Source organism: Streptomyces sp. NPDC005574 (assembly GCF_040605435.1).
Lineage (GTDB): Bacteria > Actinomycetota > Actinomycetes > Streptomycetales > Streptomycetaceae > Streptomyces.
Genome location: NZ_JBEXCW010000034.1, coordinates 1 through 56735, shown reverse-complemented (window position 1 = coordinate 56735; position 56735 = coordinate 1). Strand labels below are relative to the sequence as shown.

Sequence of the window (56735 nt, the reverse complement as noted above, 5' to 3'; positions counted from 1 at the left end):
GTCGCCCCTCAGCCCCCAGGCGGCACCCGGCACGGTACGCACGATGACCGTGCCGAGGTAGAGGCCCGCGTCGTTGCCGAGCCAGGGCAGCACCTCCTCGTCGTCCCGCCAGCGCGGCACCAGCTGATCGAGCGCCTCCAGCGAGTCCACGGAGTCGTCGAGCCGGACCCCCTCCCGGAACGCCTGCGAGCGCAGCAGTTCGCACTCGGCGAGGAGTTCGGCGATGCCCTCGGCGTCGCGGGCCGGAGGGATCTCACGCCGGTGGCCCAGAAAAGGGATCTTCATACCTCCAGCGTGTCACCGGTACCACCGTGCGCACCACAGGCGCGCAGGCTCCGAATGCCGTCCGCCGCCACGCCGCGCCGGAGCACGGCTCGTTGACGTGCCACTTGCGCATCTTTAGCTTCTCCATGCGCCTTTTGTCGCTTTGTGAGCGTTCGTGAGTCAGGGTGACCATGTGTGAACGGGGAGGAGTCGGCCGTGCGCCGCTACGTCCGGAGTCCCGCGGCCGCCACCGCCGCCTGTCTGTCCCTGTCCGTTTGCCTGTCCGTGTCCGTCGGCCCGGCGCCGGCCGCCTCCGCCCGGACGGGCACCGGAGCGACGGCGCTCCCGCTGGAGCGGCTCTTCGACAACACGGCCGTCAGTGACGACGCCCGGCCTGGTGCGGCGGACTTCGACGGCTCGGGTGCCTCCCTGTCCGCGCGGGACCTGACGGCCGCGGGCTGGACGCCCGGCCGTGTCCTCACCGTGCAGGGAGCGCGGCTGACCTGGCCGCGTCGCCGGCCGGGCACACCGGACAACGTACGGGCCGCCGGACAGGAGGTGCGCGTCGGCGGAACGGGGGACGCCCTCGCCTTCCTGGTGGCGGGCACCGGCGGTGCGGAGGCGGGCGGTCCGGGCACGGTCTCCTACCGGGACGGCACCCGCTCCGCCTACCGGCTCACCGTCCCCGACTGGCGGACCGGACCGCTCGCCACGAAGGCGGTGGCACTCCCCCACGTCAACACGCGGGGCGGCCGGCTCACCGAGCGCGCACGGCTGTACGTCGTGACGGTCCCGCTGAACGGGGGGCACGAGGTCGCCTCGGTACGGCTGCCGCACGCCGCCGGGCTGCACGTGTTCGCCCTGTCGGCGCGGGCCGGCGCCGACGGCTGGACCGGGAGTTGGGCGGCCGGGACGTCCGGCGTGCAGAGTGTGGGGCCGTGGACGGACCGGACCCTGCGGCTCGTGGTGCACACCTCGGCGGGCGGCCGGCGGGTACGGCTGCGCTTCGACAACACCTTCGCCGGCGTGCCGGTGCGGATCGGCCGCGCGAGTGTGGCGGTGCGGGCGTCGGGGGCGGCCGCGCGGGGAACGCCGGTCCCGCTGACCTTCGGCCGCTCCCCGGGCGTCGAGATCCCGGCGGGCGCACAGGTGTTCAGCGATCCGCTGGCCTTCGAGGTGCCCGCCGACGCCGGTCTGCTGGTGAGCTTCCATCTGCCGGGGACGGTGACGGCGGCGCCCGCGCACCGGCTCGCGCAGCAGCGGTCGTATCTGAGCGAACCGGGCGACCACACGGCGGAGAGCTCCCCGGCGGCCTATCCGGCGACGCTGACGACCTGGCCGCTGCTGACCGGGGTCGACGTGGGCGGCGGACCGGGGTCCGTGGTGCTGCTCGGTGACTCGATCACGGACGGCGCCGGGTCGACCCGGGACGCCGACCGGCGGTGGCCCGATGTGCTGGCCACGCGTCTACGCAGTCAGCATGTGGTGCCGCACTATGGGGTGCTCAACCAGGGCATCTCGGGAAACCGTGTGGTCGCCGACTCCTACGCCGGTGACGGGGTGGCCGCGAGCCCGTCCGGGGTGAGCGCGCCGCACCGCTTCGACCGGGACGTCCTGGCGCAGACGTCGGCGCGCACGGCGGTCGTGTTCGAGGGTGTCAACGACGTGCGCTGGGCGGCGACGGCCGGGCAGGTGGTCGCGGGGCTGCGGGAGCTGGCACGGCGGGGACACGCGCGCGGGCTGCGGATGCTGGCCGCGACGATCACGCCGTGCGGCGGCGAGGCCCGCTGCACGGCCGGCGCTGACGCCGAGCGGGTCGCGGTGAACGCCTGGCTCCGGCGCACCGACGTGTTCGACGGTGTGCTCGACTTCGACGCCGTCCTGCGCGACCCCGCCCGCCCGGGCCGCCTGCTGCCCGCCTACGACGGCGGGGACCACCTGCATCCGGGGGACGCCGGCCTGGCCGCCCTCGCGAAGTCGGTGAACCTCGAACTGCTGCGTGGCCGGCCCTGATCCGGACAGCTTTCAGACGTCCAGGTCCACCACGACCGGCGCGTGGTCGGAGGCGCCCTTGCCCTTGCGCTCCTCGCGGTCCACGAACGCGTCGCCGACGGCCTTGGCGAACGGCGTGTTGCCGTAGACCAGGTCGATCCGCATGCCGCGGTTCTTGGGGAAGCAGAGCTGGCGGTAGTCCCAGTAGGTGTACGGGTGCTCGTACTTGAGGGGGCGCGGGACCACGTCGGACAGGCCGGCCTCGCGCAGGGCGGCCAGCGCGGCTCGCTCGGCGGGGGTGACGTGGGTGGCGCCCTCGAAGGCGGCCCGGTCGTACACGTCGTCGTCCGTCGGGGCCACGTTGTAGTCGCCGAGCACGGCGAACGGGCGGCTGCCCGCCGCGTCCCCGGCGACGGCGGCGCGCAGCGCCTCGAACCACTGGAGCTTGTAGGCGTAGTGCGGGTGGTCGACCTCGCGGCCGTTGGGCACGTACACCGACCAGACGCGGACCGGGCCGCAGGTCGCGGAGACCGCCCGGGGCTCCTGGACGCCCTCGTAACCGGGGTCGCCGGGCAGACCCTTCACCACGTCCTCCAGGCCGACGCGGGAGAGCACCGCCACGCCGTTCCACCGCCCGGTCGCGTGGACCGCGGACTCGTAACCCAGCTCGCGCAGCTGGCCGGAGGGGAACTGCTCCTCGGCGACCTTGGCCTCCTGAAGGCAGAGCACGTCGGTGCCGCTGCTCTCCAGCCAGGCCAGCAGCCTCGGCAGGCGGGCGGTGATCGAGTTCACGTTCCAGGTGGCGATGCGCATGTCTCACAACCTACCCGGCGGGTCCGACAGCGCCGTCTCAGACCTCGGCGGAGCCCCCCGGCGCCAGCCGCAGGTGCCGCGCCCCGCCGAGCGCGCCGATCTGGTTGTCGTAGACCGGGCGGGCGAGGTCGGTGAGCAGGGCGTCGTGGATGTCGTAGGCACGTTGCGGCCGGACCTCGCGGACGTAGTCGATGACCTCGGAGATCTTGCTCCAGGGGGCCATCACCGGCAGCATCAGGGTGTCCACCGGCTGGTCGGGGACGGTGAGGGCGTCGCCCGGGTGGAAGACGCGGCCGCCGTCGACGAGGTAGCCGACGTTGGTGATGCGCGGCAGGTCCGGGTGGATCACGGCGTGCAGTTCGCCGTGGACCTGGATGTCGAATCCGGCGGCGGTGAACGTGTCGCCGTGGCCGACGGTGTGGACGCGGCCCGGGAAGGCCGGTGACAGCTTCTCGGCGACCGACCTCAGCGTCCAGACCGCGGCCTCCGGGTTGGCCTCCAGAGCGGTCCGCAGCCGTTCCTCGTCGAAGTGGTCGGGGTGCTCGTGGGTGACGAGGATCGCGTCCGCGCCGAGAGCGGCGTCCGCCTCGCTGAAAGCGCCGGGGTCCAGGACCAGCGTCCGGCCGTCCTTCTCCAGGCGGACGCAGGCGTGCGACATCTTCGTGAGCTTCATGAACCCATCCTGCCCCTCGCCGCTCCCGGGGGCCGCGCCGCCCCCGGCCCGCACCCCGGGGCCTCACTCCGTCGGCGTCGTCTCCTCGCGGACGACCTGCTGAGCCACCCTGAACGCGCTGGTCGCCGCCGGCAGGCCGCAGTAGACGGCCGCCTGCATCAGCACCTCCCCGATCTCCCCGGGCGTCAGTCCGTTGCGCAGGGCGGCCCTGGTGTGGAAGGCGAGTTCCTCCAGGTGACCGCCCGCGACGAGCGCGGTGAGGGTGACACAGCTGCGGGTGCGGCGGTCGAGGCCGGGCCGGTCCCAGACCTCGCCCCACGCGTAGCGGGTGACGAACTCCTGGAAGTCCGCGGAGAAGTCGTCGGTCTCGGCCAGCGTCCGGTCCACGTGCCCGTCGCCGAGCACCTCGCGGCGCACCTTGATCCCGGCGTCGTAGGGGTCGGGACGCCCCGTGAGCTGCGGCTCCGGCGCCATGGCCGGGGCGATCTCGGCGATGGGCGCGACCTGCGGCGGAGCGGCGGCCGGTACCGCGTGGACGGGGGCGGCCGGGATCGCCGTCTGTGCGGTGCCGTGGTCGAAGGCGGGCTGCCAGGCGGTGGAGAAGTGCCGGACCAGCAGGTCGCTGACGGCGGCCGGCTGCTCGACCGGCACCAGGTGGGAGGCGCCGGGGACGACGGCGAGGCGGGCGTCCGGGATGCCGGCGACCAGCGTGCGGGCCTCCGCGGGACCGGTGACCTGGTCGTCGGAGCCGACTAGGACCAGGGTCGGCACGCCCACGCGGGCCAGTTCGGGCCGTACGTCGAACGAGGCGAGCGCCTCGCAGGCCGCGATGTAGCAGCCGGGGTCGGTGGTGCGGACCATCTGCACGGCCCACTCGGTGATCGCGGGCTGGGCGGCGGCGAACCCGCCGGTGAACCAGCGGTCGGGGGAGCTGCGGGCGATGGGGTCGAGCCCGTTCGTCCGCACGATCACCCCTCGCTGCCGGAACTCGTCGGCCGTGCCGAAGCGGGGCGAGGCGGCGATCAGCGCGAGCGAGGCCAGCCGCTCCGGGTGGCGCAGCGCCAGTTCGACGCCGACGGCGCCGCCGAGCGCGCAGCCCGCGTAGCCGAAGCGCTGCACCCCGAGCCCGTCGAGCGTGGCCAGCAGCCGGGCGGCCAGTTCGCTCACGGAGCCCGCCGGGTAGGCGGGCGAACCACCGTGTCCGGGCAGGTCGAAGCGGAACACCCGCCACTGCTTGGCCAGTTCGGGAACCTGCCGGTCCCACATGTGCCAAGTGGTGCCGAGGCTGGGGCCCAGGATCACGACGGGAGCGTCTTCCGGCCCGTCGAAGCGGTATTGCAGGGTGTTCGGTGCTGTCTGGCTCACCCGTCCGACCCTCTCATCTCTCACGGACGCCCCTGTGACGGGGGGTTGCTGGACACCATCCTGACCGGGTCGAAGACCCCGTGGGCGGCATACCGCTTCAGGCAACGGATGATCTCACGCCGGGTGCCGCCCTTCCGGGGTCGGCGTGGTAATGCGCGGGTGCACGGGCCGTGGCGCGGCCGGGTGCGTCCCGAGTGGCATCCGACACCGTCGTCCGCCTTCTCCGGCGTCCAGGGCCGGGGTCCCGGAAGCGGAGGCGCATGTCGATCACCTCGATGCGCCGCGTGTGCCCCGCCGCATCGGAAGCAGAGATCACAGAGGCGGTGGATCATCCCGTGCCGCTCTCCGGGTAACGTCACGGTATGAGTCATCCACACCCCGAACTGAAAGCCGCCCCACCCCTTCCTGAAGGAGGGCTGCGGGTCATCGCCCTGGGCGGCCTGGGTGAGATCGGCCGCAACATGACCGTCTTCGAGCACGCGGGCAAACTGCTCATCGTCGACTGCGGTGTGCTTTTCCCCGAGGAGAACCAGCCCGGCGTGGACGTGATCCTGCCGGACTTCACCTCGATCCGCGACCGGCTGGACGACATCGTGGCCCTGGTCCTCACCCACGGCCACGAGGACCACATCGGAGGCGTGCCGTACCTGCTGCGCGAGCGGTCCGACATTCCCGTCGTCGGCTCCAAGCTGACGCTGGCGTTCCTGGAGGCCAAGCTCAAGGAACACGGCATCCGGCCGCGCACCGTGCGGGTGCGGGAGGGCGACCGGCGTGGCTTCGGACCCTTCGACTGCGAGTTCGTGGCGGTCAACCACTCCATCCCGGACAGCCTCGCGGTGGCGATCCGCACCCGGGCCGGGATGGTGCTGCACACCGGCGACTTCAAGATGGACCAGTTCCCCCTCGACGACCGCATCACCGACCTGCGCGCCTTCGGCCGCCTCGGCGAGGAGGGTGTGGACCTGTTCCTCACCGACTCCACCAACGCCGAAGTACCCGGCTTCACCACCTCCGAGCGTGAGCTGAACCCGGCGATCGAGCAGGTGATGCGCACCGCGCCGCGCCGGGTCATCGTCTCCAGCTTCGCCAGCCATGTGCACCGCATCCAGCAGGTCCTGGACGCCGCCCACCAGCACGGCCGCAAGGTCGCCTTCGTCGGCCGGTCGATGGTCCGCAACATGGGCATCGCCCGCGAGCTGGGCTATCTGAAGGTTCCGTCGGGTCTGGTCGTGAGCACGAGGGAGCTGGAGAAACTCCCGGACCACAAGATCACCCTGGTGTGCACCGGCTCCCAGGGCGAACCGATGGCCGCGCTGTCGCGGATGGCCAACCGCGACCACCAGATCCGTATCGGCAAGGGCGACACCGTCCTGCTCGCCAGCTCCCTCATCCCCGGCAACGAGAACGCCATCTACCGGGTGATCAACGGACTCACCCGCTGGGGTGCCCACGTGGTCCACAAGGGCAACGCCAAGGTGCACGTCTCCGGGCACGCCAGCGCCGGCGAGCTCGTCTACTGCTACAACATCGTCAAACCCCGCAACGTCATGCCCGTGCACGGTGAATGGCGCCACCTGCGGGCCAACGGTGACCTCGCCATCCGTACCGGCGTGGATCCCGACCGGGTCGTCATCGCCGAGGACGGCGTCGTCGTCGACCTCGTCGACGGGCGCGCGTCCATCACCGGCAAGGTCCCCGCCGGAAACGTCTACGTGGACGGCATGGAGGTCGGCGGCGCCACCGAGGCGTCCCTCAAGGACCGCATCACCCTCGCGGAGGAAGGCGTGGTCACGGTGGTGGCGATCGTCGACGCGGACACCGGTGCCCTCGCCGAGGCCCCCGACTTCCTGGCCCGCGGCTTCGTCCACGACGACGCCACCTTCGAGCCGGTCGTCCCCGTCATCGAGAAGACCCTGGCCACCGCTGCCCAGGAGGGCGTCGGGGACGCGCGCCAGCTCGAGCAGCTGCTGGCCCGCGCCGTGGCGAACTGGGCGTTCCGCACCCACCGCCGCAAGCCCCTCGTCATTCCCGTCATCATCGACGCCTGAGACCCGGCCCGGCCGCACGGCCCCCGTTCCGGTCGCGACCGCGCGGGCTTCGGGGCCGGGCAGGGAGTCAGCCGCCGGCTGCGGAGGCCGGGGCGGCGACGCACGACACATGACGAGTCATCGGGAGCACGTCCCGTGGGCCGGAGGCGCGAAAGCCCGCCGGTCGACGGGACGTTGTTCCACCGTGGGCGAGGGAAGCGAGCCGCGGGCCGACAGGAACACCCTTCAGGTGCTTCTGTGGTGCAATGAAACCCGCTCGGCTCCGGACCGGCGCGGGCGCCTCGCGCACCCGGACACACCCGGGACGGGACCCTGAACACCGACGAGCGGCGAGGAGCCACCGTGACCGTATGCGGGCCGGACGGGAACGACGGGCCGACCGCTCGCACTCCGGAGAACGCGGACGACCTGGGCCGGGCGATCACCCTGGCCGGGACGCTGGCGGCGGCGGAGACCGCGGCGCCCGTCGAGTCGCTCGACGTGGTCGCACGCATGCTCAAGGCGCACCTCGGGGCCGCGTCCGTGTCCTTCCTCATCATCGACTTCACCGGCAGTTCGGTGGTACGGCTGGGAGCGGCGGACAGCGTCGACACCGATGAGCCCGCCCGGCGCATCACGCTGAAGGGCACCCTGTACGACGACGTGATCCGCACCCAGCGGCCGCGCGTGGAGGACACGGGCGAGGGCGCGCTGGTCCGGATCGTCGCCCCGGTGACCAATCGCGGGGACGCCATCGGACTCCTCGAACTGTTCCTGCCCGCGGCACCCGGCCCGGAGGCGATGCGCGAGATCGGAGAGACCGCGCACGCCCTGGCGTACATCGTCATCGCCAACCGGTCCTACACCGACGTCTACCAGTGGGGCCGCCGTACCAGCCCGCTGAGCCTGGCCGCGGAGATCCAGCACCGGCTGCTCCCGTCGTCACTGGCGTGTGAGGCGGCGCAGTTCGCGGTCGCGGGGGCGCTGGAACCGGCCGACCACGTGGGCGGTGACACCTTCGACTACGTGATCGACCGGGACACGGTCCAGCTCTCCGTCACCGACGCCATGGGGCACGACGTCGACGCCGCGCTGCTGGCAACCCTCACGGTGGGCGCCCTGCGCCGGTCCCGGCGGGCCGGCGCCGACCTCGCCGAACAGGCCCGCCAGGCCGACCGGGCCATGCGCAGGTACGGCCGCCAGAGCTACGTCACCGGCCAGCTCCTGCGCATCAGCCTGATCGACGGCACGACCGAGTTCGTCAACGCCGGGCACCCCTGGCCGCTGCGGATGCGGGACGGACAGGTACGGGAGATCACCCCGAAGATCAACATGCCGTTCGGCTTCCAGACCCCTCACACCTACGAGGTCCAGTCGCTGGATCTGCGGCCGGGCGACCGGCTGGTGATGCTGACCGACGGCATGCTGGAACGCAACGCGGGCAGCCTCGATCTGGCCGATCTGATCGTCCGCACCCGCGCGCTGCATCCCCGGGAGGCCGCCCGCAGCCTCATCGCGGCGATCGTCGACGTCAACCAGGGATCCCTGCAGGACGACGCGACCGTCATGTGCCTGGACTGGCACGGCGTCGGCCTCTCCCGGCGGGATGCCGACACCGGCGCCGACCTCGCCGACGCCTCGGCGCCGTCGCGGCCGGGGCGGAAAGCGTCTCATTAGACGAAACCGGGCGGCTCCGGCGACGGGTTGACTTCCGTGAAGGGGGGCTGTCACGCTCCTTGCGGCGATCGATGTGTGCCCCGCCGTGTACTCCCCGCTTCCGCCGGGGCGGCCGGGACGTCTCGCCGTACGTCTCAGCTCTCTTCGCCCACCTGTCACCTCTCGGCGCTTCCCTTTCCGCGCTCTCGCACCAACTCGCGTGTCCGCGCCTCGCCTTGCGCCGTTTCCCGGCGCCTCGCGCCGCCGTGTGACGTCCGGTGCCGTCTCAGGGCCCACCTGTGGCCTCGACACCGCACGGCGGGCTCTCCGGCCTGCCGTGCGGTGTTTCGCATGCCCTGCAAGCGGCTCCGCCGTGTCCTGCGTGTCGTCCGTGCCGTACGAAGGAGAGACTCATGACCAGCCCCACCCAGGTCCCCCAAGCGGTGACGCCCGGCCGGTCCGGGCGGGCGCCGTCACCCGCGTCACCCGCCGCGCTTCCGTCGCTGACGGGGCTCCGGTTCTACGCGGCGACGGCCGTGTTCCTGTACCACGTCACCAGTCCCCAGCTCAGCCCCTTCAGCGGGCGGACCGCGCAGCACGCGGCCCGGCTGTTCGGCGTCGCGGGCGGTCTCGGGGTGTCGTTCTTCTTCATCCTCAGCGGGTTCATCCTCACCTGGTCGGCCCGCCCCACGGACACCCCGGGCCGGTTCATGCGCCGGCGCCTGGCCAAGCTGTACCCCAACCACCTGGTCACCTTCGCGGTGTCACTGCTGGTCTTCGCCGGCGCGGCCACCACCGCCTGGCAGCGCTGGCTGCCGAACCTGCTGCTCGTGCAGACGTGGTCCTGGGATCCGGCGGTGTCGTTCAGCGTCAACACCCCCAGCTGGTCGCTGGGTTGTGAGCTGCTGTTCTACCTGTGCTTCCCGCTGCTGCACCGCGCGGTGAAGGCGATCTCCCCCGGGCTGCTGTGGACGGTGACCGTGGCGTTCATGGCCGCCGTCGCCGCGGTACCCGCCTTCGCCTACGCCGTGCTGCCCGGCGGGACACACATCCCCGGCTGGCAGGCGAGCGAGATCCAGAACTGGTTCGTGTACCAGCTGCCGCCGGTACGGATGCTGGAGTTCGTGCTCGGCATGCTGCTCGCCCGGATCGTGCTGACCGACCGGTGGGTGGGCGTGCGGCTGTGGCAGGCGGTGCCGCTGTGCTTCGTCGCGTACGGCGTGGCGCTCGACGTGCCCTACCTGTACGCCCTGTCCGCGGTCTGGGCGGCGCCGCTCGGTCTGCTCATCGCCGCCGCCGCGGTCGCCGACGTGCGCGGACAGCGCTCGCCGTTCCGCGGACCGGTCACGAAGTGGCTCGGCGAGGTGTCGTTCGCGTTCTACCTGCTGCAGGCCACCGTGCTGGTCGGCGGCGGCACGTACCTCGCCGGACACCGCCCCCACGGATCGGCCGGGGCCCTCGGGCTGTGCCTGCTGGCGTGGGTCGTCACCACCGTCCTCGCCCACCTGCTGTACACGCTGGTCGAGCGGCCGGCGACGAAGCACCTCGGCCGGGCCCGCCGGACGGACGCGGGCAGCCGCCCGCTCGGGCGGACGGACGGCGTCCGTTGACACCCGTTCCATGCACATGTCACGCTTTTCCCGGAGCCTCTCTGCCCTGAGCCAGCACGACCCGAGCGATGTCCACCGGTGATCAACGGTCGGACGTCGCTTTTTCTGTGTGCCGTGCCCCGCTCCACCCGGTCGCGGGCTCCCCGCTCGACATCCCGGCTGAAACTCCCGCCCCCTCACCAAGGACGTGTCAGCATGCCCGAGACCCAGGCCCCCGCACAGATCCCGCACGCCGCGCGGATCATGGACTACTTCCTGGGAGGTTCCGAGAACCTCCCCGTGGACCGCGCCGCCGCCGACGGCATCGTGAAGCTGCTGCCCGGCGGTCCGCTAGGGGCGCGCGCCAACCGGCGTTTCCTGAACCGGGCGGTCCGCACCGCCACCCGGCGCGGCATCGGCCAGTTCCTGGACATCGGCAGCGGCATCCCGGCCGCCGGCGCCACCCACGAGGTCGCGCCCGCGGCGAAGGTCGTCTACGTCGACAACGACCCGGTCGTCGGGGAGATCGCCCGCCGCATCCTGGGCGAGGTCTCCGACGGCCGCACGGCGTACGTCGACGCGGACTTCCGCGACCTCGAAGCCGTACTGTCGGCCCCCGCCACCAAGGAACTGCTGGACCTCTCCCAGCCGGTCGCGGTGCTGTTCGGCGCGCTGCTGCACTTCGTGGTGGACGCCGACGACCCCTACGGCACCGTCGAGCGCTACAAGCAGGCCCTGGCCCCCGGCAGCCTGGTCGCGCTCACCCACTCCAGCCCCGACTACGTCTCCGCGCCGGTGCGGGCCGCGGTCGACGAGCTGTACACCAACCTGCGCGTCGACCTCGCCTCCCGTTCCCGCTCGGAGATCGCCCGGTTCGTCGCCACCGAGGGCTGGACGGTGCTCGAACCCGGCGTGGTGTCCGTCAACGAGTGGGAGACGGAGGAGGAGCGGGCCGCCGACGCGGACCACCAGACCAACCGGGAGGACACCGCCGGATTCGCCGCGGTCGCCGTGAAGAACTGATCCGTTCGGCCGAGGAGGCGGATCGGCGTTCGCGGCCCTGCCGAAGGGCCTGGCCGATCCGTATCCCCCCCGCTACCCGGTACGCCCTCGGCTAGCGGGTGGCGGCTTCCGGCCGCTCGGCGAACGCCGGTCCGGAGTGGGTCGTGCCGAGGAGTTCCAGCAGCAGGGCTCGCAGTTCCGGCTCGCCGCCGGGGCCCAGCATGTCCGCCACGTCGGCCGCCAGCCCGTCCACGGCCCGGGCGATGACGGCGAGCGCCTCGCGCCCGCCGTCGGTCACCTCCAGGGCGTACCGGCGGCGGTCGTGGGGGTCGCGTCCGCGGCGCACCAGTCCCTGTTTGACCAGGTCGTCGACGAGCTGCGAGGCGGCGGGTCCGGAGATCGCGAGGAGTTCCGCGAGGCGCTGCTGAGCGCAGGGGCCCTGCGTCTCCAGCGCCGACAGCGGGCCGTAGTGGCGCACCCGCAGCCCGGTGCCGGCCAGCTTGTCGTCGCCGAGGCGGCGCAGCCGGAGGTGGGCCTGCGCGACCAGGTACTCGGTGCCCTGGACGAGAGGCTGCGCCGACTCGGGCAGCAGCCGCGCCAGCAGTTCGTCGAGGCGGGCCGTCTTCTCGGGGGTCAGGACGGACGTCAGCCGCGCGTCACGTTCGGCGACCGCCCGGCGGCTGGCCTCGACGGCGCCGCGCCCCTCGTCGGTGAGGGACAGCACGTACTGGCGGCGGTTGTCCGGGTTGCGGGTGCGGCGCACCTCGCCCCGGGCCTCCAGCCGGTCGATGACGGACACCATGATCGTGCGGTTGATGCCCAGGCGTTCGGCCAGGTCGAGCTGGGACTCCCAGTCGTGCCCGGTGAGGGCGTCGAGGACGAGGAAGTCACGGGAGTCGCTCTCGCCCGAGTCCCCGCAGGCGGAGAACTGGGCGTAGACCCGGCGCAGGAGGTAGCCGATGAAGTGGGTGAGCGACTCGGGCAGCTCACCGGGCACCTCGGCGGTCTCCTCGACCCGTGTCACCGGCGTCACCGCCGTCTCCACCCCCGGGCCACCGTCACCTGCATGCCGCACCACAGCACCTCCGAGGCGAGTATACGATCGCGCCCCGACCGGCCGACCGGCAGCGGACCGGAGGGGCGGCGGGTGCCGGGCGGTCCCCGCGGAGTTCCCCCCGCACAGTCGGTGATCACACGACGACGGCCCCCTGGACGCGGGACCTGGGACCTGGGACCTGGGACCTGAGACCTCACCGGCGTACCCTCGCCGCCGCCCGATGCCGGTGGCTGAACCCCGGAACCTGGTGCGTGGGCGGTCTCAGAGGTCGTTCGCCGCGCCGAGGCCCGTCAGAGCGCCGACGGGGTCCAGGTCGGGTGTGCCACGGGGCCACCAGTCGTCGCGGCCCGGTTCGGACTCGTAGGCGTACCACAAGCCGTCCCGGCCCAGGCGGAGTTGCACGTGGCCGCGCGGGTGGGTCAGGTGATTGCGCCACGGGCGGAAGGCGGGGAGGTCGGCTGCCAGGAGGAGCGGGCGCGCCCGGTCGAAGCGTCCGGCCGGCGGGTCCCACGGTTCGTCGAGGACGCCGAGGCCCTCCAGACCGCCCTGGCGCCAGGCGGCGACCGCCCGGGCCAGCTCGGCCGGGGTGCGGCCGGCGGCGGAGGCGAGCGAGGAGTAGAGGGCGCGGGTGCCGGCGGTCAGACCCGAACCGGGACGGGCCGCCGCGAGCCGTACCGCGTCCTGCCACAGCGTCAGCTCCCCCACCGGGTCGCGGCCGGTGGCGAGCAGGGCGTGGGCACGGGCGGCGGCGTCGGTCGCGAGCTGGTCCAGCGCGAAGGGGTCCGGGCCGCCGGGTGCCGCCGGGTACACCGGAGGCTGTCCGGGATGCGGAGGCACGGCCAAGGGAGCCGGCAGAGGCGGGAGTTGCCGGGGCGCGAGCGCCTCGGTGGCGCGGACGCCGGGCAGCGGGGCGGGTTCCTGATCCTGGGCGGCGCGGGCCGCTCGGGTGGCGCTGCGCCGCGACAGGGCGTCGAGCAGGTCGCGTTCGCCGCGCCCGCGCAGCAGGAGCAGCACGAAGGGATCGGCGTCGAGCAGGCGCGCGGTCTGGTAGCAGAGGGCCGCCGCGTGCTTGCAGGGGTGGCCGGAGTCGGGGCAGCTGCACCGGGGTTCGAGATCGCCCGGACCGGGCAGCAGCGGCGCCCCGCAGTCGGCCAGGGACTGCGGCAGCTCCTTGTCGAGGAGCGCGGCGATGTGACCCGGCCGGTCGGCGGCGGCGTCCAGGAAGCGCTCCCAGCCGGTGTCCCCGAGGGTGCGCAGCCGCACCTGCACGCGGTACGGCCTCGGACGGCCGCCGCGGACGTAGGCGAGCACGAGCCCCGGCGTCACCGTGATCGCGTCCACGTGTCCCCGCTCCGCGTACGCCCGGCCGCGCACCAGCCGCCCGGCGTCCAGCGCGCCCTCCTCCAGCGCCGTCACCCACGCGTTCCCCCACCACGTCTCCGCGAACTGCCCACCCGGCGCGGGCCCGCCCGGCAACGCGGCGAAGGTACGCCGCAGTTCACCGTCACGGCCGGGGGCGGCCATGGAGTGGGGGGCGGGGGCGCCCGCGGGTGCGGTGGGCTCGGCGGCGACAGTCGCCACAACGCTCACCCGCGGTGCGGTGACGGAGGGTGTCTCCGGCTCGGCCGGGTCGGCGGCCCGTACGTCGTGCGCGGCGTCAGCGGTGTCCACCCCTACGGACGGAGACGCGGGCGCGCCGGGCGCACTGGTTCCGGCCGGAGTCGCGGGTGCGGGAGGCGCGTCGGCCCCGGCGCGGGTGCCGGCCGCCCGTACGTCGTGCGCGGCGTCAGCGGTGTCCACCCCTACGGACGGAGACGCGGGCGCGCCGGGCGCGCTGGTTGCGGCCGGAGTCGCGGGTGCGGGAGGCGCGTCGGCCCCGGCGCCGGTGTCGGCCGCCCGTACGTCGTGCGCGGCGTCAGCGGTGTCCACCGCTACGGACGGGGACGCGGGCGCGCCGGGCGCACTGGTTCCGGCCGGAGTCGCGGGTGCGGGAGGCGCGTCGGCCCCGGCGCGGGTGCCGGCCGCCGCCGGTACCGATCCCCCCGGCTCAGGCGTCGCCGCGGCCGACGGGTCCCCGGCACCGGCGGGCACCACCGAGGGTGAGGTGACCGGCTCCTCGGCGCCCCGCTCACGGCTCGCGCGCCCGGCGGCACCGGCGCCTCCCGCCCCCGCGGACTGCTCCCCCGTCTCGTCCGTGTCGTCGGGCATGCGGAACGCGTCCCCGAGCAGCTCCCGTACGGCGCGGCCCCTGACGTCGGCCGTACCGCCCCGCGCCCCCCGCCGCGGCCGGGCTGCGGGCGAGGCCGGACGCCGCTCCCCACCAGCGCTCCCGCCGCCACCGTCATGCACGACACCCTCGCCCCCTGCTGCCGCGGTCCTGCCGAGCGAGGTCGCGCCTCGCTCCCCGCCCGCACCCCGGCCCGCACTGTCACGCCCGACGCCGACCTCGCCGCCCCCTGCTCCCCCGGTCCCGGCAGCCGCGCCGGCACGCGTCTCCCCCTGTGAGCCGCGCCCCCCGCGCGCGCTCCCGCCGTGTGCCGCCCGGCTCTCCAGGCGTGCCGCGCGCAGCGCCTCGCGGGCCATGTCCGCGGGGCGCTCCTCCGGGTCGGCGGCGTCGGTTTTCGGACCGGCCGCTGCCGCGGCCGGAGTGACGGCGCCCGCCCTCTCACCGGACGGGTCCGGATCGGCGCCGGGTGTGCCCGTGGCGACGGCGGGCTCGTCCTGCGAGGGGTCGGGGTCGCCGCTCGCCGCCGCCTCCCGTCTGGCCGTGACGGCCCTGCGCAGCGCGGCGCGGGCCGCGTCGCCCGGCCGGGCGGGCCCGTCCTCGGTGGCGTGCGGCGGCTCGCCCGCGTCCGGGGCGGGCGCGCCGGCGGGGCGGTCGGTGTCGGCGGTGTCCGTGCCCGCGTCCGCGTCCGCCGCCCGGTTGCCGCGCTCTCGCGCGGCCTGCAGCGCCCTGCGTGCCTCGTCGGCCGGCCCGGACATCAGGCGTCCCTCCGCAACGAGACGAGGTCGGTGAGTTCACGGTCGGTGAGTTCGGTGAGGGCGGACTCGCCGGAGCCGAGGATCGCGTCCGCCAGGGCGCGCTTGGCCTCCAGCATCTCGGCGATGCGGTCCTCGACGGTGCCCTCCGTGATGAGCCGGTGGACCTGCACGGGCTGCGTCTGGCCGATGCGGTAGGCCCGGTCGGTGGCCTGTTCCTCGACGGCCGGGTTCCACCAGCGGTCGAAGTGGACGACGTGTCCCGCGCGGGTGAGGTTCAGGCCGGTGCCGGCCGCCTTGAGGGACAGCACCAGCACCGGCGTGGCGCCGCTCTGGAAGCGGTCCACCATGCGTTCGCGTTCCGGTACCGGGGTCCCGCCGTGCAGGAGGTCCACCGGGACCGCCCGGGTGGCGAGGTGGGAGGTGATCAGCCGGGCCATCCCGACGTACTGCGTGAAGACCAGTGCCGAGCCGTCCTCCGCCAGCAGGGTGTCCAACAGCTCGTCGAGCAGGGCGAGTTTGCCGGAGCGGGCGGCGAGGCTGTCGCTCCGGGCCGGGCCGCCCTCCTCCTTCAGGAACAGCGCCGGGTGGTCGCAGATCTGTTTGAGGGAGGTGAGGAGCTTCAGCACCAGGCCCCGGCGGCCGATGCCCTGCGCCGTCTCGATGGCCAGCAGCGACTCGCGCACCACCGCCTCGTAGAGCGCGGCCTGTTCGCGGGTGAGCGGGACCGGGTGGTCGGTCTCCGTCTTGGGCGGCAGCTCGGGGACGATGCCGGGGTCGGACTTCTTGCGGCGCAGCAGGAACGGGCGGACCAGACGGGCCAGCCGGGTGACCGCCTCCTCGTCCTCGCCGTTCTCCACGGCGCGCGCGTGCCGGGCGCGGAACGACTTCAGGGGGCCGAGCAGTCCCGGCGTCGTCCAGTCGAGCAGGGCCCAGAGTTCCGAGAGGTTGTTCTCGACGGGTGTGCCGGTGAGGGCCACGCGCGCGGGGGACGGGATGGTGCGCAGCGCCTTCGCGGTCGCCGAGTACGGGTTCTTGACGTGCTGTGCCTCGTCGGCGACGACCATGCCCCAGTCGTGCCCGGCCAGCGTGACCGCCGCCGACCGCATGGTGCCGTAGGTCGTGAGGACGAAGCCGCCGGCGAGGTCCTCCAGGGTGCGGTCCGGGCCGTGGAAGCGGCGGACGGGGACCCCGGGCGCGAACCGGTTGATCTCCCGCTGCCAGTTGCCCAGCAGCGAGGCCGGGCAGACCACCAGGGTGGGTTCCCGGCGGGCCCGGCGCAGGTGCAGCGCGATCAGGGTGATCGTCTTGCCGAGTCCCATGTCGTCGGCGAGGCAGCCGCCGAGGCCGAGGGAGGTCATGAGGTCCAGCCAGGCCAGGCCGCGGAGTTGGTAGTCGCGCAGGGTGGCGGCCAGGCCCGGTGGCGGTGCGGCGGGCCGCACCCCGGCGGTGAGCCGGTCGCGCAGGACGGCGAGCGCGCCGACCGGTACCGCCTCCACCGACTCGCCGTCGACCTCGGCGCTGCCGGTGAGGGCGACGGACAGCGCGTCGACCGGGTCCAGCAGGCCGAGTTCGCGTTTGCGGGCCTTGCGGACGAGGGCCGGGTCGACGAGGACCCACTGGTCACGCAGGCGGACCACGGGACGGTGGGCCTCGGCGAGTTCGTCCATCTCGCCCTCGGTGAGCGGGTCGCCGCCGAGGGCCAGCTGCCAGCGGAACTGGAGGAGTTCCTCGCTCTCGAAGAACCCCGTGCCGTCGGTCGCGGAGCCCGGCGCCGACCGCACCACCGCGGCGGCGGTCAGGTCCTGCGCGAGGTCCCGGGGCCAGTGCACGGCGACCCCGGCGGCGGCGAGCCGGGTGGCCGCGACGCCGAGGAGGTCGCCCAACTCCTCCTCGGACAGCGCCAGTACGTCGTGGGCGTCCTGTTCGGCGAGCCGGTCGAGCGGGGGCCACACACGGGCCGCGCGGCGCACCGCGAGGGCGGCGTCCACGCGGGCGCGCGGGCCGAACGCGGCGTCCGCCGAGCCGCTCCACAGCGCGGCCGCGTCGGCCACGAGGGTGGGGTCGGCGAGGCTGTGCACCTGGACGATCGCGGCGCCCGCGCTGCGGACGCCCTCGCCGCCGCCGTCGCCGCGGTCCCCGCCGTCGAACAGTTCGTGCGCCGCCAGGTCCAGGCGGAGCGAGATCCGTACGCCCGCGTCCATCCCGGCGGCGACCTCCGCGGCCCAGTCCTGCGCGTCGGGCAGGCGCTGCGGGCGGCGGTCCGCGAAGGGCCGGCCGGAGGCGTGCGGTGCGGCGGGGGTGCGGGGCAGGGTGTCCGCGACGGCGTCCAGGAAGGAGCGCATCAGCGCGGCGGGGTCGGGCAGTCGCAGCGGGCCCGGGCCGGGCAGCGGGACGGCATGTCCCTCGGGGGGCAGCGCGGCGGCGACCGCCCTCAGGTGCGCGATGTCGTCGGGGTCCAGGGGGCCGGCCCGCCAGGCGTCGTGACCGGTGGGCGTCAGTCCGGGCAGCAGCCGGCCGCGCGCGGCGAGCCGCAGCGCGTGCAGGGCGGCGGCGCCCCAGCAGGCGGTGGCGGGGTGGGCGGACCGGTCGCGGCGGGCGCGCACGAGCAGGGGCAGCGCTTCCGCGATGCCGAGGGTGAGAGCGGGCGCCGGCCCGCGCCGGACCGCCGTGCCGTGCCGGCGGACGACGGTGAGCTCCGTGTGCCCGGCGCCGTCGCCGGGCAGCGGTCCGCCCTCGGGGTCCCAGAACACCACGCGCCCCTCGCGCGGCAGGGCCGCGGGCAGGAAGACCGCCGCGAGGCGCACGGGAACGGACTTCTCGCCGGTCACCGCCACGTCGCTCATACGCCCTGTCACCTCCCGCACGCCGCTCGCATCGGACGTCTTCGACTCTACGGGCGGGGTCTGACAACCGGCTCCGGCGACGAGCCGGGGCCGCCGGTCAGGGAACCGTGCGGGAGACGACGTACACCATCGGGTACGTCGGGTTGGCCAGGTTGAGGATGACGTCCTGGGTGGGTGCCGGGTTCTTCTGGGGGTGGACCAGGCCCCACCACTGGCCGGGCCCGGTGAACGCCCAGCCGCTGATGCTCCGGTCGCGGGCACCGATGGTGATCTTGTCCCGCACGAGGTCCGCGCGGCGCGCGCCCATGCCGGTCAGGAAGGCGTCCAGGCCCGCGTTCGTGGTGCGGAACTGGACGTAGAGACGGCTGGTCTTCCAGTTGTTGGTCTCGTAGTAGGCGACCATGTCCGCCGGGTGCGGGATCGGTACCTGGTAGAGGCGGCGCTGCACCTTGGAGGGCCAGGCCGGGGTGAGACCGGTCGCCGCGTACTTGTCCTGCTTGGCCTTGCCGCTGTCCCGGCTCTGTTCGGCGGAGATCAGCAGATAGCCGGCCGGGACGCCGATGAGCAGCCCGATGATGAGCAGCGTGATCGCCCGGCGGCGGATCATGTGCCGGTGGCCCTCCGGCCGGGGCGGCCGGCTCGGGGGCGCCGCCTGGCGGGGCAGCGAGGCCGTCACAGCGACTCCTGGGTGGTACGGCGGGCCTCCGTGTACCGCTCGTAGCGCTCGGAGCGCTCCACCCGGCGCCGCTTGGCGCGCCGGAAGCGGCGGGCGACCAGCCGGGCCAGGTCGGCGGCGCCGACCATGCCGGCCTCGGGGCCGAGCTGGGCGCGGGCGATACGGGCCTCCGGGCGGTAGCCGCGGCCGGTGAGCTGGCGCTTGAAGGCGTCACGGGCGGGGCCGATGAGCAGGTCGTCCGCCGCGCTCACACCGCCGCCGATCACGAAGCAGGACGGGTCGAGGGCGGCGGCCAGGTTGGCGATGCCGACGCCGAGCCACTGCCCGATGTCCTGGAGCAGCTCGACGCACATGGCGTCGCCCTCGCGGGCCAGCTCGGTGATCATCGGACCGGTGATGTCACCGATGTTGCCCTTGACGTGCTCGATGATCCCGTAGGCGACCGGGGAGTCGGCGGCGGCCAGCTCGCGTGCCTCCCTGACCAGGGCGTTGCCCGAGCTGTACTGCTCCCAGCAGCCGCGGTTGCCGCACGGGCAGCGGTGGCCGCCGGGGACGACCTGCATGTGGCCGAACTCGCCGGCGACACCGTACTTGCCGCGCTTGACCTGGCCGTCCTCCAGGATCGCGCCGCCGATGCCGGTGCCCAGCGTGATCATGACGAGGTGGTCCTCGCCGCGGCCGGCGCCGAAGCGCCACTCGGCCCAGGCGGCGGTGTTGGCGTCGTTGTCGACGAGCACGGGGACGGCCAGGCGGGCGGAGATGCGGTCCCTCAGCGGCTCGTTGCGCCAGGACAGGTGCGGCGCGAACAGGACGCGGTTGCGGTCGGCGTCGACCCAGCCGGCCGCGCCGATGCCCACCGCGTGCACGTCGTGCCGGTCAGACAGGTCCAGGACCAGTTCGACGATGGTGTCCTCGACGACCTTGGGGCTCTTCGACTTGTCCGGGGTCTCCGCGCGGAGCTTCTCCAGGATGTTGCCGTCGGCGTCGACGACGCCCGCCATCACCTTCGTACCGCCGATGTCGATGCCGACGGTGGGCACGCGCGGTGCCGTCAGGTGCGAGCGGCGTTCCCGGGTACCGACCGTGCGGAGCGCTGTCGCGCGGCGGGAGCCGATGGGGGCGCTGAAGTTGCCGTAGGTGCTCATCAGGCCCGATTCTGCCTCACGCGCGCGGGGGGTGACGTGCCGGGGAGCGACGGCGGGCACGGCGGGTGAGGGGGCGGTGGGGGTGTTGTGGCTGGTGGCACGGTTGCGGGCGCCCCGGCCTGTGGTGTTCAACTCGTGACCCGGATCGTCCGGCTGGTTTCCGCCCACCGGCCAGGGCCTCTCGTCCGGGCGAACCCGGGGTGAACCAGGTGCGCCGACGCCATCCGCACACATTGTCCGGACATTGCGACGAACCCGGTGGGGCGGGTGGTCCTCGCTGCCGTGGAGGCGATGCCGTGGCGGCCGGACAGCCCTGGGCGCTCAGGGTCGTACGAGCAGCTGGAACTCGAAGGAGTAGCGCGAGGGGCGGTAGGTGTGGGAGCCGAACTCGACCGCGCGGCCGGTGTCGTCGAAGGTCGTGCGCTGCATGGTGAGCAGCGGGGCGCCCTCCTGCTCGGCGAGCCGCTCGGCCTCGGCCGCGGTCGCCCCGCGGGCGCCGATGGACTGGCGGGCGCTGTGCAGCGTGATGCCCGCGCCGCGCATCAGCCGGTACAGGCCGGTCGCCTCCAGCTGCGCGGTGTCCAGGTCGAGCAGGCCGGGCGGCAGGTGATTGCACAGGTAGGCCATCGGCTCGCCGTGCGAGAGCCGCAGCCGCTCCACCCGGTGCACCTCGCTGTCCTCGGCCACGCCGAGTGCCGCGGCGATCTCCGCGGTCGCCGCCACCACCGTGTTGACCAGGACCTTCGTCGCGGGGCGCTGGCCGGCGGCCTCCAGGTCGTCGTAGAGGCTGCTGAGTTCCAGCGGGCGCTTGACCTGGCTGTGCACGACCTGCGTGCCGACCCCGCGGCGGCGCACGAGCAGGCCCTTGTCGACGAGTGACTGGATGGCCTGGCGGACGGTGGGCCGGGACAGACCGAGCCGCGCCGCGAGCTCGATCTCGTTGCCCAGGAGGCTGCCGGGGGTCAGCTTTCCGTGCTCGATCGCGGCTTCCAGCTGCTGGGACAGCTGGAAGTACAACGGCACCGGGCTGCTGCGGTCCACAGAGAGTTCGAGCGTCACGGTCGGGTCCACTTGTGGTTTCGGCACGGGCCGAGCGTAGCCGCGCGGTTGGTTGACGGGAAGTCGTGTAGTCCGATTGTCAGGACATACGCATTGACAGCGTGGCTGGTCGGCCCGCACTTTGGTCCCATGCGCATCGGAGTCATCGGAACGGGCCGGATCGGCACCATCCATGCGAACACTCTCAGCCGCAACCGTGAGGTCGGCTCACTGATCCTCACCGACGCGGCCCCCTCGCGGGCCCAGGAGCTCGCCCACCGTCTCGGCGAGACGGCGGCGCCGGGCATCGACGAGATCTTCCGGTGGGGCGTGGACGCGGTGGTGATCACGACGGCGACGTCGGCGCACGCCGAACTGATCGGTCGGGCAGCACGCTCGGGGCTGCCGGTGTTCTGCGAGAAGCCCATCGCGCTGGACCTGGCCGGCACGCTGCAGGCGATCGCCGAGGTCGAGACGGCGGGAACCGTTCTCCAGATGGGCTTCCAGCGCCGCTTCGACGCCGGGTACACCGGCGCGCGGGAGGCGGTCGCCTCGGGGCGGCTCGGCCGGCTGCACACGGTCCGGGCGATGACCTCGGACCAGGCGCCGCCCCCGGCCGCGTATCTGTCCGCGTCCGGCGGCCTGTACCGGGACACCCTGATCCACGACTTCGACGTGGTCCGCTGGGTGACGGGCCGCGAGGTCGTCGACGTGTACGCCGCCGGGTCCGACGCGGGGCCCGCGCTCTTCCGCGAGCTGGGGGACGTCGACACCGCCGCCGCGGTCCTCACCCTGGACGACGGCACGCTCGCCACCGCGACGGCGACCCGGCTGAACGGCGCGGGCTACGACGTCCGCATGGAGCTGGCCGGGGAGCTGGACCAGGTCGTGGTCGGCCTGGACGACCGTACGCCGATCGCGTCCACCGAGCCGACCGGCCCGCCCGCCGCCGACAAACCGTGGACCGGGTTCCTGGAGCGGTTCGGACCCGCCTACGAGGCCGAACTCGCCGCGTTCGTCGAGGTGGTGCGGGGTGAGCGGGCCAACCCCTGCGACGGGCGCGAGGCCCTTCAGGCGCTGCGGATCGCCGAGGCCTGCGAGGTGTCCCGGCGCGAACGCAGACCGGTCCGGCCGGCGGAACTCCCGGACGGGAGCTGACACACGGCGGCCCCGCCTCCCGACGTCCCTGCGGGCGACGGGAGTTGCCTCGCCGCGCCGAGGAACGACGGGCCGGTCTATGGGCAGCGGGAGTTGCCCTCGCCCACCGCGCCGAGGAGCGGTGGGCCGGTCCTACGACGGCTCGCCCCCGGCCTCCTCCAGCAGCCCCGCGTCGTAGGCCAACAGGGCGATCTGGACCCGGTTGTTGAGGTCGAGCTTGGCCAGGATGCGGGAGACGTGCGTCTTGACGGTGGCGACGCTCATGAAGAGCGTGCCGGCGATCTCCGCGTTGGACAGGCCACGGCCGACCGCGACGGCGACCTCGGTCTCGCGGTCGTTGAGGACGCCGACGCGCTCCCGCGCCCGCACGCGACGCGTGTCGGCGGCGGCGCCGGCCGCCCGGTCCATCAGGCGGCGGGTGACGGCCGGCGACAGGACCGGCTCACCGGCCGCGACCCGGCGCACCGCGGCCAGGATCTCGGCGGGCGGGGTGTCCTTGAGGACGAATCCGGCGGCGCCCGCGCGCAGGGCCCGCAGCACCTGCTCGTCGGCGTGGAAGGTGGTGAGGACGACGACCTGCGGGGCGTCCGGCCGGGCGCGCAGCCGCTCGGTGGCGGTCAGGCCGTCGACCGACGGCATGCGGATGTCCATGAGGACGACGTCCGGACGGGTGCGGTCGGAGAGCGCCTCGACCTCGGCGCCGTCGGCGGCCTCCCCGACGATCTCGATGTCCTCGGCGCCGCCCAGCATCAGGGACAGGCCGGCTCTCACCAGCGGGTCGTCGTCGACGAGGAGGAGCCTGATCGCAGTCATGGGCCCACGTAATCACGCGCGGGGCGCGCGAGTTGGGTGCACGGCGGGTTCGGCGGGGGCGTCTGGCGCGGTGTCACGGCACGCTCACCCCCACGGCAGCCAGGCCGACACCCGAAAGCCCCCGTCCGTAGCCGGGCCGTGCTCCAGCCGGCCCCCGGCCAGGGTGGCCCGTTCGGTCAGGCCGATCAGACCCTGCCCGGAGCCGGGGACGGGCGGCACCGGGCCGTCGGGCGGGGGGTTGCTCACGGACATGACGAGCCCGTCGCCCGGGGCACCGGTGACCCGGACCGTGACCTCCGTACCGGGGGCGTGTTTGCGCGCGTTGGTGAGACCCTCCTGGGCGATGCGGTAGGCGGTGCGGCCGGCCGAGGCCGGAACGCCGGCCGGGTCGGTGACGCGGTTGTCGAGGGTCACCTTCATGCCGGCCTCGCGGGACTCGGCGGCGAGCGCGTCCAGTGCGGCGAGGGTCGGCTGGGGCCGGCCGGTGTCGTCGGCCCCGGCAGCACGCAGCACGCCGATGATCTCCCGCAGGTCCTGGAGCGCCTCGTGCGCGCTCTCCCGGATGACACCGGCCGCCCGGGCCACCTCCGCGTGAGGCGCGTCCGGCCGGAACTCCAGAGCGCCCGCGTGCACGCTCAGCAGCGTCAGACGGTGGGCGAGCACGTCGTGCATCTCGCGTGCGATGGCCTCGCGGGCGAGCCGCTGCGCCTGCTCGGCGCGCAGCCGCGCCTCCGTCTCCGCGCGCCGGGCCCGGTCCCGCAGACTCAGCATGAGCTGCCGTTTCGAGCGGGCGAGCATGCCCCAGCCGATGACCGTGAGGGTGAGCAGCACGGTGAGCGCGACGGCCGCCGCGTACGGCAGGTCGGGGTCGGGGCGCATCCAGTAGAACAGCGGGACCAGGGCGAGGGAGACTCCGCCGATCCAGGCCACGTACCGGAAGGGCCGGTGCACGGCGAGCGTGAACAGGACGACCATGCCGGCGCCGCCCGCGGTGTTCGAGACGAGGCCGACGGGGATCATGGCGACGGCGAGGCCGACCGGCCATCTGCGGCGCAGCCAGACCGCGCCGCAGGCCAGGGCGCCGACGAGCTGGTCGGCGACGGCGAGCGACGGCGGCAGTCCGTGCTCGTCGGTCAGGGAGTGGGCGGCGAGCAGGCCGACGGCGACGGCCAGGAAGAAGCAGGAGAAGTCGACGATCCAGTCCCGCGCGGTGCGCCGGGGCCGTCGCCCGGACCGCGCGGCCTCGGGGTCGAGCGCGTGCACCACGGCGGAGGGCAGCAGCCAGCCGCGCAGCTGCGGCTCGTCGCGCGGCAGGGGCACCGCATCGTTCGCCGGCACCGGCCGTGACCGTGTGGTCTCGTCTTCCGTCACGGTCGACAAATCTATGCAGTGGCGGCCCGTGTCACCCACCGGTGGGCGGGATCCGCGACCGAAGTCGCGGCGCCGTCGACTTTCGGCGTGGCCCCGCCGGGGTCCGGATACTTCCGTCGGACGTGCCTCGCCCCGCGGAGTGATGCGTGTGGAGGGTCCGCGGGGCCAGGGTCTTCTCCATGAAGCGGCTGCTGGAACTACTCGGATTCATCGCCCTGGTGCAGGGCGTGCTGGGGCTGTTGCACGAGGTCACCCACTGGCACCTGGGTCTCGTGCAGCGGTTCGGGTTCCTGGACGGTCACGAGATCTACGCGAGTGCCGTCCTCGTGGTGCTGGGGTTCGCGCTGTTCGCCGTCGCCGAGAGCCGCGGGGTCCGCTGACCGCGGATCCGGCCGCGGAATGGCCGAGCCGGTCCCGACGGCCTCCGTCCGGGCGGCCGCGGCTCGGCGCGGTGATCGATCAGGCCGAGGGTCTTTTCGGGAGGTCGATCTGCCGGGCCCGCGCCGCGTGTCACCCGGCGGACGAGGAGAACAGGCCGCCGGTCGGTCCCTGCTTGTCGCCGCCCTGCGCCTTCCGCAGGGCGTTGGCGAGGCTCTCGATGGTGAGGGACTGGAGGATCACCCTGCCGCTGCCCTCCAGGGTGGCCAGGGAGAGGCCCTCGCCGCCCAGGACGGCGTTCATGAGGCCCTGGCGGTTGAGTCCGCCGATGCGCTGGACGCCGTAGCGGATGCCCTCCTCGAAGGCGACGACGCACCCGGTGTCGACCTCGACGCGCCCGCCGAAGTCGGCCGGATCGAGGTCGATGAAGTTGCCGGCGCCGGCGATGATCACCGTGCCGTGCCCGGTGAACTTCTCCAGGACGAAGCCCTCACCGCCCTTCACGCCGGTACGGCCGCCCTGGAACGCGATCCCGAAGTCGACGGTGGCCTCGGCCGCCACGAAGGCGTCCTTCTCCGCGAACCACGCGCGCGTGCCGTCCAGCTCCAGGGCGCGCATCTCGCCGGGCAGCACGCCCGCGAAGCCCACGGTGCCCTCGGCGCCCTGCGCGGTGAAGTACTGGAACGCCAGCGACTCCCCCGCCAGAGCGCGCTGGCCGGCCTGCATGGCCGTGCGGAGCATGCCGCCCATGCCGCCGCCCTGTGCCTGCCCGCCGCTGTTCGACGGGCCGGACAGGCGGGTCTCCATGGTCACGTTCGTCGTCTTGAACAGGAACTTGCCGGCCTCGCAGTACACGGTCTGGCCGGGGTGCAGGTTGACGATCGCCATCTGCATGGCGTTGCCGACGATTTCTTGCCGAAGGGTCACGTGGGGAGAACGTGCGGGGTGGAGGGAAGAGTTCCGGCCATACGGGTGCGGATGCCGGTGCCCGGGCTCGTCGGCTGTGGGGTCGGCGGGTGGGCCCCGCCGCGCTCCTTCCTGTCCCGTCCCCCGGGGGCTCCGCCCCCGGACCCCCGTTCGGCCTGGACGGCCTCGTCCTCAAACGCCGGACGGGCTGGATGGGGCTGCCTCCCGCGTCCTCGCGCCCCACTGGCCGGAAGGCGCTGCCCCCGCCCTCGCGCCGTACGAGCCGGAAGGTACTGCCTCCCGCGTCCTCGCACCGTACGCGTCGGAAGGCTCTGCCCCCTCGCGTTCTCGCGCCGTGCGGGTCGAAAGGCGCAGCCTCCGCATCCTCGCGCCGGACGGGCTGGAAAGCGGCCGCCCGGCTGGGAGGCACCGTCAGCCGTCCAGCTCCCCATGGCGGGTGCGCAGGTCGGATTCGCCCTGTTCGGTGAGGGAGCCGAAGAGGCGGAGGCGGGAGATGCCGCCGTCGGGGTAGATGTCCAGGCGGGCGTGGGTGCCGGTCGCCGGGGCCGGGAGGACGAAGCGGTGGTTGGTGTCGGGCTGGAGGCGGGTGCGCGGGAGGAGCTCGGTCCAGTCGCCCTCCTCGCCGTCGCGCACCGACACCGAGGCCCAGCCCGCGCTGTTGCCCTTCAGGTACGCCGTGTCGATCTCGACCGCGCGGATCCGCGCCTGCGCGACCAGCCGGTAGGTGATCCAGTCGTTGCCGTGGTCGCGCCGCCGGCGGGTCTCCCAGCCGTCGTCCATCTTGTGGGAGCGGCCCGGCTGGATGGTGTGGGAGGCCGGCGAGTAGAAGAGGTTCGACGCGTCCTCGGCCCGGCCGCCGTTCTCCAGGGCGACCACGTCGAAGGTGCCGAGCGACGCCAGCCATCCCGGGTCCGGGACGATCTCGCCGTACACCCGCAGGCGCGCGATGCCGCCGTCGGGGTGCTGGTTGACGCGGACGTGCGTGAAGCGCTGCTCCAGCGAGACGGCGAACCCGTTGGCCGCGTGGCCGCCGACGGGGGTGCGCGGCACCAGCGTCGTCCACTTCACCTCGTCCGACAGCAGGTCCTCCGGCGAGGGGAAGCCCGGCACCGAGGTGCCCTCCACGGACACGGCCTGCGGGTAGTTGCCGCGGAAGTGGGCGGTGTCGACGACGATCCCGCGGATCACGCCGGGCGCGCCCAGGCGCACCAGCGCCCAGTCGTGGTCCTCGGCCGCGGGCCAGGGGTGTGCGGCCGAGGCGCCGCGGCGGCGCCGGGTCTCCCAGCCGTCCATGATCTTGCCCTTGTGGCCGAAGCGCTCGGGGTCGAACTCGGCCGGCCCGGGCACAAGGAGGTTCTCGCGCTCGGCGAAGAACTCGTCGTTGGCGGCGACGACACCGGCGCCCAGCCGCCGGTCGGCGAGGTCGGCGTACCGGGTGAAGGGGAAGTCCGCCGTGCGGTAGTCGGCGTAGGGGTCGCCGCCTCCGTAGGGGTGCGCGTCTCCGGTGAAGCTCTCGGTCGCCGTCACGGTGATCAGGTCTGCCTTTCGGGAGTCGGCCGCTGCGGGTGCGGGGCGGGTCGGATCAGGGGGTACGGGTGAGCAGCCGGCCCCTCGGTGCCGTGAACTCGCCGTCGCCGACGATGCGTTCGCCGCGCAGCCAGGTCGACTTCACGACGCCGTACAGGGTCTTGCCGGCGTACGCCGTGACGCGGTTGCGGTGCTGGAGGGCCGCCGGGTCCACGGTGAACGTCTCGTCGGGGGCGAGGACCGCGAAGTCGGCGTCGCGGCCGGCCTCGATGGCGCCCTTGCGGTCCAGACCGACCAGGCCGGCCGTGCGCGAGGACATCCAGCGGGCGACGTCCTCGAGACCGTGGCCCCGCCTGCGGGCCTGAGTCCACACCGCGGACAGGCTGAGCTGGAGGCCGGAGATGCCGCCCCAGGCCGTCGCGAAGTCGTCCGTCTTGAGGTCCGCGGTCGACGGCGAGTGGTCGGTGACCACGCAGTCGATGGTGCCGTCCGCCAGCGCCTGCCACAGCAGGTCCTGGTTGGCGGCCTCACGGATGGGCGGGCAGCACTTGAACTCGCTCGCCCCGTCCGGGACTTCCTCGGCGGTGAGGGTGAGGTAGTGCGGGCAGGTCTCGACGGTGACGCGGACGCCCTCCGCCCGCGCGGCGGCGATCAGCGGCAGCGCGTCGCTCGACGACAGGTGCAGGACGTGCACCCGCGCGTCCAGCCGCTTCGCCTGCGCGAGGAGGTGCGCGATCGCGGTGTCCTCGGCGTCGCGCGGGCGGCTGGCGAGGAAGTCGGCGTACCGGGGGCCGCCCCGCTGCGGGGCGGCGTCCAGATGGTGGGGGTCCTCGGCGTGCACGATCAGCAGGCCGCCGAAGGAGGCGATCTCGGCCAGTGAGCGGGTGAGGCCGTCCTGGTCGAGGTGCGGGAACTCGTCCACGCCGGACGGCGACAGGAAGGCCTTGAAGCCGAAGACGCCCGCCTCGTGCAGGGGGCGGAGGTCCTTGACGTTGCCGGGCAGGGCGCCACCCCAGAAGCCGACGTCGATGTGCGCCTTCTCCTCGGCCACCGCCTTCTTCGTACGGAGGTGGTCGACCGTCGTGGTCGGCGGGAGGGAGTTGAGGGGCATGTCGACGAGGGTGGTGATGCCGCCCGCGGCCGCCGCGCGGGTGGCGGTCCAGAAGCCCTCCCACTCGGTCCGGCCGGGGTCGTTGACGTGCACGTGCGTGTCCACCAGGCCGGGCAGCAGGACGTCGTCGCCGAGGTCCTCCAGGCGTGCGCCGGGCGGCACTCGGGCGTCGTACGGCAGGACGGCGGTGATCGTGCCCCCGGTGACCACGACCGAGGCGGCCCGCGTTCCCTCCGGGGTGATGACGCGGGTCGAGCGCAGCACCAGTTCTGCGCCGCTGACGTCGGACACCAGGACCCCTCTCTGCCGCCGCCGCGCCGGACGTTACTTCCGGGAAACGGAAGTTACTTCCACGTAACGGAATTCAACTTTCTGTTGAAGGAGTCTTCACTCCCACCCGCACCCCAGTCAAGAGGCACACTTCTCCACAGTGCGCCTCCGGCACCGACTCTGGACGTTTCCGCCCAGCGGAATTAGGATTCCAGCAAGCAGAAGGTAGGTACGTCCACGCCGGGAGTCAACCGGCCGGCGGGTAGGCTTCTGCCCTTCCCGCCCGCCCGAAAGGAACGCGCCGTGCCGACGTCCAGCGCCAGCACCACCGACTCCGCCAAGTCCTCCGCCAGTGGGGGCGTCCAGTCCCTGGAGCGCGCCTTCGACCTGCTGGAGCGGATGGCGGACGCGGGCGGCGAGGTCGGGCTGAGCGAGCTGTCGGCGAGCAGCGGGCTGCCGCTGCCCACTATCCACCGCCTCATGCGCACGCTCGTGGCCTGCGGGTACGTCCGCCAGCAGACCAACCGCAGGTACGCGCTGGGCCCCCGCCTCATCCGGCTCGGCGAGTCCGCGGCCCGGCTGCTCGGCACCTGGGCCCGCCCCTATCTGGCCCGCCTGGTCGAGGAGACCGGCGAGACGGCGAACATGGCCCTGCTGGACGGCGACGAGATCGTGTACGTGGCGCAGGTGCCGTCCAAGCACTCGATGCGCATGTTCACCGAGGTCGGCCGGCGCGTGCTGCCGCACTCCACCGGCGTCGGCAAGGCCCTGCTGGCCCACACCCCGGACCACGAGGTGCGCGCCCTGCTCGCCCGGACCGGCATGCCCGCCGCGACGGAGAAGACGATCACCACTCCGGACGGTTTCCTGGCCGCCCTGGAGGAGGTGCGCCGGGCCGGCTACGCGATCGACGACAACGAACAGGAGATCGGCGTCCGCTGCCTGGCCGTCTCGGTACCCGACTCCCCCACCGCCGCGGCCATCTCGATCTCCGGCCCGGCGGGACGGGTCACGGAGGCGGCGACGGACCGGATCGTCCCCGTACTGCAGCAGGTGGCCGCGGAGCTGTCGGAGGCACTGGCGAGCGCGGGGCCGGCGGCCTAGGCGGCTTCCGGCCGTTTCCGGCCGTCGCGCCGAGTGGGGGCGCCCCTGCTCGGACGCAGCACGGCGGTCACGCCCCCGGGCGCGGGATGCGCCGGCCGTGGAGATCCGGGGGGCGCCTCAGCGATGCGGCGGATCCATGAACAGGTCCACCGCGTCGCGCACGTCCGTCAGCCCGCGGGACAGCGCGCTCACCGACCCGATCGCCCCGGCGATCAGCAGTAACGACCGGCGCAGCCGCGGTGTTTCGGGGATGCCGTGGGCCGCCATCGCGGCCAGCGCGGCGAGTTCGTCCTCGGCGATCGCCCGGTCGGGGAACTCGGCGGGATGCGCGGCGAGTTGACGGCGTAACCGGGACACCGCGGTCCGCAGTCCGGCCACCCTCGGATCGTCTTCCCTGCCGGTCACCGGCTTCTGCCCCACGCTTCGCAACACAGCCGCCCCCTCACGCACCCCGGTGCGCAGGTACGCCCGGCGCCGCCGGGCCCTGCGCGGTGATCCCCGCCGGCGGCCCGCGGGAAGTGGCCGGGCGCCTGGGGGACGCGGGTCAGTAAACGCCACCCGGTGCCCCCGCGCCACCGCCCGGACCGAAATTCAGCCCGCCGGAACCCGGGACCTTCCCGGCTGTCGGGTATGCAGGACGCATGACTCACGACGAACCCCAGGTCGCCGGACTGCTCCTCGCCGCGGGCGGCGGGCGGCGGCTGGGCGGCCGGCCCAAGGCGCTGCTCGAACACCGGGGCCGCCCCCTGGTGGAACACGCGGCCGCCGTCCTGCGCACCGCCGGCTGCACGCGCGTCCACGTGGTCCTGGGCGCTCAGGCGGACGCCGTACGGGAGCGGGCGGACCTCGGCGGTTACGTGCTCGTGGACAACCCGCGGTGGGAGCAGGGCATGGGCGGCTCCCTGCGGGCCGGACTCGACTCGCTCACCGGAACAGGGGTGCGGGCGGCGCTGGTCTGCCTGGTCGACCAGCCCGGCATCGGCCCGGAGGCGGTGGGCCGGGTGCTGGCCGCCTGCGAGGGCGAGGACTCGCTGGTGTCGGCCGCCTACGACGGCGTGCGCGGCCACCCCGTCCTGTTCGGGGCGGCCCACTGGGCGGGCGTGGCGAAGGCGGCGACCGGGGACCGGGGGGCGCGCGCCTACCTGAAGGAGCACGCGGGAGCGATCACCCTCGTGGAGTGCGCGGACGTGGCACGGCCGTACGACATCGACACCAAGGCGGACCTGGTCCACCTTGAGTGAACGGGGTGGCACTGTGCGCCACCTTGCCTCGACCCGGAGAATCTCGACATCAACAAAACATTGAACTTCCACCATGAGGAAACTACTATCCACTGATCAGAAGCGCCTGACCGCTCCGCGGGCGCCGCCCGCCGTACCCAGGCCGACTGGCACCCGGTGCCACGCCCGCTGAAGGAAGTGACAGCTCATGTCCGCACCAGCGCCGTCCCCGCTGGCCATCGTCGACGCCGAGCCCCTGCCCCGGCAGGAGGAGGTCCTCACCGAGGCGGCCCTGGCCTTCGTGGCCGAGTTGCACCGCCGGTTCACGCCCCGGCGTGACGAGCTCCTCGCCCGCCGCGCCGAGCGCCGCGCCGAGATCGCCCGGACCTCGACACTCGACTTCCTCCCGGAGACCGCCGCCGTCCGCGCGGACGACTCCTGGCGGGTCGCCCCGGCGCCCGCGGCACTGAACGACCGGCGGGTGGAGATCACCGGCCCCACCGACCGCAAGATGACGATCAACGCCCTCAACTCCGGCGCCCGGGTGTGGCTCGCCGACTTCGAGGACGCCTCCGCGCCGACCTGGGAGAACGTGGTCCTCGGGCAGCTCAACCTGATCGGCGCCTACACCCGCGCCATCGACTTCACCGACCCGGGCTCCGGCAAGTCGTACGCCCTGAAGGCCGACGAGGAACTCGCCACCGTCGTCATGCGCCCGCGCGGCTGGCACCTGAACGAGCGGCACCTCGTCGACGCCGACGGCGGTCAGGTCCCCGGCGCCCTCGTGGACTTCGGGCTGTACTTCTTCCACAACGCCCGGCGTCTGCTGGACCTCGGCAAGGGACCGTACTTCTACCTGCCGAAGACCGAGTCGCACCTGGAGGCCCGGCTCTGGAACGACGTGTTCGTGTTCGCGCAGGAACACGTCGGCATCCCGCAGGGCACCGTCCGCGCGACCGTGCTGATCGAGACGATCACCGCCGCGTACGAGATGGAGGAGATCCTCTACGAACTCCGCGACCACGCCTCGGGGTTGAACGCGGGCCGCTGGGACTACCTGTTCTCCATCGTGAAGAACTTCCGTGACGGCGGCGCCAAGTTCGTCCTGCCGGACCGCAACGCGGTGACGATGACCGCCCCGTTCATGCGGGCCTACACCGAACTCCTCGTCCGCACCTGCCACAAGCGGGGCGCGCACGCGATCGGCGGCATGGCCGCGTTCATCCCCTCCCGCCGGGACCCGGAGGTCAACAAGGTGGCCTTCGAGAAGGTCCGGGCGGACAAGGACCGCGAGGCGGGCGACGGCTTCGACGGCTCCTGGGTCGCCCATCCCGACCTGGTCCCGATCGCCATGGAGTGCTTCGACAGGGTCCTGGGCGACAGGCCGCACCAGAAGGACCGGCTGCGCGAGGACGTCGAGGTGAAGGCGGCCGACCTGATCGCCGTCGACTCGCTTGCGGCCCGGCCCACGTACGACGGACTCGTCAACGCCGTGCAGGTCGGCATCCGTTACATCGAGGCGTGGCTGCGCGGCCTCGGCGCCGTGGCCATCTTCAACCTCATGGAGGACGCGGCCACCGCCGAGATCTCCCGTTCGCAGATCTGGCAGTGGATCAACGCGGGCGTCGAGTTCGAGCACGACGGGAGGACCGTGGCCGCCACCCCCGAGCTGGCCCGCGAGATCGCCGCCGGGGAACTGCGGAACCTCCGCGCCGAACTCGGCCCGGAGACCTTCGCCGCCGGGCACTGGCAGCAGGCCCACGACCTGCTGCTGGAGGTCGCCCTCGACGAGGACTACGCGGACTTCCTGACGCTGCCCGCCTACGAGCAGCTGAGGGGCTGAGCCGCTCCGGCGCCGGGCGGGGCCGGGCGGGTCAGTCCGCCGCCGTCCGTTCCGAGTGGCCCAGGGACCTGCCCGGGGCCACCCGGTCGCGGACCAGCCGCTTCACGGCCGTGGGCTCGGGGAAACCCTGCTCGCGGCGGTCGAAGACGACCTCGTCGTTCACCCGGACGACGAAGACGCCCCCGGTGCCGGGCTTCAGCGACAGCTCCGTCAGTTCGGACTCGAACGTCGTCAGCAGTTCCTGTGCGAGCCAGGCCGCGCGCGGCAGCCAGCGGCACTGGGTGCAGTACTCGATCTGGACGCGCCAGGCGTCCGCGGTCCGCTCCGTCATCGCAGGTGCACCGACCAGTCCTGTTCCGCCGCCGGTTCGCCGTGCAGGTCGGGGACCCGCTTGAGCCAGTTCGGCCGGCCCTGCCGCGTCCTCGCTGCGCGCCGGGCCTCCTCGGCGGCGATCTCCTCCCCGCTGGGGAAGTCGGTGGGGAGCCAGGCCGCGGAGGACTTCACGCGGGCGGCGAGGTAGCGGACGTAGGCGTCCCGGACCTCGCCGGGCGTGGCGAAGCCCGGTTCGCCACGCAGCCACGCGTCCGGCACCTCCGCCACGATGTCGCGCAGCAGCCGCTCGGTCACCCGGGGCGCCAGCTCGGCGTCGGCCGCCCGGGTGTCGGGACCGTAGCGCCCGAGGGCGTGGTGGCGGAAGTCGTAGGCCTTCTCCGGGTCCGAGGCGTCCCAGCGGTGGTGGAAGACGAGGGCGGCGCCGTGGTCGATCAGCCACAGGCGCGGCGGCACGGTCCCGAAGGTGGGCCAGATCATCAGGTTCGAGCTGTGGACCGTGCGGTCGACGTTCACGGTCAGGGCGTCCAGCCAGACGATCCTGCCCGCCTCCAGCGGATCGACCGGGAAGGTCCTCGCGACCTCGGGGGTGAAGTCCGCGGCCCCCGGCAGATAGTCCATGCCGAGGTTGAGGCCGTCACTGGAGTCCAGCAGGTCGCGGACCTCCTGGTGCGGTTCGTGCGCGGCGAGCGCCGGATCGAAGTGGGCCAGGACCAGCTCCGGGAACCGCAGCCCGAGGGCGCGCGCCAGCTCCCCCACGATCACCTCGGCGACCAGCGCCTTGTGGCCCTGCGCGGAGCCGGTGAACTTCACGACGTAGGTGCCCAGGTCGTCGGCCTCGACGATCCCGGGCACGGAGCCGCCGGAGCGCAGGGGTTCGACGTAGCGGGTCGCGACGACCTCTCTCATCATCTTCCAAGGTCCAACCGGTTGTATTACTTGTGTTCCACGGTCAGCTGCGACGCGGCGTCAGGGCGGTGCGCCCCTTGCCTCGGGCGTCCGGCCTGAGGCGAGCATAGTGACCGCGCGTGACAGCCGTCATGCGGCAACCGCCGAACCCCGACGCGGGTCCGCCGGTCCGGGTCGTCCCGGGCGTTCGGGGGCAGAGGCCCGGCACTGTCCACTCACGGGGGATGCCCGAGGCGGCGCCCGCGGATATCTTCGGCGGGCGCAGGCCCGCGCCCCCTTCCCGTGGCCGCCCCACCGCGGCCCGGCCGTACGTGTGAGGACGACCAGTGAGAGCCGTGAGCTCGCAATGCACGCCGTCGCCGGATCCGGACGCCACCGGCCGGCGTCCCGCACCGGCCCGGGCGCCCGCGGCCGGGGATCTTGGCCCGCCGCGTCGTCCGGCGCCCGCGCCCCGCCTTCCCCAGCCGGTCGTGCGGGCGGCGGCGGCGTGCGCCGGGTGGTGGTGGGCGGCGAAGACGTGGTGGGGCGGGCGTCCCCGTGCCGCGCGGGACCGGGAGCTGGCGTTCGTGTTCACCGTCCTGTCCTTCACCGAGCCCCTGGCCGGGAGCGTCGGCGCCCAGTTCGGGGACCTGCCGACCCGGCACGCGCCCGTCCTCGCGGTGCTGCTGACCCTCGGGCAGACCGTGCCACTGGTCCTGCGCACCAGCCGTCCCGCGCTGTGTCTCGCGCTGGTGGGCCTGTCCTTCGCAGCGCACCAGTCGCTGGGGCTGCCGCAGACGTTCGGCAGCCTGGGGCTCTACGTCGCCCTGTACTCGGTGGGCGCGAACGCCGACCGCCGACGACGCCTGCTGGTGGTGCCGGCGGTGGCGGCGTACGTCGTCTTCTGCGTCGTCCTGCACCGGCTCGGCTCGCCGCAACGGCTGCCGGACTGGGTGGTCATCGGGCTCGTGCTGGCCGCCTTCTGGACCGCGGGCACCGTCGTGCGGGGCCGCGAGGCGGCCGGGGCCGAACGGCGACGGCTCGCGGAGCTGGCCGCCACGGCGGCGGAACGCAGCCGTCTGGCACGGGAGTTGCACGACGTGGTGACGCATCACGTGACCGCCATGGTGGTGCAGTCCGATGCCGCTCCGTTCCTCATGGACGCGCCGGAACGCGTGACGGAGGCGCTTGCCGCGATCAGCGGGACCGGCCGGCGCGCGCTGGCCGAACTGCGGTATCTGCTCGGCGTGCTGGAGGCCACGGGTGAGGCCGCGCCGGACGGTCGGGCACCCGCCCGCGGCGACCTGCGGGACCTGGTCGAGCAGGCCCGGATGGGCGGCCACCCCGCCGAGCTGGTCGAGGAGGGCGAGAGGGCGCCGCTGCCGATCGGCGCGGAACTGGCCGTGTACCGGCTCGTGCAGGAGTCCCTCACCAACGCCGTGAAGCACGCGCCCGGGCGGCGTACCCGCGTCACCGTCGGACACCACCGGCAACACGTCGAGGTCGACGTCAGCAACGACGGCCCCGGAGAGGCCCGTTGGCCCGACGAGGTCGCACCTACGGCGCCGGGCCGGGAACACCTCTCGGGCGGCCGGGGGCTGCGGGGGCTCCGGACCCGGGTCGATATGCTCGGTGGGACGTTCGCCGCGGGCCCGCGCGGCGACGGCGGGTTCTCGGTCCGGGCCCGGATACCCACCCGAGGTGACGCGTGACCGCAGAGCCCCCGCAGCCGTCCGCCCCGCCACCGCACCGCGCGGCCGGCCCCGGCGCCCCGATCCGGGTGCTGGTCTGCGAGGACCAGGCCCTCGTGCGGGCCGGCTACAGCACCATCCTCTCGGCCCAGCCCGACATGGAGGTGGTCGGCGAGGCCGCCGACGGCCGCGCCGCGGTCGAGGCGGCGAAGGCGCTGCGGCCCGACGTCGTCGTCATGGACATCAGGATGCCCCTGCTCGACGGCATCGAGGCCACCCGGCAGCTCGCCGGCCCCGGCACGACGACCGGGGCGCGCATCCTCGTGGTCACGACGTTCAACGTGGACGCCTACGTGTACGAGGCTCTGCGCGCCGGAGCCAGCGGGTTCCTGCTGAAGGACGCGCCGCCCGCGGAACTGGTCAACGGGATACGGACCGTCGCCCGCGGTGAGTCGCTACTGGCGCCCGCCGTGACGCGCACGCTGATCGGCGAGTTCGCGGGACGGGTACGGTCCCCCGGCGAACCGGTGCCCGCACCGGGCCGGGCCCGCGACTTCGGCCCCGGCGCGGCTCGGGAACGCCAGCGCCTGGGACTTCTCACGCCGCGCGAGCACGAGGTGTTGACGCTGATCAGCACGGGCCTGTCGAACGCGGAGATCGCGGCGGAACTGGTGCTCAGCCCGGAGACCGTCAAGACGTACGTCTCCCGCATCCTGACCAAGCTGGACCTGCGCGACCGCGTCCAGGCTGTCGTCCTGGCCTACCGGGCGGGGATCGCCCCGGAGGTCACGCCGTAGGGCTGGACCGGCTGTGGGCCTGTCGGCCGAGGGCCGGTCAACTCCCGTACCGCTGAGCCCCGATGAACCCCTCCCCCGGAGAACGGCCGGAGCAGCGGCGGGAGAGGGAGGTCGGGTCGTCCGTTCGTCCGTCAGGAGAGCGAGGACTCCGTGGGGACGGCGCGGGAGGCGCGGAGCTGACCGCGGTCGTACAGGTGACCGCGGCGCCGGGCCGTGCGCAGGAACCAGACGGTGGCCACGGTGCACACCAGGACGGAGAAGATGCCGGCCTCCGGTCCGAAGCCGCCCCCGGTGATGGCCTCGGGGCCCGTGACGACTCCGCGGACCAAGCCCACCGGAGTGGTGTCGTCACCGGAGACGGTGGTACCGAAGACGCCCCCGCTGACGAAGTTCCAGCCCCAGTGGATGCCGATCGGCGTCCACAGCGAGCGGGTGGCCGCGTAGGCCGCGGCCGTCAGCAGACCGCCCTCGACGGCGATCGCGAGGGCACCCCACACCGTGGCACCCTCGTTGACCAGGTGGAGGGCGCCGAACAGCACGGCCGACAGGGCCAACGCGGCCCGGGTTCCTGTGAGTTCCTCGACCAGGCGGAACACGACCCCCCGGAACAGCACTTCCTCCGTGACGGCCACGCCCGCCATCATCCCGGCCACGGCCGTCATCCCGCCGATCGAATCCCCGGACGCGGTGCCGTACGTGCCGAACACGGCGATCAGGGTGAGTGTGGCGGTGAAGAGACCCACTCCGGCGAGAGCGCCGGACCGCAGCTCGGGCAGCGCCGCCGCCGGGTCCAGCTCCGCCACGGCACGCTGCTCCAGGAACCGGACGGCCGCCGCGTAGGCCGCCAGTCCGCCCACCGCGACCACGGCCCCGGCGAGAACGGCCGGCACCGGCCCGCTTCCGGCCACGGACCGCACCCCGGACGCCAGCGCCAGGACCACGAGGAACAGCACCACCATGAGCCCCAGGCGCACGCCCGGCGAGCGCACCGGGCGCGTCGGGGAGAACGGACTCTGCGAGAACAGATGCTTCAGTTGGCGTACGCCCGGCAGCGATGTCCGCGACATGGTGTTCCTCTTCTACGGCCTGCGGCCCGGTGGCCGCGGTACTGCCGGAACACTATGAAGACGGCGACGCGCGGGGCATCGCCCTCGGGAGGACATCGGGGGTAGCTCTCACGGGGGACGAGAGCGACGCCCCCGCCACCGCCCCCGCCCCCGCCCCCGCGCCCTGGCGGCGACCCGCCGGCCTCGTCGCCGTCGGCGTCCGGCTCGGGGCAGCGGCGGCGCGGCAGAGCTGAGCCTCCTGGTGGGGTCGGCCGGACGGCTCCTAACCGGCCAGCGGGTTGGGGAGGGGGAGGTAGCGGGCGGCGGCGCCGTCCGCTCCTGTCCAGCGCAGCAGCAGGTTCGTCTTGCCGGGCAGGGTGGGCGAGGTGAGCAGGGCGGCGGTCTCGGGCAGGTCGTGGCGGCCCAGGGCGCGGCGGGCGGCGGGCCAGGGGTCGAGGCCGGGGTGGCGTTCGGCCAGGGCGGCGGCGACCTCGGTGAGGTGGTTGACGACCAGGCAGTACACCAGGCGCTCCCAGCCGGCCGCCCGGGAGATCTCCGGCAGCAGCTTGACGCCCTCGGCGTCCCGGAACAGCGCCTGCACCGGCATCCCGTCTGCGTCGACGGCGACCAGCGTGTTCTGCAGGTGTGCTTCCAGTACGACGCCGTGCTCGGCAAAGGCCGTGATCGCGGGCGGCACCACCTGGGCCAGATACGCCTCCCACCAGGCCGCCGGATCCTGCCGGCCGTCCGGCGGACTGCCCGCGAAGCCCTCCACCAGGCCGGCCGCGAGCAGCGGTGTCGCACCGGGCAGCAGGTGGCGGTGGAAGCCGTCGCGGACCAGGACGGCGAGGGCCTCGAAGGCGAAGTCGGCGGTGCGGTGGCCGCGGTCGCTCAGCCAGGCGGCCGATCCGTCGGCGGCGGCGAGGGCGGCGCTCGCCGCCGCGTCGGTGCGGCGCAGTCGCAGCAGGTCGTGGCGCCACAGGCGGCGGATGTCGTTGGTGATGCGCACGTCGAGGCTGAATTTGAGGAACAGGTCGCGTCCGGGCACGTACAGGGTGCGGATCGCCGCGGTGGGCCAGGTGGGGAACGGGGTGGTGCCGAGGGTCAGCAGCCGGCCGTCCGCGAACGCCGGGGCGAGTTCCCGGGCGGCGAGCTCCAGCTGCCAGGGGTGGGCGGGCAGCAGCCGGTAGCCGGGCGGGGCCTCGCCGAGGGCGTCCAGGGCCGAGGTGTCGCCCTCCTCGGTGACCGTGTCCTCGCGCACCGCGAGGAGCACCAGCGGGAAGTGCGCGCGTGCCTCGGGGGCGTACGGCAGCCAGCGGGCGGCGGGGCCGCCGCCGCGCGCCTTGGGGGCCGGGTGGTGCGGGTGGCCGGTGAGGAGGGACTGCTCGGAGCGCAGGTAGGGGTCGTCCGGTTCACTCGTGCGGGCGCGGGCGGCGAGCAGCGCGGCCACCGCGGCCCGGCTGTCGGTCATCTCCGCGAGCAGTTCGTGGTTGGACAGGCCGCTGTGCCGGCGCAGTTCCGCGGCGACGAGTCGTACGAGTTCCGGGTGGCCGAGGCGCTGCCAGCCGTCCGGGGTGCGCAGCTCCGGCGCGGCGGGCCGCCGCTCTCCGCGGACCCTGAGCAGCCGGCCGCCGGGCAGCCGGTACACGTGCAGGTCACCGGCGTGGGAGAGCGGCTCGGCCACCTCTCGCAGCAGACAGTTGAGCAGCGGCGCGGCCGCGTAGGCGTCGGCGCGCTCGGTGACGTCCGGGCTCACCGCGGCGTCACCCGCGGGCGGGGGGATGAGAACCACGCGCTTCACTCGTTTTCCACGGTCCGTTCGGGCGGAGATGATCAGTATGTCTGCCGTCACCCCCCGACCTGGCACCGCAGCCGTCCCCGAGGAGCCCGACCGTGCACCGTCCCCCCACCGCCGAGGCCGAGGTCGCCGAGGAACTGGCCGCCGTACGTCCCGCCCTCGTGTCACGGTACGCGGCCGAGCTGGCCGGTGCCCGGGCGGCGGTGCTGACCCGGCTGTGGCGGGCCCTGGCCCATGAACCCCTGCCGTGGGTGGCGGGCCGGGAGCGGGGCAGGGACGGGCTCACCGTGCGCCTGGCGGACGGACGGCGTCTGCACGGCCCGCCCGCGGACCCCTACGCCACCGCCGCGTACGTGGCCGCCGTAGGGCTGGACGGCGTGGAGTACGACGATCCGGCGCGGCTGACGACCGCCCTGGCCGTCGCGCACGGCGCCGGCTTCGCCGCCGAACTGGGCCACAGCGTCGCCTCGCTGGCCCTGTCGCGGGCCGGACACGCGGAGGGCGCCGAGAGGTGGCCGGTGGACGACTGGGTGTGGGAGCAGCGGGTGGTCGACGGGCACCCCTACCACCCCAACTGCCGTTCCCGGCCTGGGTTCTCGGTCGCCGAGCAGCTCGCCTACGGGCCCGAGCACGGGCCGGTCGTGCGGCTCGGTCTGGTACCGGTGCCGGCCGGGAGCTGCGTGGTGAGCGGCGCATGGCCCGAGGAACTGCGTGACGGTGGGCGGCTGTTGCTGCCGGTGCATCCCTGGCAGGTGGAGCACGTGCTCAAACTGCCCTGTGAGCCGGGCCCCTCCGCGCATCCGCTGATGTCGCTGCGGACCCTCGCCCTGTCCGGCGGGCGGCACGTCAAGACCGCGCTCAGCGCCCGGCTGACGTCCTCGGTGCGGGACATCTCGGTCTACTCGATCGTCCTGTCCGCCACCCTGTCGGACTTCGCGGAGGCGCTCGCGGCCCGCACGGGCGGGCTGCTGCACGTCACCCGCACCCTGGGCGCCGCCACGGCCGGCTCCCCCGAACTGGCCGCGGTGTGGCGCGAGTCGCCCGGGGTGTACGCGGCGCCGGGCGAGCGGGTCGTGCCGGTGGCGGCACTCGCCGGAACCGGGCTGCCCGCCTCCCCCGGCTGGCTCGCCCGGTTCGCCCGGCTGGCGCTCACGGTGGGGCTGCGGCTGCTGGATCTGGGGGTGGCTCTGGAGGCGCACGGCCAGAACCTGCTGGTCGTGCTGTCCCCGGCGGGCGAGCCGTTGCGCCTGGTCTACCGCGACCTGGCCGACATCCGTGTCAGCCCGGCCCGGCTGGCCCGGCACGGGGTGCCGGTGCCCGAGCTGACCGGGCGTCTGGTCACGGACGACGAAACGGCCCTGCGGCGCAAGCTGTTCGGCTCCCTGGTGGCGGGCGCGCTGGCGGCCACGGCCGGTTCGGCGGCGGCCCTGCGGGCGGCGCTGGAGACGGCCGTACCGGATCTGCCGCGTACTCCCGATCTTCTCGCACTGCTCGAAGAGCCGCTGCCCGCCAAGGCGTTGACACTGATGCGGCTGTCGCCGGGGGCCCCGGGGGACCAGTGGGCCGGCCTGCCCAACCCCCTGCTGTGACGGCTCGTTTTGGAGCCCGACACCTCTGATCAATAGGATCCGCCGATGATCAGAACACAACGGCTGGCGGCGGGAGTGTGCGCCCTGCTCGCCGCCCTGACGGCCGGGATCTCCTTCCCGGCCGCGGCGGTCGCCGGTGAGCCCACCGGCGAGACCGCACCCAAGGTCAACCTCCTGCTCGACGTGAGCGGTTCCATGCGGACCCGGGACATCGACGGCGGGACGCGGATGGCCGCCGCGAAGCAGGCGTTCAACGAGGTGCTCGACGCGACGCCCGAGGAGGTCGAGCTCGGCATACGCACCCTCGGCGCCAACTACCCCGGCGACAACCAGAAGACCGGCTGCAAGGACACCGCGCAGCTCTACCCGGTCGGACCGCTGAACCGCACCGAGGCGAAGACGGCGGTGGCCACCCTCTCCCCCACCGGCTGGACGCCGATCGGCCCCGCGCTGCTGAAGGCGGCCGGCGACCTCGACGGCGGCGACGGCTCCAAGCGCATCGTGCTGATCAGCGACGGCGAGGACACCTGCGCCCCGCTCGACCCGTGCGAGGTGGCCCGCGAGATCGCGGCCAAGGGCATCGGCCTCACCATCGACACCCTCGGCCTGGTGCCGAACACCACCATGCGCAAGCAGCTCAGCTGCATCGCCGAGGCGACCGGCGGCACCTACACCTCGGTCGAGCACACCGACGAACTCACCGACCGCGTCAACCAGTTGGTGGACCGGGCGGCGGACCCTGTGGTGACTCCGGTGGCCACCGAGGGCGCCACGGCCTGCGCGCAGGCGCCGACGCTCAAGTCGGGCCTGTACACCGACCGCGAGGAGTTCGGGCAGCAGCGCTGGTACCGCGTGGACGTCGAGCCGGGCCAGGAGGTGCGCGCCTCGGTGAGCGTCGGCGCGGACCGGGCGGTGCACCCCGACTACGGGGTGCTGCTGCGGGCGGTCACGGTGCACGGCCGGGAGATCGTGCGCGGGGAGGCGGCCGGCACCGGCCGCACCGACGTCGTCTCGACGGGCCTGCGCTACCCGAAGGCGGACAGCGACGACGAGGACGCGGCGGCGGAGACCGTGTGCCTCCAGGTCACCAACTCCTTCTCGGCGGCCTCCGGTGTGAAGGCCACGCCGGGTCTGCCGCTGGAGCTGACCGTGGACGTGGTGGACGGCCCGTCCCAGGCGAGCGACGTGGCCTCCTTCGGCCTCGGCCGCGGCTGGTGGCTGCTCGGCGCCCTGATCCTCGCCGGCTTCCTCGCCGGTGTCCTGTGGGGCTGGCTCTCGCGCTGGCGGTTCGCGGTCTGGAGGACCAACTGATGCGACACACCCGAGTGTTGAGCGCGGCCCTGCTGGCGCTCGGCCTGGCCGCGGGACCCGCGGCGGCCGACTCCTCGCCGTCACCGAGCGCGTCGGGCGACAGCTCGGCGCCGACCGCGGCGGGTACGTCGTTCCGTACGGCGACCGAGATCGACCAGGGGCAGCCGGCGACGGCGAACGGTTCCGCGGGCGACTACCTGTACTGGTCGTTCCCGGCGGACGCCGGACAGCGGCCCACGGTGAAGGCGACGGTGAAGCTGCCGGACACGCACGCCGCCGAGACCTGGCAGATCGACGTCTACGACGGTCTGCGCCGCCGCCAGGCCTGCCAGTACGGGGCGCAGACGCGCACCGCCGCGCAGGGCACGTCCTCGGTGGAGCTGGCGTGCGTCCTGCGCACGGTCCGCGCCTGGTCCGAGCCCTGGGCCGACGATCCGCTGCCGGGGACGTACTACGTCCGGCTCACGGTCGTGAACCTGCCGACGTCCGACCTGGGCCTGACGGTCGGCACCGAGGTACGGGTCGACTCCAAGGACATCGGCGGTTCGGCGGCCGTGGACGGTTCGCTGGCCGAGCCGCTGGTCCCCGGTGTCGCGGTCAAGTCCGGGGCCGAGGACGCCGAAGACAAGGGTTCGTCCTCCGCCGTGCTGTCGAGCATCGAACCGGACGGCGGCTGGTCGTCCGGCTGGTGGTCCGACCGCTGGGTGTGGACCGGGATCGGCGGCGTGCTGGCCGCGCTCGCCGGGATCGGCGGCTACGCCCTGACCCGCGGCTCGGGACGGCCGCGCCGGGTACCACCGGGCGCGTGAGCACCCTGCCGCGCACGAGTTGACCGACCATCAGAAGGCCCGCCACCGGCGGGCCTTCTGCCTTTTCTCACGCCTCCCGCAGCGCCTTGGCCGGTGTGCCGTCGCCGGTCACCTCGATCCGGCCGGCGCGCACGGCGTCCCGCACGCTCAACTCGCCCCGGGCGACGGCCGTGCACGTGTCGACGTCCAGCACGAGGCGGGCGTCGGGCTCCGCGGGCGCGGGGCCGTCGCCGTAGACGGGGCCCTCCGTCTCACCGAGGCGGAGGTGGAACTCGCCCTCGTCGAGGCGGACTTCGACGAGGCCCTCGCCCTCCAGGACCCGCAGCAGAGGCAGCGCGAACCAGTGCGCGCGCACCGCGTCCGTGGGCCGGCGCTCGCCGAGTTCGGGCTGTCCCCACGCTCCCAGCGCCTGGAGCACCGGCAGCAGATCCCGTCCGCGCGCGGTGAGTTCGTACACGGTGGCCGCGCCCGGCGGCGGCAGCCGGCGGCGCGTGGCGAGGCCGTCGCGTTCCATGTCCTTGAGCCGGGAGGCGAGTACGTCCGTGCTCACGCCGGGCAGGTCCGCGTGCAGGTCCGTGTAGCGGCGCGGGCCGGCCAGGAGTTCGCGCACGACGAGCAGCGTCCAGCGGTCACCGACGACGTCGAGCGCACGGGCGGCGGAACAGTACTGGTCGTAGCTTCGGCGAGGTGACATGGAGCGCAGTCTAGACAAGTTGTTGGACTTTCCAAGCTCGAACTTGGTAAAACCAAGCAACACCACGTACCGGAGGGCGCAGCGCATGGAGTTCCGGCAGTCGAGCAAGCTCAGCGAGGTCTGTTACGAGATCCGCGGCCCGGTGATCGAACACGCCAACGCGCTGGAGGAGGCGGGCCACAGCGTGCTCCACCTCAACACCGGCAACCCCGCGCTCTTCGGCTTCGAGGCGCCCGAGGAGATCATCCAGGACATGATCCGCATGCTCCCGCAGGCGCACGGCTACACCGACTCGCGGGGCGTCCTCTCCGCCCGCCGGGCGGTCGCCCAGCGCTACCAGGACCGGGGCCTGGAGGTCGACGTCGACGACGTCTTCCTCGGCAACGGCGTCTCCGAGCTGGTCTCGATGGCCGTACAGGCGCTCATCGAGGACGGCGACGAAATCCTCATCCCCGCCCCCGACTTCCCCCTCTGGACGGCGGTGACGACCCTCGCCGGCGGGAAGGCCGTGCACTACCTCTGCGACGAACAGGCCGACTGGTACCCGGACCTGGACGACATGGCGGCGAAGATCACCGACCGCACCAGGGCCGTCGTGATCATCAACCCCAACAACCCCACCGGCGCCGTCTACCCGAAGGAGATCGTCGAGGGCATCCTCGACCTCGCCCGCCGCCACGGCCTGATGGTCTTCGCCGACGAGATCTACGACCAGATCCTGTACGACGGCGCCGTGCACCACTCGGCCGCCGCGCTCGCCCCCGACCTGGTGGTCCTGACCTTCTGCGGGCTGTCGAAGACCTACCGGGTCGCCGGCTTCCGCTCGGGCTGGCTGGTGGTCACCGGCCCCAAGCAGCACGCGCGCAACTACCTGGAGGGCCTGACGATGCTGGCCTCCATGCGGCTGTGCCCCAACGCGCCCGCCCAGTACGCCATCCAGGCGGCGCTCGGCGGCCGGCAGTCCATCACCGAGCTCACCGCCCCGGGCGGCCGGCTGCACGAACAGCGCAACGTGGTGTGGGAGAAGCTGAACGAGATCCCGGGGGTGTCCTGCGTGAAACCGAAGGGCGCCCTGTACGCGTTCCCCCGGCTGGACCCGAAGGTGCACCGCATCCACGACGACGAGAAGTTCGTCCTGGACCTGCTGCTCCGGGAGAAGATCCAGGTGGTCCAGGGCACCGGCTTCAACTGGCCGACCCCCGACCACTTCCGCATCCTGACCCTGCCGCACGCGGACGACCTGGAGGCGGCGATCGGGCGGATCGGGCGGTTCCTCGGCGGGTACCGGCAGGAAGGGCCTCGTAGCCTGTGAGACATGGGTGATCTCTTCCTGGTCCGGCACGGCGAGACCGAGTGGTCCCGGTCCGGGCGGCACACCGGCTCCACGGACATCCCGCTGACCGACGACGGCCGGGAGGAGGCGCGCCGGCTGGTACCGCTGATCCGCTCGCACCGCATCGGCGCAGTCTTCGTGAGCCCGCTGCGCCGGGCGCGCGAGACCGCGGAACTCGTCGGCCTGCACGGGGCCCGCGTGGACGCGGACCTGGTCGAGTGGGACTACGGCGGGTACGAGGGCGTCACGACCGCCGAGATCCAGCGCGAGCGGCCGGGATGGTTCCTGTTCACCGACGGGGTCACACCCGGACCGCCCGAGCATCCCGGGGAGAGCCCGGAACAGGTCGGGGAGCGCGCCGACCGGGTGCTGGCCCGGGCGGACGCGGCGCTCGACAACACGGAGGACGCCGTCGTCCTGGTGGCGCACGGACACTTCCTGCGGGTCCTCACCGCCCGACGGCTCGGGCTGCCTCCCTCGGCGGGCGCGCTGTTCCAGCTGGCGACGGGCACGGTGTGCCGGCTGGGCACGGAGCACGGGCGCCCGGTGATCGCCGGCTGGAACCTGCGGCCGGGATCATAGGGGTGGCTCACGGGTCCCGCGGGGATGTCAGAGCGGCGTCGTAGTCTTCGAGGAGGGCCGGTCCCCGCGCAGCGGGCGGCCCCGCGAGCAGGCCGTCCGCCGGGGAGGAGCGCCGTGACACGACCGCCGACCGCCGCCCAGCGGCGTGTCATCGACGCCGCCGATCCCGTCACCGGGCGGCTGCGGGGCGCGCAGGCGCAGCTCGCCGCGCTGGTTCGGCACGGGCTCGCCTTCCGGCACCCCCGGCCGCCGCACGACCACTTCCTGACACCGGCCGGACACCGGATCCGCGAGGAGCCCGCGCGGACCCCGCCGCCCACCGAGCCTGCGCCCGCGGCGAGCGGCGTGTTCACGGCCCGCGTCGGCGGCGAGGAGGACGCCCCCGCCGCGGGCCCCGCCCGGGTCCGCGAGGTCCACAGCGCCTGGCAGGGCCTGATCGAACTGCGCCGGATGACCCGTCCCGACGGCGCCACGGACCTGCCGTGCGGCTGGGAGCGGACCCATCTCGTGCAGGCGGCCGCGCTCGCCCTGGAGGCGGCCGGTCATCTCCCCGCGGGCGGGGACACCGAGGGCTACCGGGTGCGGGCGACCCCGCAGCCGGAGGCCGTCGCCGTGCGCGGACCGGACGGCGAGACGCTCCGGGCCTGCGCGGCCACCCTGGAGAAGGCGGGCTGGCAGACCGGCGAGCACACCGACCCTCGTACGCGCGCTCGATATCTGCTGGCTTCCCCGCGCCGGGCGTGACGCGCGTGCCAAGATCGGTGGACCGGCCGTCGGCGCCGGACCGACCGCCGGCGGCAACCCGGACATCGACTCGGACGCCGATGCGGACATCGAAAACCGCAAAGACCTCCAGGATTTCCAAGACGTCGAAGACCTCCAAGACCTCGAAGACATCGAAGACATCGAGAAGGGGACACCGTGAGCGAGCCGTTCTCCGTGCGGATCACCGTCCGCGGCTACGAGACCGACGTGCAGGGTCACGTCAACCAGAGCGTGTACATCAACTACGCGGAGCACGCCCGCTGGTCGCTGTTGCGGGAGGCGGGCATCAGCCAGGCCGCGCTGGCCGCCGAGGGCGTGGGCCCGGTCGCTTTGGAGACGACCATCCGCTACCGGCGGGAACTGCTGGCCGGTGACGAGGTGGACGTCACCTGCGTCTTCGACTGGGCGGGCGGCAAGACCTTCCGGATCGAGCAGAGCATCCGCAAGGCGGACGGCACGCCGGCCGCGGAACTCACCTCGGTCGGCGGCCTGCTCGACCTCCGCGAACGCAGACTGGTGGCGGACCCGCGCAGCCGGTTCAAGGAACTCGCCACGGACGCGAGCCTGTTCGGACTGTGACCGCGGCCGCCGGACCCCGCCGGCCCCGACTCACCCGCCACCACCGGAGGTGACGTGCCCATTCCAGCCCGCCGCACCCTGCTCGCCGCCCTCGGTGCGCTCGGCGCCACGGGGCTCGTCGCCCGGTGGCCGTCCGCCGAGGCGGCTCCCGAGCCCGGCCTCGGCGCGCCGGACAAGAAGGACCTCGCGATGCGGCTGGTGTCCAGCGCGGAGAACTCCTCGCTGGACTGGAAGGCGCAGTACCGCTACATCGAGGACATCGGCGACGGCCGCGGCTACACCGGCGGCATCATCGGCTTCTGCTCCGGGACGAGCGACATGCTCGCCCTGGTCGAGCTGTACACCGAGCACGTCCCGGACAACCCGCTGGCGGGCTTCCTGCCCGCGCTGCGCGCGGTGGACGGCACCGACTCCCACGAGGGTCTCGACCCGGACTTCACCGCCGCCTGGCGGAAGGCCGCCGGCACGCCCGGGTTCCGCGCGGCCCAGCGCGACGTACGGGACCGGGTGTACTTCGACCCGGCGGTCGCCCGCGCCAGGAAGGACGGCCTCGGGACGCTCGGCCAGTTCGTCTGCTTCGACGCCATGGTCATGCACGGCCCCGGTACGGACGACGTCAGCTTCGGCGGCATCCGCCGCCGGGCCCGGGGCCTCGCGGCCACCCCGGCGGACGGCGGCGACGAGACGGCGTATCTCCACGCCTTCCTCGACGCCCGGGTGTGGGCGATGCGGCAGGAGGCGGCCCACAGTGACGTGAGCCGGGTCGAGACGGCCCAGCGGGTGTTCCTGGCCGCGGGCAACCTCGACCTGGACCCGCCGCTGAAGTGGCGGGTGTACGGGGACCTTTACAGGATCGACTGAGGAGCCAGGGGCAGCGGCTCGGGCGTGGCCGCGAGCCCGGCCGGCTCCGCGCCGGGGTGGTTGAAGACGAGGTTCAGCAGGACCGCCGCCAGGCAGCCCGTCGAGATGCCCGAGTCCAGCACGATCCGCGCGGTCTGCGGGAACGCGTGGTAGAAGTCCGGCGCGGCGATCGGGATGAGACCGACGGCGAGCGAGACGGCCACGACCAGCACGTTGTCGCCCTTCTCCAGGCCCGCCCGCACCAGGGTCTGGATGCCGCTGGCCGCGACCGACCCGAACAGGACCACCCCCGCGCCGCCGAGCACCGGGCGCGGTACGACGGCGATCAGTGAGGCCGCCGCCGGGCACAGCCCCATCAGCACGAGGAATCCGCCGCCGGCCGCGACGACGTACCGGCTGCGGACACGGGTCATGGCGACCAGTCCGATGTTCTGGGCGAAGGCGCTGCACATGAAGCCGTTGAAGAGGGGGCTGAGGGCGGAGCCGAGGGTGTCGGCGCGCAGTCCGGCCGCGATCGTCCGCTCGTCCGCGGGGCGTTCGACTATCTCGCCCAGCGCGAGCATGTCCGCGGTCGACTCGGTCATCGAGACCACCATCACCACGCACATCGACAGGATCGCGGCGAGCTGGAACTGCGGGGCGCCGAAGTGGAACGGCGTGGGGAAGCCGACGACGTCCGCGCCTGCGACGGGTGCGAGGTCCACCGCGCCGAAGGGGATCGCCACGACCGTGCCGGCGACCAGGCCGAGCAGCACGGCGATCTGCCGGACGAAGCCGCGCGTGAACCGGCGCAGCAGGAGCACGATCAGCAGGGTGGCGCCGGCCAGGCCCAGGTTGGTGGTCGACCCGTAGTCGTGCGCGGCGGGGTCGGGGCCCTGCGCCCAGCCGAAGGCCACGGGCAGCAGGGACACGCCGATGAGGGTGATCACCGTGCCGGTGACGACCGGCGGGAAGAAGCGGACCGCCTTGCAGAAGACGGGGGCGGCGAGGAAGCCGAGGAGTCCCGCGACGATCACGGCGCCGAAGATCACCGGCAGGGCGTCGGCCCGGTCGTGCGTGGCGGCGGCGATCGCGGTCATGGGGGCGACGCCGGCGAAGGTGACGCCGTTGACGAAGGGCAGCCGGGCGCCGATCTTCCAGATCCCGAGGGTCTGCAGGAAGGTGGCGAAGCCCGCGGTGAACAGACAGGCGCCGGTGAGGAAGGTGAGTTCGGCGCCGGTCAGGCCGACGGCCGCGCCGACGATCAGGGGCGGGGCGACGACGCCCGCGTACATGGCGGCCACGTGCTGGAGGCCGCTGGTCACCAGTTTGAGGACAGGGAGTTTCTCGTCAACGGGGTGGATGGCCACTGCGGCTCCTCCGGTCGGTGGCACGTCGGCTCTGACGTGGGTGTCAAGGAGGTGGTGCGGGTGGGCAGGGGGTGCCGCCGCCCCGGCGTGAACCGAGGGCGGGAAGGGAGCGGAAGGCGGGGAGAAGGGGGGTCCAGGACCGTGCCGGGGCGCGTGCGTCCACACGCGCCCCGGGAACGGCCGCCGCGCACCCGGTCCGGGTCCACGGCCACCGGCCGGAAGCCGTCCCTCCCGACCGGAGTCCAAGTGGCCTGCCGCGCGACGGAGTTCGCGCCGGGCGACGGGCGGGGGTTCAGGAGCGGGCGGCGATCTCCGCCAGCCGTCGCGCCTGCGCCCGGGTGGAGCGGGCGATGGCGTCCTCGTCCACGTGCAGCAGACGGTTGTTCTCGACGATCTGACGGCCGCCCACGAAGGAGGCCGTGACGGGGGCCGCCGCGCCGAGGACCAGCGCGCTGACCGGGTCGGCGATGGAGGAGTGGGCCAGCGTGTCGAGGTTCCACAGCACGAGGTCGGCGAGCTTGCCCGGCTCCAGGGAACCGGTCTCCCGTGCGCGGCCCAGCACCTGGGCGCCGCCGTAGGTGCCCAGGCGCAGGGCCTGACGGGCGGTGAGCGCGGACTCGCGGTGGGGGCCGAGGCGGTTGACGAGGAGCGCGTTGCGCAGTTCGGTGTGGAGTTCGCCGGACTCGTTGGAGGCCGTACCGTCGACGCCGAGGCCGACCGGGACGCCGGCGGCGAGCAGGTCGGGGACGCGGGCGATGCCGGCCGCGAGCCGGGCGTTGGACGACGGACAGTGGGCCACACCGGTCTTCGTGCGGGCGAAGGCGTCGATGTCGGAGTCGTTCATGTGGACGCAGTGCGCCATCCACACGTCCTCGCCGAGCCAGCCCGTGGACTCGAAGTAGTCGGTCGGGCCCATGCCGAACAGCTCGTGGCAGAACTTCTCCTCCTCCACGGTCTCCGAGCCGTGGGTGTGCAGCCGTACGCCCTTGCGGCGGGCCAGTTCGGCGCCCTGCCGCATCAGTTCGGTGGAGACGGAGAACGGCGAGCAGGGGGCCACGGCCACCTGGGTCATCGCGTCGAAGGAGGGGTCGTGGTGCTCGTCGATGGTCGCCTCGGTGGCGGCCAGGGCGCCGTCGAGGGTCTCGACGGCGAAGTCCGGCGGCAGACCGCCGTCCTTCTCGCTGCGGTCCATGGAGCCGCGGGCGAGGGTGAAGCGGACACCGGTCTCGCGGGCGGCGCGGATGACGGCGCCGGACAGGTCGCCGGCCCCCTCCGGGAAGACGTAGTGGTGGTCCATGGCGGTGGTGACGCCGCCGCGGGCCATCATCGCCAGGGAGCCCTGGGCGGCGGCGTACACCATCTGCTCGTCGATGCGCGCCCAGGTCGGGTACAGCGCGACGAGCCAGTCGAAGAGGTTGTGGTCCGTGGCCAGGCCCCGGGTGATCCACTGGTAGAAGTGGTGGTGGGTGTTGACCAGTCCCGGGGTGACCAGATGCCCGGAGGCGTCGATACGGCGTCCCACGTTCTCCAGGTCCCCGGGTGCCCTGCCCGCGCCGAGCGACTCGATACGGCTGCCGGCCACGACGACGTGCCCGGAGGCGTACTCCGTGTCGTGGGCGTCGACGGTCGCGATCGCACAGTTCTCGATCACGGTCCGCTGGGGTGCTGCCATGATGCGTCCTTTTCACTCAGTGGGCTCGGTGCGGAGGGCACGGCAGGACCCCGGGAGTTTTGAGTGCCGTGGCCGGGGAGGCCCCTCCCCGGCCACGGGTGCCGAAAGAGGGGGCTCAGAGGTTGGTGAGGTCCACCGGGATCCTCGCCTCGCAGCCGTCCCGCAGGACGGTGGCCTCGATCAGGCCGTAGGGCCGGTCGGCGGCGAAGTACACCTCGTTGTCGTTCTTCAGGCCGAACGGTTCCAGGTCGACCAGGAAGTGGTGCTGGTTCGGGAGCGAGAAGCGGACCTCGTCGATCTCGTCGCGGTGGTCGATGATCCGCGAGCCCATCTGGTACAGCGTCTGCTGGAGGGACAGCGAGTACGTCTCCGCGAAGGCCTGGAGCAGGTGCTCGCGGGTCCTGTCGTAGGACTCCTCCCAGTCGGGCGTCTCCCGCCGGTCGTCGGACCAGTTGAAGCGCCAGCGGGCGGTGACCCGGGTCGCCAGGATGCGGTCGTACGCCTCCGGAAGGGTCGTGTACTTGTCCTTGACGTAGCCCCAGAACTCGGAGTCGGTCGAGTTCATCACGACCAGGTCCTTCAGCCCGGAGACGACCTCCCACGACGAGCCGTCGTAGGTGACCTGCGTGACCCGGGTCTCGCGGCCCTGGCGGACGAAGGAGTGCTCGCCCCGCGCGGGCCCGGAGTCCGTCCGCGAGGTCGCGATCCGCTCCCAGGCGTACTCCTCGATCCGGACGCGGGCCCGCCTGATCGGCTCCTGCGAGGTCACGAAGTGCCGGGCGAGACGGATGCCGAACTGCTCGGCCGACTCGATGCCGTGCTCCTTGGCGAACGCGTACACCGTGTTCTTGGTGGTGTCGGTCGGCAGCACGTTGGCGTTCGAGCCGGAGTAGTGGACCTCCTCCATGTCGCCGCTGAGCGCGACGGACACGTTCAGGTCCTTGATGTGGTGGGTGGCGCCGTCCCGGGTTATCTTCACGACCCGGTTCTCGGCCTTGCCGTACTGGTTCTGACCCAGCATCACGGGGCGGCCGGTCCGGGAATTGTCTGCCATGTGTCTGCTAGCTCCCTCGGTATACGGAGTAGCCGAACGGGTTGAGCAGCAGCGGTACGTGGTAGTGCTCGCCCGGCTCGACGGCGAACGTGATCGCCACCTCCGGGAAGAACACCGCGCCGGCACCGCTGTCCCGATTCGCGGGGGCGTCCTGCTGCGCATCGGCTTGCTTCTGGTCGAAGTACGGCTCCACCGCGAAGTCGAGCCGTACGTGGGTCGTGCCCTCCGGCAGGGCCGGCAGGTCCTTGCACCGCCCGTCCGCGTCGGTCGCGGAGCCGCCGAGCTTCCGCCATCCGGCGTCGCGGCCGTCACGGGCCGCGAGGCGGACGGCGACACCGGCGGCGGGGCGGCCGACGCTGGTGTCCAGGATGTGCGTGGACACGGAGGCGGTGGTGGCGGTGCTCATGGTCGGGCGTCCTCCTCGACGAGTCGGGCCAGGCGGAGACGGTTGATCAGACCCAGCTCGGTGCGGACGGTCTCCCGCTCCCGCTCCGGCGTGCTGCCGAGCCGTTCCCTGGCCGCGTCCCGCATCTGCTCGCCGGTCCGGCCGGTGGCGCAGATGAGGAAGACATGGCCGAATCTCTCCTGGTAGGCCAGGTTCAGTTCGAGCATCTCGGCCTGGAGTTTCGGGGAGGCGCCGGCCATGCCGCGTTGTTCACGTGCCGAGGCCGGGTCGCCGGGCCTGGGGCGGCCGATCGGCGGATGGCCGGCCATGGCCTCGGCCAGGTCCTCGTCGCTCAGCCCGGTCATGGCGCTGTCACTCGCGGCGAGGAGTTCCTCCGTGGTGGCGTAGGGGCGGGCGGCGAGCAGTCGCTTCGCCCAGGTGGTGGAGGCGCACGCCTCGCGGAGGGCGGCCAGGGCAGCTGACTCCCCGAGCGCGTTGAACCGGGCCAGACCCGGGGGCGTGGAAGTCGACGTCACGGGAGCCTCCGTGGCCGCGAACGGCCTTCGTGCTGAACGGGCTGCGCACAGCTAACGCCCCTCCGCGACACGGAGTCAACAGTTTGTTGAAAATTCCGGGTAACAAACCCGGCCCGCCGCGCTCAGCCCTGTTTCTCGCGGTTCAGGTAGTTGTAGACGGTGAAGCGGCTCACCCCGAGCGCTCCCGCGACGGTCTCCACCCCGTGCCGTACGGAGAAGGCGCCCCGGGCCTCGAGTATCCGTACGACCTCCTGCTTGGCCTTGCGGTCCAGGTCGGCGAGGGGCTTGCCCTGTCTGCGCTCCATGGCGACGAGGATGTGGTCGAGGGAGTCGGCCAGCTGCGGCAGCCGTACGGCGACCACGTCGGCGCCCTCCCAGGCGAGCACCACGTCGTCGGGGCCGGCCTCGTCGGGCGCGAGCAGCTCCCCGCCCATCGCGTCGACCAGCGGCTTCACCGCGGCGATGAAGTGCTCCTCCGCGGCGCCGGTCACCGCGCGTCCTCGCCGACCACGTTCAGCTGGAGCGAGATGCGGGTGGCGCCCGCCTCCAGAGCCCGGCGCAGCAGTGTGTCCACGGCGCCGAGCACGGCGTCGGCGCCCCCCTCGGCCGTGTTGCCGAACGGGCCGACGTCCACCGCGTCCAGCTCGGCGGCCTCGACGACCTCGCGGGCCACCACCGCGTGCGCGGGCGCCTCGTCCAGGTCGAAGGGCTCGGTCGTGAACTCCACTCTCAATCGCACGCGCACAACCTAACGCGCGCCGCCGTATTCCGCCGACCCCTCTTGACAAGCTCCGGCAGCCGACGACAATCTTCCAATAGACAGAAACCAACTTCCACTATACGGAATATCGGCGGACGGGCTGTGAACCGTCCGGCACGTCTCGGCACGGAAGGAGCGCGGCCCCGATGCCAGGTCCCGAATCGAGCACAGCCGCAGACCGGCGCTACAGCGTCAACCTGTCGATCCTCTTCACGGAGCTCCCGCTCCTGGAGCGCCCCGCGGCAGCCGGAGCGGCCGGCTTCACCGCGGTCGAACTGTGGTGGCCCTGGGTCGACTCCCCCACGCCCGGGCGCCCGGAACTCGACGCCCTCAGGAAGGCGGTCGAGGACGCGGGCGTCCAGCTCACGGGCCTGAACTTCTACGCCGGACAGCTGCCCGGCCCCGACCGCGGCGCCCTGTCGGTCCCCGGCGAGGAGTCGGACCGGTTCCGCGCCAACATCGACGTGGCCGCGGACTTCGCCCGCTCCCTCGGCTGTACGGCGCTGAACGCCCTGTACGGCAACCGCGTCGAGGGCGTGGACCCGGCCGAGCAGGACGCGCTGGCGCTGGAGAACCTGGTCCTCGCGGCCCGGGCGGCCCACCGGGTCGGGGCGGTCCTGCTGGTCGAGGCCCTCAACCGGCCCGAGTCGCCGCACTATCCGCTGGTGAGCGCGCCGGCCGCGGTCGGCGTCGTGGAGAAGGTCAACCGGGCCACCGGCCTGGGCAACGCGCGGTTCCTGATGGACCTCTACCACCTGGCGGTGAACGGCGAGGACCTGCCGTCGGTGATCGACCGGTACGCGCCGGTCACCGGCCATGTGCAGATCGCCGACAGCCCCGGCCGCGGCGCACCGGGCACGGGCACGCTCCCCCTGGCCGACCTGCTCGGCCTGCTGCGGAAGGCCGGCTACGACGGCCGGGTCGGCCTGGAGTACAAGCCCGGCGACCGCCCGAGCGCGGACGCCTTCGACTGGCTGCCCGCCGACGCCCGAGCCGCGCGCTGAGCGGCACCCACCGGCACCCGTCACACGCGTGACAGAAGCGAGAGAGGCACTCTCATGAGCAACAACCTCCCCAAGGTGGCCTGGATCGGTCTCGGCATCATGGGCTCCCCCATGTCGGAGAACCTGGTCAAGGCGGGCTACGACGTCACCGGATACACCCTGGAACGGGACAAGCTGGACCGGCTGACCGCCGCCGGCGGCACCGCGGCCGGTTCGATCGCCGAGGCCGTGCGGGACGCCGACGTGGTCGTCACGATGGTTCCCGCCTCCCCGCAGGTGGAGGCCGTCGCCTACGGCCCGGACGGCATCCTCGCCCACGCGAGGCCCGGCACCCTGCTGATCGACATGTCGTCGATCACCCCGCGGACCTCCGTCGACCTCGCGGAGGCCGCCGCCGACCGGGGCATCCGCGTCCTGGACGCCCCGGTGTCGGGCGGTGAGGCCGGAGCGGTCGAGGCGGTGCTGTCGATCATGGTCGGCGGCGAGCAGGCCGACTTCGACGCGGCACGGCCGCTGTTCGAGGCGCTGGGCAGGACCATCGTGCTGTGCGGCCCGCACGGCTCCGGCCAGACCGTGAAGGCCGCCAACCAGCTGATCGTGGCCGTCAACATCCAGGCGTGCGCGGAGGCGGTGGTCTTCCTGGAGAAGTCGGGCGTGGACCTGAAGGCGGCCCTGGACGTGCTCGGCGGAGGCCTCGCCGGCTCCACCGTGCTGGCACGCAAGAAGGACAACTTCCTCGCCCGCGACTTCCGGCCGGGCTTCCGTGTCGACCTGCACCACAAGGACATGGGCATCGTCACCGACGCGGCCCGCAACGTCGGCGCGGCCCTGCCGGTCGGCGCCGTGGTCGCCCAGCTGGTGGCCGGACTGCGCGCCCAGGGCGACGGCGGCCTCGACCACTCCGCCCTGCTGAGGGGCGTGGAGCGCCTGTCGGGCGCCCAGCTCTGACCTCACCCCCGAGACCCCGGGCGGCGCCGCCGCTGACATCTGTCCTGTCGCGCCCAGGCGACGGCGCCGCCCGGCACCAACCGCACCGATCCCCCGCCCCGTCCGCGCACCGCGGGCCGGGCGGCGGCTTCGACCGCTCCGAGCGGTCCCGCCCCACCGCGGGCGGCACCGGCGGCTGGATCGGTGAGGCCCGGACCGCGTACGCGTCCGGCCGTCCGCTCAGGACGGCCGGGACGCCGTACGCGCGGCCCGCGCAAAGCCGTGCGACCCGGATGAGGGGTGGTCGCCGGAGCGGCGCGGGCCGGATGAGACCGCGGCGGCGCGTGAGCCAGTGCGGTGGCGAAGGGTCCGGTGCCTCCTTCTTCGACCTGAGGGAAGGGCGGCGCCGGTCCCGTCGCGACCGCCGCGGTCGAAGCCGTCGCCGGCAACGGCGGACGGCGGACGGCGGACCGCAGACCGCAGACCGCAGACCGCAGACCGCAGACCGCAGACCGCAGACCGCAGACCGCAGACGAGCGCCGGGCACGGACGGTTCCGTGTCAGGCGCTCACCGCTGCCCGGGCACGTTCCGGACGGCCCGGGGTGCGGAACCGCCGCGTCCGCAGCACCCTGAACACATGGGACAACCGACGCCGCATCCGCGCATCGTGGTGCACCCGCCGGCCCTCGACGGCTCCCGGCGGGTCACGTCCGGGGACACGGTCCTCGGCATCGCCTCCCACCTCGACGACGTCGTCGAGATCCTCCGGATGGCGGACCTCGACCGCGTCGAGGTGGAGGAGAGCGACTTCGTCGAGTGGCAGGGCGGCGGCCCGGAGGACTGGCCGGGCCTGTCCGAGCCCGACACCGTCTGAACCCCGCACGCGGCGCTCCCGCCCGTGGCGGTCCGCGTACGGCGGTCCGCGTACGGCGGTCCGCGCAGGGCCACCGGCATCCGCGGCCGCTTCGGCGACGACGAGGGCACCGTCCCACACGACAACGACGGCCACGGGAGCGGACACAGCGATACGTCGGGACATTGGTAGGTCTCCCCATCAGGCTCTGTTGGCCGTACAGGCCGTGTGTGCCTGTCCGTTGCTGTGAATACTGGCCCCGCTACGACCTGTCGAT

At 73.5% G+C, this 56735-nt stretch carries 51 protein-coding genes (1 of these 51 running past the window's edge); 23 read left to right on the top strand and 28 right to left on the bottom strand.

What is annotated here, in order from left to right:
* On the bottom strand, positions 1-285 hold the 5' portion of the coding sequence (locus tag ABZT03_RS22460; RefSeq protein WP_356041900.1) for a DUF6278 family protein. 123 nt of this gene lie to the left of the window's left edge; 285 of the gene's 408 nt are visible here — the first part of the coding sequence; it begins with the start codon at positions 283-285; its stop codon lies off the left edge, out of view.
* Between the two features lie 264 nt (positions 286-549).
* On the opposite strand from ABZT03_RS22460, the gene ABZT03_RS22455 reads away from it, so the two are divergent.
* Entirely contained in the window at positions 550-2277 is a 1728-nt protein-coding gene (locus tag ABZT03_RS22455; protein ID WP_356041948.1) for an SGNH/GDSL hydrolase family protein, read from the top strand.
* A 12-nt stretch (positions 2278-2289) separates the two neighbouring features.
* Here ABZT03_RS22455 and ABZT03_RS22450 read toward each other — a convergent pair whose 3' ends face one another.
* The 3 genes from ABZT03_RS22450 to ABZT03_RS22440 form a co-directional block, all read right to left on the bottom strand.
* Positions 2290-3069: an exodeoxyribonuclease III gene (locus tag ABZT03_RS22450; protein ID WP_356041898.1), complete on the bottom strand. Its 780-nt coding sequence runs from the start codon at positions 3067-3069 to the stop codon at positions 2290-2292.
* A 37-nt stretch (positions 3070-3106) separates the two neighbouring features.
* Positions 3107-3742, bottom strand: coding sequence for an MBL fold metallo-hydrolase (locus ABZT03_RS22445; RefSeq protein ID WP_356041897.1), 636 nt, complete (start codon positions 3740-3742; stop codon positions 3107-3109).
* 63 nt (positions 3743-3805) lie between these two features.
* Positions 3806-5107 carry an alpha/beta fold hydrolase gene (locus ABZT03_RS22440; RefSeq protein ID WP_356041895.1) on the bottom strand — a complete coding sequence of 434 codons (1302 nt, stop codon included), beginning with the start codon at positions 5105-5107 and terminating at the stop codon, positions 3806-3808.
* 362 nt (positions 5108-5469) lie between these two features.
* Between ABZT03_RS22440 and ABZT03_RS22435 the strand changes: the two genes are divergently transcribed.
* The 4 genes from ABZT03_RS22435 (at position 5470) to ABZT03_RS22420 (ending at position 11402) form a co-directional block, all read left to right on the top strand.
* Complete coding sequence (locus ABZT03_RS22435) at positions 5470-7155, top strand: ribonuclease J (protein WP_356041893.1); 1686 nt, start codon at positions 5470-5472, stop codon at positions 7153-7155.
* A gap of 420 nt (positions 7156-7575) precedes the next feature.
* Positions 7576-8811: a PP2C family protein-serine/threonine phosphatase gene (locus ABZT03_RS22430; protein WP_356041946.1), complete on the top strand. Its 1236-nt coding sequence runs from the start codon at positions 7576-7578 to the stop codon at positions 8809-8811.
* 392 nt (positions 8812-9203) lie between these two features.
* On the top strand, positions 9204-10400 hold the full coding sequence (locus ABZT03_RS22425) for an acyltransferase (RefSeq protein ID WP_356041891.1): 1197 nt from the start codon (positions 9204-9206) through the stop codon (positions 10398-10400).
* 195 nt (positions 10401-10595) lie between these two features.
* Entirely contained in the window at positions 10596-11402 is an 807-nt protein-coding gene (locus ABZT03_RS22420; protein WP_356041889.1) for an SAM-dependent methyltransferase, read from the top strand.
* A 91-nt stretch (positions 11403-11493) separates the two neighbouring features.
* On the opposite strand, the gene ABZT03_RS22415 is transcribed toward ABZT03_RS22420, so the two are convergent.
* The 6 genes from ABZT03_RS22415 to ABZT03_RS22390 all read right to left on the bottom strand — a co-directional run bounded on the left by ABZT03_RS22415 (position 11494) and on the right by ABZT03_RS22390 (position 21143).
* A complete protein-coding gene (locus tag ABZT03_RS22415; protein WP_356041945.1) occupies positions 11494-12378 on the bottom strand; it encodes a MarR family transcriptional regulator in 885 nt (294 codons plus the stop codon).
* 321 nt (positions 12379-12699) lie between these two features.
* A complete protein-coding gene (locus ABZT03_RS22410) occupies positions 12700-15021 on the bottom strand; it encodes an SWIM zinc finger family protein (protein ID WP_356041943.1) in 2322 nt (773 codons plus the stop codon).
* Between the two features lie 398 nt (positions 15022-15419).
* A complete protein-coding gene (locus ABZT03_RS22405) occupies positions 15420-18263 on the bottom strand; it encodes a DEAD/DEAH box helicase (protein WP_356041887.1) in 2844 nt (947 codons plus the stop codon).
* 97 nt (positions 18264-18360) lie between these two features.
* Complete coding sequence (locus tag ABZT03_RS22400; protein WP_356041885.1) at positions 18361-18939, bottom strand: sugar kinase; 579 nt, start codon at positions 18937-18939, stop codon at positions 18361-18363.
* On the bottom strand, positions 18936-20084 hold the full coding sequence (locus ABZT03_RS22395; RefSeq protein WP_356041941.1) for an ROK family glucokinase: 1149 nt from the start codon (positions 20082-20084) through the stop codon (positions 18936-18938). Before ABZT03_RS22395 ends, ABZT03_RS22400 begins: the two co-directional genes overlap by 4 nt.
* Positions 20085-20405: 321 nt before the next feature.
* Positions 20406-21143, bottom strand: coding sequence for a GntR family transcriptional regulator (locus ABZT03_RS22390; RefSeq protein ID WP_356041939.1), 738 nt, complete (start codon positions 21141-21143; stop codon positions 20406-20408).
* 129 nt (positions 21144-21272) lie between these two features.
* Here ABZT03_RS22390 and ABZT03_RS22385 point away from each other — a divergent pair, with 129 nt between their 5' ends.
* On the top strand, positions 21273-22280 hold the full coding sequence (locus ABZT03_RS22385) for a Gfo/Idh/MocA family oxidoreductase (RefSeq protein WP_356041883.1): 1008 nt from the start codon (positions 21273-21275) through the stop codon (positions 22278-22280).
* Positions 22281-22412: 132 nt separating this feature from the next.
* Here the strand turns inward: ABZT03_RS22385 and ABZT03_RS22380 are convergent, their stop codons facing one another.
* Together ABZT03_RS22380 and ABZT03_RS22375 are read right to left on the bottom strand one after the other, a co-directional pair.
* Positions 22413-23093 (bottom strand): response regulator transcription factor, encoded by a 681-nt coding sequence (locus ABZT03_RS22380; RefSeq protein ID WP_356041881.1) that lies wholly within the window; start codon positions 23091-23093, stop codon positions 22413-22415.
* An 84-nt stretch (positions 23094-23177) separates the two neighbouring features.
* Positions 23178-24431 carry a histidine kinase gene (locus ABZT03_RS22375; RefSeq protein ID WP_356041880.1) on the bottom strand — a complete coding sequence of 418 codons (1254 nt, stop codon included), beginning with the start codon at positions 24429-24431 and terminating at the stop codon, positions 23178-23180.
* Between the two features lie 212 nt (positions 24432-24643).
* Here ABZT03_RS22375 and ABZT03_RS22370 point away from each other — a divergent pair, with 212 nt between their 5' ends.
* Complete coding sequence (locus ABZT03_RS22370; protein WP_356041879.1) at positions 24644-24844, top strand: hypothetical protein; 201 nt, start codon at positions 24644-24646, stop codon at positions 24842-24844.
* 130 nt (positions 24845-24974) lie between these two features.
* Here the strand turns inward: ABZT03_RS22370 and ABZT03_RS22365 are convergent, their stop codons facing one another.
* From ABZT03_RS22365 to allB, 3 genes are all read right to left on the bottom strand, one after another.
* Positions 24975-25769 carry an AIM24 family protein gene (locus ABZT03_RS22365; protein WP_356041878.1) on the bottom strand — a complete coding sequence of 265 codons (795 nt, stop codon included), beginning with the start codon at positions 25767-25769 and terminating at the stop codon, positions 24975-24977.
* Positions 25770-26180: 411 nt separating this feature from the next.
* On the bottom strand, positions 26181-27296 hold the full coding sequence (gene alc, locus ABZT03_RS22360) for an allantoicase (protein ID WP_356041877.1): 1116 nt from the start codon (positions 27294-27296) through the stop codon (positions 26181-26183).
* Between the two features lie 55 nt (positions 27297-27351).
* A complete protein-coding gene (allB, locus tag ABZT03_RS22355; RefSeq protein ID WP_356041876.1) occupies positions 27352-28698 on the bottom strand; it encodes an allantoinase AllB in 1347 nt (448 codons plus the stop codon).
* Between the two features lie 282 nt (positions 28699-28980).
* Here allB and ABZT03_RS22350 point away from each other — a divergent pair, with 282 nt between their 5' ends.
* Positions 28981-29781 (top strand): IclR family transcriptional regulator, encoded by an 801-nt coding sequence (locus tag ABZT03_RS22350; protein WP_356041874.1) that lies wholly within the window; start codon positions 28981-28983, stop codon positions 29779-29781.
* Positions 29782-29898: 117 nt separating this feature from the next.
* Here ABZT03_RS22350 and ABZT03_RS22345 read toward each other — a convergent pair whose 3' ends face one another.
* Positions 29899-30213 carry a DUF5955 family protein gene (locus ABZT03_RS22345; protein WP_356041872.1) on the bottom strand — a complete coding sequence of 105 codons (315 nt, stop codon included), beginning with the start codon at positions 30211-30213 and terminating at the stop codon, positions 29899-29901.
* A gap of 209 nt (positions 30214-30422) precedes the next feature.
* Here ABZT03_RS22345 and ABZT03_RS22340 point away from each other — a divergent pair, with 209 nt between their 5' ends.
* Entirely contained in the window at positions 30423-31022 is a 600-nt protein-coding gene (locus tag ABZT03_RS22340; protein WP_356041871.1) for a nucleotidyltransferase family protein, read from the top strand.
* A 187-nt stretch (positions 31023-31209) separates the two neighbouring features.
* Entirely contained in the window at positions 31210-32844 is a 1635-nt protein-coding gene (aceB, locus tag ABZT03_RS22335) for a malate synthase A (protein WP_356041869.1), read from the top strand.
* Positions 32845-32875: 31 nt separating this feature from the next.
* Here the strand turns inward: aceB and ABZT03_RS22330 are convergent, their stop codons facing one another.
* The gene (locus ABZT03_RS22330) at positions 32876-33175 is read right to left on the bottom strand and encodes a SelT/SelW/SelH family protein (RefSeq protein ID WP_356041867.1); all 300 of its coding nucleotides are present in this window, start codon (positions 33173-33175) and stop codon (positions 32876-32878) included.
* Positions 33172-34086, bottom strand: coding sequence for a HipA family kinase (locus tag ABZT03_RS22325; RefSeq protein ID WP_356041865.1), 915 nt, complete (start codon positions 34084-34086; stop codon positions 33172-33174). Before ABZT03_RS22325 ends, ABZT03_RS22330 begins: the two co-directional genes overlap by 4 nt.
* Positions 34087-34649: 563 nt before the next feature.
* Here ABZT03_RS22325 and ABZT03_RS22320 point away from each other — a divergent pair.
* Positions 34650-35774 carry a histidine kinase gene (locus ABZT03_RS22320; protein WP_356041863.1) on the top strand — a complete coding sequence of 375 codons (1125 nt, stop codon included), beginning with the start codon at positions 34650-34652 and terminating at the stop codon, positions 35772-35774.
* Between the two features lie 68 nt (positions 35775-35842).
* Positions 35843-36550, top strand: a complete 708-nt coding sequence (locus ABZT03_RS22315) for a response regulator transcription factor (protein WP_356041937.1) — start codon at positions 35843-35845, stop codon at positions 36548-36550.
* Between the two features lie 131 nt (positions 36551-36681).
* Here the strand turns inward: ABZT03_RS22315 and ABZT03_RS22310 are convergent, their stop codons facing one another.
* Both ABZT03_RS22310 and ABZT03_RS22305 read right to left on the bottom strand, forming a co-directional pair.
* Positions 36682-37617, bottom strand: a complete 936-nt coding sequence (locus tag ABZT03_RS22310) for a CPBP family intramembrane glutamic endopeptidase (protein ID WP_356041861.1) — start codon at positions 37615-37617, stop codon at positions 36682-36684.
* A 262-nt stretch (positions 37618-37879) separates the two neighbouring features.
* Positions 37880-39388: an IucA/IucC family protein gene (locus tag ABZT03_RS22305; RefSeq protein ID WP_356041859.1), complete on the bottom strand. Its 1509-nt coding sequence runs from the start codon at positions 39386-39388 to the stop codon at positions 37880-37882.
* Between the two features lie 101 nt (positions 39389-39489).
* Between ABZT03_RS22305 and ABZT03_RS22300 the strand changes: the two genes are divergently transcribed.
* The 3 genes from ABZT03_RS22300 to ABZT03_RS22290 are packed head-to-tail and all read left to right on the top strand — an operon-like array spanning position 39490 to position 43103.
* Positions 39490-40983, top strand: coding sequence for an IucA/IucC family siderophore biosynthesis protein (locus ABZT03_RS22300; protein WP_356041857.1), 1494 nt, complete (start codon positions 39490-39492; stop codon positions 40981-40983).
* A 45-nt stretch (positions 40984-41028) separates the two neighbouring features.
* Positions 41029-42294 carry a VWA domain-containing protein gene (locus tag ABZT03_RS22295; RefSeq protein WP_356041856.1) on the top strand — a complete coding sequence of 422 codons (1266 nt, stop codon included), beginning with the start codon at positions 41029-41031 and terminating at the stop codon, positions 42292-42294.
* Positions 42294-43103: a hypothetical protein gene (locus ABZT03_RS22290; RefSeq protein WP_356041854.1), complete on the top strand. Its 810-nt coding sequence runs from the start codon at positions 42294-42296 to the stop codon at positions 43101-43103. The genes ABZT03_RS22295 and ABZT03_RS22290 overlap by 1 nt, the downstream gene beginning before the upstream one ends.
* A gap of 67 nt (positions 43104-43170) precedes the next feature.
* Here the strand turns inward: ABZT03_RS22290 and ABZT03_RS22285 are convergent, their stop codons facing one another.
* Positions 43171-43797 carry a helix-turn-helix domain-containing protein gene (locus ABZT03_RS22285; RefSeq protein ID WP_356041852.1) on the bottom strand — a complete coding sequence of 209 codons (627 nt, stop codon included), beginning with the start codon at positions 43795-43797 and terminating at the stop codon, positions 43171-43173.
* An 85-nt stretch (positions 43798-43882) separates the two neighbouring features.
* On the opposite strand from ABZT03_RS22285, the gene ABZT03_RS22280 reads away from it, so the two are divergent.
* The 5 genes from ABZT03_RS22280 (at position 43883) to ABZT03_RS22260 (ending at position 47917) form a co-directional block, all read left to right on the top strand.
* Complete coding sequence (locus tag ABZT03_RS22280) at positions 43883-45109, top strand: pyridoxal phosphate-dependent aminotransferase (protein ID WP_356041850.1); 1227 nt, start codon at positions 43883-43885, stop codon at positions 45107-45109.
* 3 nt (positions 45110-45112) lie between these two features.
* Positions 45113-45712 (top strand): histidine phosphatase family protein, encoded by a 600-nt coding sequence (locus ABZT03_RS22275; protein ID WP_356041848.1) that lies wholly within the window; start codon positions 45113-45115, stop codon positions 45710-45712.
* A 114-nt stretch (positions 45713-45826) separates the two neighbouring features.
* On the top strand, positions 45827-46456 hold the full coding sequence (locus ABZT03_RS22270; protein ID WP_356041846.1) for a hypothetical protein: 630 nt from the start codon (positions 45827-45829) through the stop codon (positions 46454-46456).
* A gap of 177 nt (positions 46457-46633) precedes the next feature.
* Positions 46634-47056, top strand: a complete 423-nt coding sequence (locus tag ABZT03_RS22265) for an acyl-CoA thioesterase (protein WP_356041844.1) — start codon at positions 46634-46636, stop codon at positions 47054-47056.
* Between the two features lie 54 nt (positions 47057-47110).
* Positions 47111-47917: a chitosanase gene (locus tag ABZT03_RS22260; protein ID WP_356041842.1), complete on the top strand. Its 807-nt coding sequence runs from the start codon at positions 47111-47113 to the stop codon at positions 47915-47917.
* On the opposite strand, the gene ABZT03_RS22255 is transcribed toward ABZT03_RS22260, so the two are convergent.
* From ABZT03_RS22255 to ABZT03_RS22225, 7 genes are all read right to left on the bottom strand, one after another.
* Complete coding sequence (locus ABZT03_RS22255) at positions 47902-49266, bottom strand: nucleobase:cation symporter-2 family protein (protein WP_356041840.1); 1365 nt, start codon at positions 49264-49266, stop codon at positions 47902-47904. The genes ABZT03_RS22260 and ABZT03_RS22255 overlap by 16 nt on opposite strands.
* A gap of 292 nt (positions 49267-49558) precedes the next feature.
* Positions 49559-50938: an 8-oxoguanine deaminase gene (locus ABZT03_RS22250; RefSeq protein WP_356041839.1), complete on the bottom strand. Its 1380-nt coding sequence runs from the start codon at positions 50936-50938 to the stop codon at positions 49559-49561.
* A gap of 115 nt (positions 50939-51053) precedes the next feature.
* Positions 51054-51992, bottom strand: a complete 939-nt coding sequence (gene pucL / locus ABZT03_RS22245; RefSeq protein WP_356041837.1) for a factor-independent urate hydroxylase — start codon at positions 51990-51992, stop codon at positions 51054-51056.
* Positions 51993-51999: 7 nt separating this feature from the next.
* Entirely contained in the window at positions 52000-52398 is a 399-nt protein-coding gene (gene uraH, locus ABZT03_RS22240) for a hydroxyisourate hydrolase (RefSeq protein WP_356041835.1), read from the bottom strand.
* Complete coding sequence (gene uraD / locus ABZT03_RS22235) at positions 52395-52913, bottom strand: 2-oxo-4-hydroxy-4-carboxy-5-ureidoimidazoline decarboxylase (RefSeq protein WP_356041833.1); 519 nt, start codon at positions 52911-52913, stop codon at positions 52395-52397. The genes uraH and uraD overlap by 4 nt, the downstream gene beginning before the upstream one ends.
* A 122-nt stretch (positions 52914-53035) precedes the next feature.
* Positions 53036-53404 carry a helix-turn-helix domain-containing protein gene (locus ABZT03_RS22230; RefSeq protein WP_356041831.1) on the bottom strand — a complete coding sequence of 123 codons (369 nt, stop codon included), beginning with the start codon at positions 53402-53404 and terminating at the stop codon, positions 53036-53038.
* Positions 53401-53652, bottom strand: coding sequence for a hypothetical protein (locus tag ABZT03_RS22225; RefSeq protein ID WP_356041829.1), 252 nt, complete (start codon positions 53650-53652; stop codon positions 53401-53403). The genes ABZT03_RS22230 and ABZT03_RS22225 overlap by 4 nt, the downstream gene beginning before the upstream one ends.
* 167 nt (positions 53653-53819) lie before the next feature.
* On the opposite strand from ABZT03_RS22225, the gene ABZT03_RS22220 reads away from it, so the two are divergent.
* The 3 genes from ABZT03_RS22220 to ABZT03_RS22210 all read left to right on the top strand — a co-directional run bounded on the left by ABZT03_RS22220 (position 53820) and on the right by ABZT03_RS22210 (position 56479).
* Complete coding sequence (locus ABZT03_RS22220) at positions 53820-54677, top strand: TIM barrel protein (RefSeq protein ID WP_356041827.1); 858 nt, start codon at positions 53820-53822, stop codon at positions 54675-54677.
* A gap of 54 nt (positions 54678-54731) precedes the next feature.
* Positions 54732-55625 (top strand): 2-hydroxy-3-oxopropionate reductase, encoded by an 894-nt coding sequence (locus ABZT03_RS22215; RefSeq protein ID WP_356041825.1) that lies wholly within the window; start codon positions 54732-54734, stop codon positions 55623-55625.
* Between the two features lie 617 nt (positions 55626-56242).
* The gene (locus tag ABZT03_RS22210) at positions 56243-56479 is read left to right on the top strand and encodes a hypothetical protein (RefSeq protein ID WP_356041823.1); all 237 of its coding nucleotides are present in this window, start codon (positions 56243-56245) and stop codon (positions 56477-56479) included.
* Positions 56480-56735 lie beyond the last annotated feature (256 nt).

Coding starts and splice junctions, on each gene's coding strand:
- ABZT03_RS22450 (WP_356041898.1), bottom strand. CDS start 3,069: ATGCGCATCGCCACCTGGAACGTGAACTCGATCACCGCCCGCCTGCCG.
- ABZT03_RS22445 (WP_356041897.1), bottom strand. CDS start 3,742: ATGAAGCTCACGAAGATGTCGCACGCCTGCGTCCGCCTGGAGAAGGAC.
- ABZT03_RS22435 (WP_356041893.1), top strand. CDS start 5,470: ATGAGTCATCCACACCCCGAACTGAAAGCCGCCCCACCCCTTCCTGAA.
- ABZT03_RS22425 (WP_356041891.1), top strand. CDS start 9,204: ATGACCAGCCCCACCCAGGTCCCCCAAGCGGTGACGCCCGGCCGGTCC.
- ABZT03_RS22420 (WP_356041889.1), top strand. CDS start 10,596: ATGCCCGAGACCCAGGCCCCCGCACAGATCCCGCACGCCGCGCGGATC.
- ABZT03_RS22410 (WP_356041943.1), bottom strand. CDS start 15,021: ATGGCCCGCGAGGCGCTGCGCGCGGCACGCCTGGAGAGCCGGGCGGCA.
- ABZT03_RS22405 (WP_356041887.1), bottom strand. CDS start 18,263: ATGAGCGACGTGGCGGTGACCGGCGAGAAGTCCGTTCCCGTGCGCCTC.
- ABZT03_RS22395 (WP_356041941.1), bottom strand. CDS start 20,084: ATGAGCACCTACGGCAACTTCAGCGCCCCCATCGGCTCCCGCCGCGCG.
- ABZT03_RS22385 (WP_356041883.1), top strand. CDS start 21,273: ATGCGCATCGGAGTCATCGGAACGGGCCGGATCGGCACCATCCATGCG.
- ABZT03_RS22380 (WP_356041881.1), bottom strand. CDS start 23,093: ATGACTGCGATCAGGCTCCTCCTCGTCGACGACGACCCGCTGGTGAGA.
- ABZT03_RS22370 (WP_356041879.1), top strand. CDS start 24,644: ATGAAGCGGCTGCTGGAACTACTCGGATTCATCGCCCTGGTGCAGGGC.
- ABZT03_RS22340 (WP_356041871.1), top strand. CDS start 30,423: ATGACTCACGACGAACCCCAGGTCGCCGGACTGCTCCTCGCCGCGGGC.
- aceB (WP_356041869.1), top strand. CDS start 31,210: ATGTCCGCACCAGCGCCGTCCCCGCTGGCCATCGTCGACGCCGAGCCC.
- ABZT03_RS22330 (WP_356041867.1), bottom strand. CDS start 33,175: ATGACGGAGCGGACCGCGGACGCCTGGCGCGTCCAGATCGAGTACTGC.
- ABZT03_RS22325 (WP_356041865.1), bottom strand. CDS start 34,086: ATGATGAGAGAGGTCGTCGCGACCCGCTACGTCGAACCCCTGCGCTCC.
- ABZT03_RS22310 (WP_356041861.1), bottom strand. CDS start 37,617: ATGTCGCGGACATCGCTGCCGGGCGTACGCCAACTGAAGCATCTGTTC.
- ABZT03_RS22295 (WP_356041856.1), top strand. CDS start 41,029: ATGATCAGAACACAACGGCTGGCGGCGGGAGTGTGCGCCCTGCTCGCC.
- ABZT03_RS22290 (WP_356041854.1), top strand. CDS start 42,294: ATGCGACACACCCGAGTGTTGAGCGCGGCCCTGCTGGCGCTCGGCCTG.
- ABZT03_RS22285 (WP_356041852.1), bottom strand. CDS start 43,797: ATGTCACCTCGCCGAAGCTACGACCAGTACTGTTCCGCCGCCCGTGCG.
- ABZT03_RS22280 (WP_356041850.1), top strand. CDS start 43,883: ATGGAGTTCCGGCAGTCGAGCAAGCTCAGCGAGGTCTGTTACGAGATC.
- ABZT03_RS22275 (WP_356041848.1), top strand. CDS start 45,113: ATGGGTGATCTCTTCCTGGTCCGGCACGGCGAGACCGAGTGGTCCCGG.
- ABZT03_RS22250 (WP_356041839.1), bottom strand. CDS start 50,938: ATGGCAGCACCCCAGCGGACCGTGATCGAGAACTGTGCGATCGCGACC.
- pucL (WP_356041837.1), bottom strand. CDS start 51,992: ATGGCAGACAATTCCCGGACCGGCCGCCCCGTGATGCTGGGTCAGAAC.
- uraH (WP_356041835.1), bottom strand. CDS start 52,398: ATGAGCACCGCCACCACCGCCTCCGTGTCCACGCACATCCTGGACACC.
- ABZT03_RS22220 (WP_356041827.1), top strand. CDS start 53,820: ATGCCAGGTCCCGAATCGAGCACAGCCGCAGACCGGCGCTACAGCGTC.
- ABZT03_RS22215 (WP_356041825.1), top strand. CDS start 54,732: ATGAGCAACAACCTCCCCAAGGTGGCCTGGATCGGTCTCGGCATCATG.
- ABZT03_RS22210 (WP_356041823.1), top strand. CDS start 56,243: ATGGGACAACCGACGCCGCATCCGCGCATCGTGGTGCACCCGCCGGCC.